Origin of the sequence: Ruegeria sp. R8_1 (assembly GCF_017743815.1) — a bacterium.
In the GTDB taxonomy this organism is placed as follows: Bacteria; Pseudomonadota; Alphaproteobacteria; order Rhodobacterales; family Rhodobacteraceae; genus Ruegeria; species Ruegeria lacuscaerulensis_A.
Genome location: NZ_JAGHRL010000013.1, coordinates 1 through 54,805, shown reverse-complemented (window position 1 = coordinate 54,805; position 54,805 = coordinate 1). Strand labels below are relative to the sequence as shown.

The 54,805-nt window shown below is 58.8% G+C and carries 60 protein-coding genes (1 of these 60 cut by a window edge); 46 read left to right on the top strand and 14 right to left on the bottom strand.

All coding sequences use genetic code 11. The annotated features are described in order from the left end of the window. On the top strand, positions 1-889 hold the 3' portion of the coding sequence (locus tag J7380_RS20150; protein WP_209198637.1) for a M20 aminoacylase family protein. 275 nt of this gene lie to the left of the window's left edge; only the last 889 of its 1,164 coding nucleotides appear in the window; its start codon lies beyond the left edge, outside the window; it ends in the stop codon at positions 887-889. Between the two features lie 48 nt (positions 890-937). Here the strand turns inward: J7380_RS20150 and J7380_RS20145 are convergent, their stop codons facing one another. Both J7380_RS20145 and moaA read right to left on the bottom strand, forming a co-directional pair. Next, positions 938-2,260 (bottom strand): 3-deoxy-D-manno-octulosonic acid transferase, encoded by a 1,323-nt coding sequence (locus tag J7380_RS20145; protein WP_209198635.1) that lies wholly within the window; start codon positions 2,258-2,260, stop codon positions 938-940. A gap of 1 nt (position 2,261) precedes the next feature. After that, a complete protein-coding gene (gene moaA, locus J7380_RS20140) occupies positions 2,262-3,269 on the bottom strand; it encodes a GTP 3',8-cyclase MoaA (protein WP_209198633.1) in 1,008 nt (335 codons plus the stop codon). A 90-nt stretch (positions 3,270-3,359) separates the two neighbouring features. Here moaA and J7380_RS20135 point away from each other — a divergent pair, with 90 nt between their 5' ends. Further along, entirely contained in the window at positions 3,360-3,794 is a 435-nt protein-coding gene (locus J7380_RS20135) for a hypothetical protein (RefSeq protein ID WP_209198631.1), read from the top strand. Here the strand turns inward: J7380_RS20135 and J7380_RS20130 are convergent. From J7380_RS20130 to glmU, 3 genes are read right to left on the bottom strand one after another with little or no spacing between them, the layout of a single operon-like run. Continuing rightward, on the bottom strand, positions 3,782-4,471 hold the full coding sequence (locus tag J7380_RS20130; protein ID WP_209198659.1) for a DNA alkylation repair protein: 690 nt from the start codon (positions 4,469-4,471) through the stop codon (positions 3,782-3,784). The genes J7380_RS20135 and J7380_RS20130 overlap by 13 nt on opposite strands. Further along, entirely contained in the window at positions 4,471-6,291 is a 1,821-nt protein-coding gene (gene glmS, locus J7380_RS20125) for a glutamine--fructose-6-phosphate transaminase (isomerizing) (RefSeq protein WP_209198629.1), read from the bottom strand. The genes J7380_RS20130 and glmS overlap by 1 nt, the downstream gene beginning before the upstream one ends. Before the next feature lie 3 nt (positions 6,292-6,294). Then, positions 6,295-7,647 carry a bifunctional UDP-N-acetylglucosamine diphosphorylase/glucosamine-1-phosphate N-acetyltransferase GlmU gene (gene glmU, locus J7380_RS20120; RefSeq protein ID WP_209198621.1) on the bottom strand — a complete coding sequence of 451 codons (1,353 nt, stop codon included), beginning with the start codon at positions 7,645-7,647 and terminating at the stop codon, positions 6,295-6,297. A 134-nt stretch (positions 7,648-7,781) separates the two neighbouring features. Here glmU and J7380_RS20115 point away from each other — a divergent pair, with 134 nt between their 5' ends. The 3 genes from J7380_RS20115 to J7380_RS20105 all read left to right on the top strand — a co-directional run bounded on the left by J7380_RS20115 (position 7,782) and on the right by J7380_RS20105 (position 11,004). After that, positions 7,782-8,453: an HAD-IA family hydrolase gene (locus J7380_RS20115; RefSeq protein WP_209198613.1), complete on the top strand. Its 672-nt coding sequence runs from the start codon at positions 7,782-7,784 to the stop codon at positions 8,451-8,453. 39 nt (positions 8,454-8,492) lie between these two features. After that, the gene (locus tag J7380_RS20110) at positions 8,493-9,683 is read left to right on the top strand and encodes a DegT/DnrJ/EryC1/StrS family aminotransferase (protein ID WP_209198611.1); all 1,191 of its coding nucleotides are present in this window, start codon (positions 8,493-8,495) and stop codon (positions 9,681-9,683) included. Positions 9,684-9,840: 157 nt separating this feature from the next. Then, entirely contained in the window at positions 9,841-11,004 is a 1,164-nt protein-coding gene (locus J7380_RS20105; protein WP_209198603.1) for an isovaleryl-CoA dehydrogenase, read from the top strand. Between the two features lie 44 nt (positions 11,005-11,048). On the opposite strand, the gene J7380_RS20100 is transcribed toward J7380_RS20105, so the two are convergent. Continuing rightward, positions 11,049-11,654 carry an OmpW family outer membrane protein gene (locus J7380_RS20100; protein ID WP_209198595.1) on the bottom strand — a complete coding sequence of 202 codons (606 nt, stop codon included), beginning with the start codon at positions 11,652-11,654 and terminating at the stop codon, positions 11,049-11,051. A gap of 136 nt (positions 11,655-11,790) precedes the next feature. Here J7380_RS20100 and J7380_RS20095 point away from each other — a divergent pair, with 136 nt between their 5' ends. From J7380_RS20095 to J7380_RS19945, 32 genes are all read left to right on the top strand, one after another. Then, a complete protein-coding gene (locus J7380_RS20095) occupies positions 11,791-13,335 on the top strand; it encodes an AMP-binding protein (protein ID WP_209198593.1) in 1,545 nt (514 codons plus the stop codon). Then, the gene (locus J7380_RS20090; protein WP_209198591.1) at positions 13,332-13,823 is read left to right on the top strand and encodes a hypothetical protein; all 492 of its coding nucleotides are present in this window, start codon (positions 13,332-13,334) and stop codon (positions 13,821-13,823) included. Before J7380_RS20095 ends, J7380_RS20090 begins: the two co-directional genes overlap by 4 nt. After that, entirely contained in the window at positions 13,820-15,424 is a 1,605-nt protein-coding gene (locus J7380_RS20085) for a carboxyl transferase domain-containing protein (RefSeq protein WP_209198589.1), read from the top strand. The genes J7380_RS20090 and J7380_RS20085 overlap by 4 nt, the downstream gene beginning before the upstream one ends. A 3-nt stretch (positions 15,425-15,427) precedes the next feature. Continuing rightward, positions 15,428-16,096: a hypothetical protein gene (locus J7380_RS20080; RefSeq protein ID WP_209198587.1), complete on the top strand. Its 669-nt coding sequence runs from the start codon at positions 15,428-15,430 to the stop codon at positions 16,094-16,096. An 85-nt stretch (positions 16,097-16,181) separates the two neighbouring features. Next, a complete protein-coding gene (locus tag J7380_RS20075; RefSeq protein ID WP_209198585.1) occupies positions 16,182-16,607 on the top strand; it encodes an ASCH domain-containing protein in 426 nt (141 codons plus the stop codon). 3 nt (positions 16,608-16,610) lie between these two features. Next, a complete protein-coding gene (locus J7380_RS20070; RefSeq protein ID WP_209198577.1) occupies positions 16,611-18,539 on the top strand; it encodes an acetyl/propionyl/methylcrotonyl-CoA carboxylase subunit alpha in 1,929 nt (642 codons plus the stop codon). A gap of 59 nt (positions 18,540-18,598) precedes the next feature. After that, positions 18,599-19,453, top strand: coding sequence for a hydroxymethylglutaryl-CoA lyase (locus J7380_RS20065; RefSeq protein ID WP_209198569.1), 855 nt, complete (start codon positions 18,599-18,601; stop codon positions 19,451-19,453). Positions 19,454-19,456: 3 nt separating this feature from the next. Further along, a complete protein-coding gene (locus tag J7380_RS20060) occupies positions 19,457-20,245 on the top strand; it encodes a crotonase/enoyl-CoA hydratase family protein (protein WP_209198567.1) in 789 nt (262 codons plus the stop codon). Between the two features lie 188 nt (positions 20,246-20,433). Continuing rightward, positions 20,434-20,799 carry an NADH-quinone oxidoreductase subunit A gene (locus tag J7380_RS20055; protein WP_050602775.1) on the top strand — a complete coding sequence of 122 codons (366 nt, stop codon included), beginning with the start codon at positions 20,434-20,436 and terminating at the stop codon, positions 20,797-20,799. Next, complete coding sequence (locus J7380_RS20050) at positions 20,790-21,323, top strand: NADH-quinone oxidoreductase subunit B (RefSeq protein WP_170352611.1); 534 nt, start codon at positions 20,790-20,792, stop codon at positions 21,321-21,323. The genes J7380_RS20055 and J7380_RS20050 overlap by 10 nt, the downstream gene beginning before the upstream one ends. 12 nt (positions 21,324-21,335) lie before the next feature. After that, complete coding sequence (locus J7380_RS20045) at positions 21,336-21,935, top strand: NADH-quinone oxidoreductase subunit C (protein WP_170352612.1); 600 nt, start codon at positions 21,336-21,338, stop codon at positions 21,933-21,935. A 5-nt stretch (positions 21,936-21,940) separates the two neighbouring features. Beyond that, positions 21,941-22,117: a hypothetical protein gene (locus J7380_RS20040; protein ID WP_170352613.1), complete on the top strand. Its 177-nt coding sequence runs from the start codon at positions 21,941-21,943 to the stop codon at positions 22,115-22,117. Between the two features lies 1 nt (position 22,118). Then, positions 22,119-22,241: a hypothetical protein gene (locus tag J7380_RS20560; RefSeq protein WP_257599041.1), complete on the top strand. Its 123-nt coding sequence runs from the start codon at positions 22,119-22,121 to the stop codon at positions 22,239-22,241. Continuing rightward, positions 22,241-23,464 carry an NADH-quinone oxidoreductase subunit D gene (locus tag J7380_RS20035; protein ID WP_209198554.1) on the top strand — a complete coding sequence of 408 codons (1,224 nt, stop codon included), beginning with the start codon at positions 22,241-22,243 and terminating at the stop codon, positions 23,462-23,464. Before J7380_RS20560 ends, J7380_RS20035 begins: the two co-directional genes overlap by 1 nt. Further along, complete coding sequence (nuoE, locus tag J7380_RS20030) at positions 23,464-24,576, top strand: NADH-quinone oxidoreductase subunit NuoE (protein ID WP_209198552.1); 1,113 nt, start codon at positions 23,464-23,466, stop codon at positions 24,574-24,576. The genes J7380_RS20035 and nuoE overlap by 1 nt, the downstream gene beginning before the upstream one ends. A gap of 31 nt (positions 24,577-24,607) precedes the next feature. After that, positions 24,608-24,829 carry a DUF5337 domain-containing protein gene (locus tag J7380_RS20025; protein ID WP_209198550.1) on the top strand — a complete coding sequence of 74 codons (222 nt, stop codon included), beginning with the start codon at positions 24,608-24,610 and terminating at the stop codon, positions 24,827-24,829. 12 nt (positions 24,830-24,841) lie between these two features. Further along, positions 24,842-26,140, top strand: coding sequence for an NADH-quinone oxidoreductase subunit NuoF (gene nuoF, locus J7380_RS20020; protein WP_170352617.1), 1,299 nt, complete (start codon positions 24,842-24,844; stop codon positions 26,138-26,140). Between the two features lie 6 nt (positions 26,141-26,146). Continuing rightward, positions 26,147-26,563, top strand: a complete 417-nt coding sequence (locus J7380_RS20015) for an MAPEG family protein (RefSeq protein ID WP_209198548.1) — start codon at positions 26,147-26,149, stop codon at positions 26,561-26,563. 14 nt (positions 26,564-26,577) lie between these two features. Continuing rightward, the gene (locus tag J7380_RS20010; protein WP_247742672.1) at positions 26,578-26,949 is read left to right on the top strand and encodes a hypothetical protein; all 372 of its coding nucleotides are present in this window, start codon (positions 26,578-26,580) and stop codon (positions 26,947-26,949) included. Positions 26,950-27,047: 98 nt separating this feature from the next. After that, complete coding sequence (locus tag J7380_RS20005; RefSeq protein WP_209198546.1) at positions 27,048-27,452, top strand: DUF5333 domain-containing protein; 405 nt, start codon at positions 27,048-27,050, stop codon at positions 27,450-27,452. Positions 27,453-27,457: 5 nt separating this feature from the next. Continuing rightward, positions 27,458-29,479 carry an NADH-quinone oxidoreductase subunit NuoG gene (gene nuoG, locus J7380_RS20000; protein ID WP_209198544.1) on the top strand — a complete coding sequence of 674 codons (2,022 nt, stop codon included), beginning with the start codon at positions 27,458-27,460 and terminating at the stop codon, positions 29,477-29,479. 204 nt (positions 29,480-29,683) lie between these two features. Beyond that, positions 29,684-30,721 (top strand): NADH-quinone oxidoreductase subunit NuoH, encoded by a 1,038-nt coding sequence (nuoH, locus tag J7380_RS19995; protein WP_170769277.1) that lies wholly within the window; start codon positions 29,684-29,686, stop codon positions 30,719-30,721. Position 30,722: 1 nt separating this feature from the next. Next, positions 30,723-31,217: an NADH-quinone oxidoreductase subunit NuoI gene (nuoI, locus tag J7380_RS19990; protein ID WP_039524264.1), complete on the top strand. Its 495-nt coding sequence runs from the start codon at positions 30,723-30,725 to the stop codon at positions 31,215-31,217. Continuing rightward, entirely contained in the window at positions 31,214-31,624 is a 411-nt protein-coding gene (locus tag J7380_RS19985) for a carboxymuconolactone decarboxylase family protein (RefSeq protein WP_209198542.1), read from the top strand. Before nuoI ends, J7380_RS19985 begins: the two co-directional genes overlap by 4 nt. After that, entirely contained in the window at positions 31,621-32,223 is a 603-nt protein-coding gene (locus tag J7380_RS19980; RefSeq protein ID WP_170752153.1) for an NADH-quinone oxidoreductase subunit J, read from the top strand. Before J7380_RS19985 ends, J7380_RS19980 begins: the two co-directional genes overlap by 4 nt. A 471-nt stretch (positions 32,224-32,694) precedes the next feature. Beyond that, entirely contained in the window at positions 32,695-33,000 is a 306-nt protein-coding gene (gene nuoK, locus J7380_RS19975; protein ID WP_005984024.1) for an NADH-quinone oxidoreductase subunit NuoK, read from the top strand. Positions 33,001-33,007: 7 nt separating this feature from the next. After that, positions 33,008-35,149, top strand: coding sequence for an NADH-quinone oxidoreductase subunit L (gene nuoL, locus J7380_RS19970; RefSeq protein ID WP_209198540.1), 2,142 nt, complete (start codon positions 33,008-33,010; stop codon positions 35,147-35,149). After that, the gene (locus J7380_RS19965; RefSeq protein WP_209198532.1) at positions 35,149-36,693 is read left to right on the top strand and encodes an NADH-quinone oxidoreductase subunit M; all 1,545 of its coding nucleotides are present in this window, start codon (positions 35,149-35,151) and stop codon (positions 36,691-36,693) included. Before nuoL ends, J7380_RS19965 begins: the two co-directional genes overlap by 1 nt. 13 nt (positions 36,694-36,706) lie before the next feature. After that, entirely contained in the window at positions 36,707-38,149 is a 1,443-nt protein-coding gene (gene nuoN, locus J7380_RS19960; RefSeq protein WP_209198530.1) for an NADH-quinone oxidoreductase subunit NuoN, read from the top strand. Between the two features lie 54 nt (positions 38,150-38,203). Next, entirely contained in the window at positions 38,204-38,953 is a 750-nt protein-coding gene (locus tag J7380_RS19955) for a biotin--[acetyl-CoA-carboxylase] ligase (RefSeq protein WP_209198528.1), read from the top strand. Positions 38,954-38,964: 11 nt separating this feature from the next. Further along, positions 38,965-39,744, top strand: coding sequence for a type III pantothenate kinase (locus J7380_RS19950; RefSeq protein ID WP_209198526.1), 780 nt, complete (start codon positions 38,965-38,967; stop codon positions 39,742-39,744). Further along, complete coding sequence (locus J7380_RS19945; protein WP_209198524.1) at positions 39,741-41,408, top strand: ribonuclease J; 1,668 nt, start codon at positions 39,741-39,743, stop codon at positions 41,406-41,408. Before J7380_RS19950 ends, J7380_RS19945 begins: the two co-directional genes overlap by 4 nt. Before the next feature lie 8 nt (positions 41,409-41,416). Here the strand turns inward: J7380_RS19945 and J7380_RS19940 are convergent, their stop codons facing one another. Beyond that, a complete protein-coding gene (locus J7380_RS19940; RefSeq protein ID WP_209198516.1) occupies positions 41,417-42,118 on the bottom strand; it encodes an NUDIX hydrolase in 702 nt (233 codons plus the stop codon). Positions 42,119-42,146: 28 nt separating this feature from the next. Next, complete coding sequence (locus J7380_RS19935) at positions 42,147-42,542, bottom strand: DUF983 domain-containing protein (RefSeq protein WP_209198514.1); 396 nt, start codon at positions 42,540-42,542, stop codon at positions 42,147-42,149. A gap of 189 nt (positions 42,543-42,731) precedes the next feature. On the opposite strand from J7380_RS19935, the gene J7380_RS19930 reads away from it, so the two are divergent. From J7380_RS19930 to J7380_RS19915, 4 genes are read left to right on the top strand one after another with little or no spacing between them, the layout of a single operon-like run. Next, the gene (locus J7380_RS19930; protein ID WP_209198512.1) at positions 42,732-43,199 is read left to right on the top strand and encodes an EF-hand domain-containing protein; all 468 of its coding nucleotides are present in this window, start codon (positions 42,732-42,734) and stop codon (positions 43,197-43,199) included. Between the two features lie 6 nt (positions 43,200-43,205). Continuing rightward, on the top strand, positions 43,206-43,826 hold the full coding sequence (locus J7380_RS19925) for an RNA polymerase sigma factor (protein WP_209198510.1): 621 nt from the start codon (positions 43,206-43,208) through the stop codon (positions 43,824-43,826). Then, the gene (locus J7380_RS19920) at positions 43,813-44,160 is read left to right on the top strand and encodes a hypothetical protein (protein WP_209198508.1); all 348 of its coding nucleotides are present in this window, start codon (positions 43,813-43,815) and stop codon (positions 44,158-44,160) included. The genes J7380_RS19925 and J7380_RS19920 overlap by 14 nt, the downstream gene beginning before the upstream one ends. Continuing rightward, complete coding sequence (locus J7380_RS19915; RefSeq protein WP_209198506.1) at positions 44,157-44,630, top strand: periplasmic heavy metal sensor; 474 nt, start codon at positions 44,157-44,159, stop codon at positions 44,628-44,630. The genes J7380_RS19920 and J7380_RS19915 overlap by 4 nt, the downstream gene beginning before the upstream one ends. 4 nt (positions 44,631-44,634) lie before the next feature. Here the strand turns inward: J7380_RS19915 and J7380_RS19910 are convergent, their stop codons facing one another. Then, positions 44,635-46,023 carry a diguanylate cyclase gene (locus J7380_RS19910; protein ID WP_209198504.1) on the bottom strand — a complete coding sequence of 463 codons (1,389 nt, stop codon included), beginning with the start codon at positions 46,021-46,023 and terminating at the stop codon, positions 44,635-44,637. 87 nt (positions 46,024-46,110) lie between these two features. Between J7380_RS19910 and J7380_RS19905 the strand changes: the two genes are divergently transcribed. From J7380_RS19905 to J7380_RS19885, 5 genes are all read left to right on the top strand, one after another. Next, a complete protein-coding gene (locus J7380_RS19905; protein ID WP_209198489.1) occupies positions 46,111-46,395 on the top strand; it encodes a DUF3572 domain-containing protein in 285 nt (94 codons plus the stop codon). 23 nt (positions 46,396-46,418) lie between these two features. Then, positions 46,419-47,111 carry an HAD family hydrolase gene (locus J7380_RS19900; RefSeq protein WP_209198649.1) on the top strand — a complete coding sequence of 231 codons (693 nt, stop codon included), beginning with the start codon at positions 46,419-46,421 and terminating at the stop codon, positions 47,109-47,111. 121 nt (positions 47,112-47,232) lie between these two features. After that, a complete protein-coding gene (locus tag J7380_RS19895; protein ID WP_209198482.1) occupies positions 47,233-48,792 on the top strand; it encodes a trimethylamine methyltransferase family protein in 1,560 nt (519 codons plus the stop codon). A gap of 121 nt (positions 48,793-48,913) precedes the next feature. After that, positions 48,914-49,501, top strand: coding sequence for a heme NO-binding domain-containing protein (locus J7380_RS19890; protein ID WP_209198481.1), 588 nt, complete (start codon positions 48,914-48,916; stop codon positions 49,499-49,501). Then, positions 49,498-50,520: a GGDEF domain-containing protein gene (locus J7380_RS19885; RefSeq protein WP_209198472.1), complete on the top strand. Its 1,023-nt coding sequence runs from the start codon at positions 49,498-49,500 to the stop codon at positions 50,518-50,520. The genes J7380_RS19890 and J7380_RS19885 overlap by 4 nt, the downstream gene beginning before the upstream one ends. Positions 50,521-50,531: 11 nt before the next feature. Here the strand turns inward: J7380_RS19885 and J7380_RS19880 are convergent, their stop codons facing one another. From J7380_RS19880 to J7380_RS19860, 5 genes are all read right to left on the bottom strand, one after another. Then, positions 50,532-51,230 carry a CbiX/SirB N-terminal domain-containing protein gene (locus J7380_RS19880; RefSeq protein ID WP_209198470.1) on the bottom strand — a complete coding sequence of 233 codons (699 nt, stop codon included), beginning with the start codon at positions 51,228-51,230 and terminating at the stop codon, positions 50,532-50,534. Positions 51,231-51,301: 71 nt separating this feature from the next. After that, positions 51,302-52,234 carry an AEC family transporter gene (locus J7380_RS19875; protein WP_209198468.1) on the bottom strand — a complete coding sequence of 311 codons (933 nt, stop codon included), beginning with the start codon at positions 52,232-52,234 and terminating at the stop codon, positions 51,302-51,304. Between the two features lie 42 nt (positions 52,235-52,276). Then, on the bottom strand, positions 52,277-53,074 hold the full coding sequence (locus J7380_RS19870) for an MBL fold metallo-hydrolase (protein ID WP_209198466.1): 798 nt from the start codon (positions 53,072-53,074) through the stop codon (positions 52,277-52,279). Next, the gene (locus J7380_RS19865) at positions 53,071-53,877 is read right to left on the bottom strand and encodes a TatD family hydrolase (RefSeq protein WP_209198464.1); all 807 of its coding nucleotides are present in this window, start codon (positions 53,875-53,877) and stop codon (positions 53,071-53,073) included. Before J7380_RS19865 ends, J7380_RS19870 begins: the two co-directional genes overlap by 4 nt. After that, positions 53,874-54,805, bottom strand: a 932-nt coding sequence (locus tag J7380_RS19860) for a DNA polymerase III subunit delta' (protein ID WP_209198462.1), incomplete at its 5' end; no start/stop codon positions are given. The genes J7380_RS19860 and J7380_RS19865, both read right to left, overlap by 4 nt.

Genomic DNA, 54,805 nt, shown 5'->3' with positions numbered 1-54,805 from the left:
CTATGCCTCGAAGACCGAGGGCGCAATGCATGCCTGTGGTCATGATGGGCATACGGCGATGCTGTTGGGCGCGGCCAAGTACCTGTCCGAAACGCGCAATTTCGATGGTACTGTCGTGGTGATCTTCCAGCCCGCTGAAGAGGGCGGCGGCGGCGGCCGTGAGATGTGCGAAGACGGGATGATGGACCGTTGGGGCATTCAAGAGGTCTATGGGATGCACAACTGGCCCGGTCGCCCTGTGGGCAGCTTCTCCATTCGCCCGGGCGCATTTTTTGCAGCGACGGATCAGTTCGATATCGTTTTTGAAGGCAAGGGTGGCCACGCAGCGAAACCGCATGAGACCGTGGACACGACTGTTATGGCCGCGCAGGCGGTCTTGGCGCTGCAGACGATTGCGGCGCGCAATGCAGATCCGGTCGATCAGGTGGTGGTGTCGGTTACCTCGTTTGAAACTTCTTCGACCGCCTTCAACGTGATCCCGCAAACGGTCAAACTGCGCGGTACAGTCCGCACGATGAGTGCTGACATGCGCGATCTGGCGGAAAAGCGGATTGGCGAGATTTGCAACGGGGTAGCTGCGACCTTTGGCGGGGCTGTAGACGTGACCTATTACCGGGGATACCCGGTGATGGTGAACAGTGATGAGCAGACGGATTTTGCTGCCCAGGTCGCACGGTCGGTTTCTGGCGACTGCGATGACGCGCCCTTGATTATGGGCGGAGAAGACTTCGCCTTCATGCTCGAAGAGCGTCCGGGGGCGTATATTCTGGTGGGCAACGGCGATACTGCTGCGGTGCACCACCCGGAATACAACTTCAATGACGAGGCGATCCCAGCCGGATGCAGCTGGTGGGCAGAAATTGTTGAACAGAGGATGCCGGCGGCTTGACCGTTTGGGGCAGCGAGGGGCCAGCCCCTCGCGCTCCCCGAGATATTTTTAGCCAGATGAAGAGGGATCCTGCGCGCCCAGTTCAAGTTGATCGCAGAGAGTGTCAACGATAGCGCTCAGCGCATTTTTCTGGGTGTTGACGCAAGATTGCGCGGCCTTGCGGGCGGTGGTCAGTGCCGTCGGATCGGACAGCCATTCGGTGATGGCTGCGGTCAGGTCGGGTGCGGACTGGACCTGTATCGCGCCGCCGGTTTCGATCAGGGGGGCGAAGGTTTCCGCGAAGTTGAAATAGCCAGGGCCGGTGATCACCGCAGCGCCCGCCTGTGCGGGTTCGAACGGGTTGTGGCCTCCGATCTCGCGCAGCGAGCCGCCCAGAAAGACGATGGGGCAGAGCGCGTACCATGTGCCGGTTTCGCCCAACGTGTCGGCCACATAGACCTGAGTTTCGGGGGTGATCTGGTCATTGGCGGACCGAAAGGCGGCTTTTTGTCCGGCCTGGTCGATCAGTTCAGCAACGTCGCCGCGGCGTTCGGGATGGCGGGGAATCAGCAGCAGAAGCAGATCGGGCCAGTGTTTCAACAATTCAGCATGGGCGGCCAGAACGGTCTGTTCTTCGCCGGCATGGGTGGAGCTGGCAATCCAGACGGGGCGGTCAGCGATCTGGGTTTTCATATCGCCGAGGGTTGCTTGATCCACTGGCAGCGGGTCGGACATCGCTTTGAGGTTGGTTCCGGGTTGCACACGTGTTTCCGGCGCGCCCATATGGATCAGGTTTTGCGCGGTTCGATCATTCTGGGTCAGGAAAAGGCGGAAGTGATTCAGAATGAAACGCGCTGTTTTAGGCCGTTTTTTCCAACCTGCTACTGATTTGTCTGAAAGACGCGCATTCAGAAGGGCCAGTGGGGTTTCGCGTTTTCCAGCCTCGATGATCAGTTGTGGCCAGATCTCGCTTTCGACAAAGATGCCGGCATCGGGGTGCCAATGGTTAAGAAAACGCTTCACTGGGCCGCCAGCGTCAAGCGGGGGGTATTGGTGACGCGTGCGAGGCGGCATCCGCTTTTCAATCAGCGCAGCCGAAGTCGGCGTGCCCGAAGTGATCAGAAACTCGGCGCTTGGCAGTCGTTCGCCTAAGCGTTTTATGAGGCTGACGACCGACAAAGTCTCACCCACACTTGCGGCGTGGAACCAAATGAGTTGCCCCTTTGGCCGTCGCTGGCTGGCATGGCCGAGGCGTTCATGCTGACGAAGTGTTGGAACGTCAGCAGCAAGCAGCTTTTTGCGAACTGCCGGCCAGACAAACGGTGCCGCAACGGCGGTCACGCTGCAATACAGGTGGTAGAGCAGTGTCGGTCGGTCAACAGGGGCAGGCACGTCAGCCGCCGGTATGGCTCATGTGGCGGCTCATCTTGCCGTCCACTGCCTGGCGGGAGTAGTCGAAGTCATGCCCTTTGGGTTTGAGGTTGATCGCTGCACGGATCGCCTCTTCAAGTGGTTGCTCGGTGCCCGGATGGTCACGCAAAGCGCCGCGCAGGTCCGCCATATCTTCTTGTCCAAGGCACATAAACAGCTCGCCGGTACAGGTCAGACGCACGCGGTTGCAGCTTTCGCAGAAGTTATGCGACATGGGCGTGATAAAGCCGATTTTCTGATCCGTTTCTTCCAGCCGGACATAGCGAGCGGGTCCACCGGTGCGTTCGGCAAGATCAGTCACGGTATAGTGGTTCTCGTATTCCTTACGCACGTCTTTCAGCGACCAGTACTGATCCAAGCGGTCTTCGTTGCCGATATCGCCCATCGGCATGACCTCAATCCATGTCAGGTCCATATCGCGCTCGGCGCACCATTTTGTAATGGTCGGCAGTTCTTCCTCGTTGAAGCCCTTCAGGGCCACAGCGTTGATCTTGATCCGCAGCCCGGCCTTTTGCGCAGCATCAATGCCGTTCAGCACCTGTTTGAGGCGTCCCCAGCGTGTGATCTGCGCGAACTTGTCTTCGTCCAGCGTATCCAACGAGATATTCACCCGGCGCACGCCCGCAGCATAGAGGTCTTCCGAGAAGCGATGCAGCTGCGAGCCATTTGTGGTCAGGGTCAGCTCCTTCAGCGCGCCGCTATCCAGATGGCGGGTCATGGCGTTGAAAAACGTCATGATGTTGCGACGTACAAGCGGCTCACCCCCGGTGATGCGCAATTTCTCAACCCCCATGTTCACGAAGGTTGAACACATGCGGTCCAATTCCTCGAGCGTGAGCAAGTCTTTTTTGAGTAGGAATTTCATGTCCTCGGACATGCAGTATACGCAGCGGAAATCACAGCGATCCGTGACGGAAACGCGGAGGTAAGTGATGGCACGAGCGAACGGGTCGATAAGTGGAGCTGTCATGCTTCTTAACTAAAGCGGCGCAAGGCCTGCGGCAAGGGCGAACTGCGCTTTGCGCTGGTGCAGATGCGCGCAGGACGATAGGGTTCAGGGATGAAATATGCACTTTTGGTTTTCTGTGTTTTCCTGGCAGGATGCGAGACGGTTCGTTCGACGTCCGATCGTTTGTTGAAGCGTGGCGATTCCACTGCCCAGCCTGAACCAGTTTCAGCAGATGAAACCCAAGTTGAAGAGGCAGCAGCCGACGACGAGCCTTTGCCCGCGACTGCCGCTGGGTGGCTTGGGGCGAAAACGACCATTGCCAGTTTAGGCGATCCGACCACGCCGGGCCGGTGGTTGCGTACACCTCTGGTTGATACCGAGTTTACCGGACGGGTGGTCGTTCCACGCACCGGGGCACAAGCCTATATCACTCTGGTTCCCGTACCGGGACCGGAAGGAGGGGGCAGCCAGTTGTCTCTGGATGCCATGCGCGCCTTGTTGCTGCCATTTGACGAATTGGTCGAGTTGGAAGTCTATTCCAACTGACCCCTGAGGTATTTTCCAGCTTCGCGACGGGCAAAGGGCTTCATTGTTTTTCCGTGCGCGTCTAGAAAGGCAACGACTCTGGGTGCGTCGTGTTTCGACAGATCACGCAACCACCATGCGATTGCTTTTTGTATGAACCACTCCCGATCCGGGACATAGCCTGCGGCCCATTTCAGAATAAGGTCGCGGCGGTGCAGATCATCGACTTTGGGGTGGTTTTGCTTGGTCCATGGCAAAGTGGCCACTAAAACCGCGCGACGCGTCCACATATGCTCGGAGGTCGTCCATGCCTCGACCTGATCCAGCCGGGATGGCTCTGCGGAGAGGCGTTTTTGCATCGCCATGCAAGCATGGTCGGCGATCGCCCATGCGTCGAAGTCGGGCAACCAGCTTTGCAGCAAGTCCCAAACCGCGCCGTCTGGTCGGATGCGCGCCTGTGTAAGCAATTTCGCGGCAGCAATGCGGGCTTCGTGAATATTCGTCTGCCAAAGCGCATCTGCCAGAGCGACGCGGTCCAACACATCCAGTTCTTGTCGCCAGCTTTTGGTCAGATCATTCAGAACCGGATTGGGCACGCCCAGATATGGACGGTCCGCCTTGTGATAGGCGGCGGCCTGCTGCGCGCGCTCAGTGTCCGCAAATATTTTGATCTGGTCCAGATATGCGGTGGCTTGCATCATTCGACGGTGACGGACTTCGCCAGATTGCGCGGCTGGTCCACATCCGTCCCTTTTGCCACGGCTGTGTGATAGGCCAGCAACTGCGCCGGAACCGAATAGAGGATGGGCGCAAGGCTCGGGTGGATATGCGGCATGCGAATGGTGCTTTGAACCCCGTCCTTGGCCTCGGCGATACCTTCATCGTCGGAAACGAGGATCACCTTGCCTTTACGTGCCATCACCTCTTGCATGTTCGACACCGTCTTATCGAAAACCGCATCGCGTGGGGCCATCACCACCACGGGCATATGCTTGTCGATCAGGGCGATGGGGCCGTGCTTCAGTTCACCTGATGCATAACCTTCGGCGTGTATGTAGCTGATTTCTTTTAGTTTCAGCGCACCTTCCATTGCCAATGGGAACATGAGGCCGCGGCCCAGAAACAGAACGTCGCGCGCCTCGGACAGGCGTTGGGCAGCGGCGCGAATGGCATCGTTTTGCTCCAGCGCGGTGTTCAGCACAGATGGTAGGCCACGCAAGGCGGCGGCGTGATCCGCCAGTTCCTCGGGCGCCAGAGTGCCGCGATCAGCGGCCGCTTTCAGCGCCAGCATCAGCAACACGCTCAGCTGGCAGGTGAAGGCTTTGGTCGAGGCGACGCCGATCTCGACCCCCGCATGGATCGGCAGAGCTAGATCACTTTCCCGGGCGATCGAGCTTTCGGGAACGTTGACCACCGAGACGATCTTGTCGGCCTTGCCCTCGCAATAGCGCAGCGCGGCCAGCGTGTCGGCGGTTTCGCCCGATTGGCTGACGAACAGCGCTGCTGTGCGACCGGGAATGGGCGGTTCGCGATACCGGAACTCGCTGGCGATATCGACCTCGACAGGGATTTTCGCCAGTTGTTCAAACCAGTATTTCGCGGTCAGGCAGGCGTAGAAAGCGGTGCCGCAGGCGACCATGGTCAGACGGTCCAGCTTGGTGAAATCCAGATCGCCGGGCAGGGTGATCTCATCCCCGCCGGTGCGCAGACAGGATCGGATCGCCTCGGCCACGACGACGGGTTGCTCGGCGATTTCTTTGGCCATGAAATGCTTGTGCCCGCCCTTGTCGGCGCGGGATTGGTCGATCTTGATCTGGCGGAGTTCCCGATTGACCAACTCACCGGCTTCGTTGCGGATCTCCAGCGAGGTACGGGTCAGCACGGCGCGGTCGCCCTCTTCAAGATAGGTGATGCGGTCGGTTAGCGGGGCCAATGCGATGGCGTCCGAACCTACAAACATCTCGCCATCCCCGTGCCCGATGGCCAGCGGAGAGCCCTTGCGCGCTGCCACGATCAAATCGTCCTGACCGTCGAACAGGAACGCCAACGCAAAAGCCCCCTCAAGCCGGTCGATGGTCTTGTTCGCCGCTTCAACAGGGGACAGGCCGGATTTCAGGTGGTGTTCGGCCATCAGGGCCACAGTTTCGGTGTCGGTTTCGGTCACGAAATCCACACCATGTTCGGCCAGCTCAGCGCGCAGCTCGCGGTAGTTCTCGACGATCCCATTATGCACCACGGCCACGGGGCCCGCCTGATGCGGGTGCGCATTCGTGACTGAGGGCGCGCCATGGGTGGCCCAGCGGGTATGGCCGATACCCGATTTACCGGGCAGGGGGTCATGGACCAGCAAATCGCTGAGGTTAACCAGCTTGCCCACGGCCCGTCTGCGTCCCAACGCGCCGTTGTTCACGGTCGCAATCCCGGCGCTGTCGTAGCCTCGATATTCAAGACGCTTCAGCGCCTCGACCAGAATGGGGGCGACCTCGTGTTCACCCAATACGCCTACGATACCACACATGGGTCAGGCTCCTTTATCGCGGCGAGCCTTCTTCGCCTTGAGCATGTCAAAAAGTTTGCGCGCATAGCCGGGTTTGTTGTCCTGCTTGGCCCGCGCCACGGCCAGAGCGTCGGGCTCGACGTCGCGCGTGACCACTGTGCCCGTCGCCGTCATCGCACCGTCACCCACGGTCACGGGGGCCACCAGCATGGTGTTCGATCCGATGAAGACATTCTCACCAATCGTGGTTTTGTGCTTCATCACGCCATCATAGTTACAGGTGATCGTGCCCGCTCCGATATTTGTTGCGGCGCCAACCGAGGCATCCCCGATATAGCTGAGGTGGTTGACCTTAGCCCCTTCGGCGACCTCGGCATTCTTGATTTCGACGAAATTCCCGATGCGCGTGTTCTCGGCCAGTTCTGTGCCGGGGCGCAGGCGGGCATAGGGGCCGACGATGGCTCCGCGGCTGACATGGCAGCCTTCCAGATGCGAAAACGCCCGGATCGTCGCGCCACTTTCGACGGTGACGCCGGGGCCGAACACCACGTTGGGCTCGATCACAGTGTCCCGACCGATGATCGTATCGGCGGCCAGATAGACGGTTTCCGGAGCCATCAAGGTTACGCCCAGATCCAGCAGGTCTGCGCGGGCGCGGGCCTGGAATACCGCATCAGCAGCGGCCAGATCCGCACGCGAGTTGACGCCCAGCGTCTGCGCCTCGTCACAGGCAACAGCGGTGACGTTCAGGCCCCGCGCGCGGGCGATCTCGACCACGTCGGTCAGGTAGTATTCCTCGGACGCGTTATCATTGCCTACCGCGTCTATCAGTGAGAACAAGGTCTGCACGTCACAGGCCAAAAGCCCAGAGTTACAGAAACTTATCGCGCGTTCCTCATCTGATGCGTCCTTGTATTCGACGATCCGTTCCAGCGTGTCTCCCTGCATGACCAGACGGCCATAGCGGGCGGGATCGGCGGCCTCGAACCCCAGAATGACCAGATCATTCTGCGCGCGCGCCTCGATCATGCGTTCCAGCGTTTCGGGCTGCAGAAACGGAGTGTCGCCGTATAGGACCACCACATCGCCTTCGAACCCCTCCAACGCGGCGCGGGCCTGGGCGACGGCATGGGCGGTGCCCAACTGTTCCTCTTGGACGGCGATCTGCGCGGTCTCATCCTCGGCTGTGGCGACCTTGGCAACGGCCTCGGACCCGTGGCCGGTGACGATCACGGTGCGTTCGGGCGACAGCACGGCCCCCGCGCGCATGGCGTGGACCAGCATCGGGGTTTGCGCGATGGGATGCAGAACTTTGGGGATATCCGAATTCATCCGTGTGCCTTTCCCGGCGGCAAGGATGACAAGGGCGGTGCTCATGAATTCGTTTTCTCTTTGTGTTTTGTTGGCGACCGTTTTATCCGCTGGGGGCAAAGGCGCAAGCGGTTCGGGCATCAAACTAAATTGCCGTTTGCAACACGACGTGGCGAAAACCCGCCGAGGCAGGAGGCTTTATGCGTACCGTAATCTTCGATCTGGATGGAACTTTGGCGGATACGTCCGGCGATCTGCTGGAGGCCGCGAACCACTGTTTCCGCCATATGGGCCATGGTGATGTGCTGATCCACGGGCAGGATGCGGGCGTCGCGCTGCGGGGTGGCCGGATGATGCTGACCCACGGGCTAAAGCGTGTTGGCGCTTTCGAAGAACAGACCATCGTGGACTATTACCCGATGTTGCTGGCGGCCTATGCGCAGGCCATCGACACCCACACCACCTTTTATCCCGGCGCGTTGGACGCGGTTGAGGCGTTGAAAGTGGCGGGTTATGGCGTGGGCATCTGCACCAACAAGCCCGAGGCGCTGGCGCATCAGTTGCTGTCACAGATGGGAGTGCGGGATCAGTTCGCCGCTCTGGTCGGGGCGGATACGTTGCCTGTGCGCAAACCCGACCCCGAACCGTTGCGAGAGGCAGCGCGGCGGGCAGGTGGCCATCCGGACATGTGCGTGCTGATCGGCGACTCCGATACCGACCGCAATACGGCAAAAGCGGCGGGCGTGCCGTCGGTCCTGGTCACGTTTGGCCCATCGGGCGACGATATGGCGGCGCTGGAGCCCGAGGCGTTGCTGCATCATTTCGACGATCTGCCCCGTGTGGTCCAAGGGTTGATCGGTGCGGCGGCTTAGTCTCTTGACCCAGGCGGGCGTCAGGACCAGAACAGAGCCATGACCGAGATATTCACTGGCAGTTTCACCCAGCAGGAACCCATCCCCGAAGAGGCGGTCGAGGCCGCCTTGGCCGTGCTGCGCCATGGGCGGTTGCACCGATATAACGTGGTGCCCGGAGAGCTGGGCGAAACCGCGCTGCTGGAGCAGGAATTCGCGGCGCAGATGGGGGCGAAATACTGTCTGGCCGTGTCCTCGGGTGGCTACGCGCTGGCTACGGCCCTGCGCGCCGTTGGGGTGCAGCCGGGCGATCCGGTGCTGACCAATGCCTTCACGCTGGCGCCGGTGCCGGGGTCAATCGCCTCGGTCGGGGCGCGTCCGGTGTTCGTGGGCGTGACCGAAGGGTTGGTGATTGATCTGGACGATCTTGAAGCCAAGCTGGATCAGGCGCGAGTGCTGATGCTCAGCCATATGCGTGGGCATCTGTGTGACATGGACCGGCTAATGCAGATGTGCGACGCCGCAGGAGTGATCGTGATCGAGGACTGCGCCCATACGATGGGGGCCGCGTGGCGCGGGCAATTGTCTGGGCGGCAGGGGGCCATCGGATGCTATTCCTGCCAGACCTACAAGCATGTGAACTCTGGTGAGGGCGGCTTGCTGGTCACCGACGATGAGGAACTGGCGGCCAAGGCCACGATGCTGTCGGGATCCTATATGCTGTACGAACGTCATCTGGCCGCGCCGGGGCCCGAGGTGTTCGAGCGGATCAAATATACCACGCCCAACGTGTCCGGGCGGATGGACAATCTGCGGGCGGCGATCCTGCGGCCTCAGTTGCGGAATCTGGACCGGCAGGTGGGGCGCTGGAACGAGCGCTATGCCGAGATTGAGGCCGGTCTGCGCGACACGCCCGGCCTGACGGTTGTGGAACGGCCCGAGGGTGAGACCTATGTGGGCTCGTCCATTCAGTTTCTGCTGCTGGACTGGTCGCCCGAGCGTATCGCCGAGGTCATCCGCCGCTGCGCCGCGCGCGGGGTCGAGTTGAAGTGGTTCGGCGGGGCTGAGCCCACCGGGTTTACCTCGCGCTATGACAGTTGGCGCTATGCGGACAGCGCACCACTGCCCGCCAGTGACCGGGTTCTGGCCGGGATCATGGATATGCGGGTGCCGCTGACATTCTCGCTGGAAGATTGCCGCCTGATCGCGCGGATCATCCGGGCCGAGGTCGGTGCGGTCTATCAGTCGTAATCCAATCGAGTGCGCCTGCAGCGCACGCTCTATGTAAACACAGCGCCGCTCTGACGGGTCGGCGCTGTGTTTGTGTGTGTGCCGTCGTTGACGCTGAAAGGATTCGCTGATATTTATTTGAACAACCGTTCATTAATGCGAGGGGAGGAAATCGCAGATGTTCACGGCCACCATGCAGTTTGACCTGGGCGAGGATGTAAACGCCCTGCGGGAATCGGTGCATCGCTGGGCTCAGGAGCGGGTCAAGCCGATGGCCGCTGAGATTGACGCCGCGAACGCCTTTCCAAATGCGCTATGGCGAGAGATGGGAGATCTGGGCCTGCTGGGAATTACGGTGCCCGAGGAATATGGCGGGGTGGGGATGTCCTATCTGGCGCATACCGTCGCTGTTGAAGAGGTAGCGCGGGCGTCAGCCTCTGTTTCGTTGTCCTACGGGGCGCATTCGAATCTGTGCGTCAATCAGATCAAGCTGAACGGAACCGATGAGCAAAAGGCGAAATACCTGCCGCGTCTGGTTTCCGGCGAGCATGTGGGGGCGCTTGCCATGTCCGAGGCTGGTGCCGGATCGGATGTGGTGTCGATGAAGCTGCGCGCGGAAAAGCGCAACGATCACTACCGGCTGAATGGCAGCAAATACTGGATCACCAACGGGCCGGATGCAGATACGCTGGTCGTCTATGCCAAGACGGACCCCGAGGGTGGGTCGAAGGGGATCACCGCTTTTCTGATCCAGAAGGAAATGGCGGGGTTCTCGACCTCTCCCCATTTCGACAAGCTGGGGATGCGCGGATCGAACACAGCCGAGTTGATCTTTGAAGACGTCGAGGTGCCCTTTGAAAACGTCCTGGGCGAAGAGGGCAAGGGCGTCGCGGTTCTTATGTCGGGTCTGGACTATGAGCGCGTTGTGCTGGCCGGGATCGGGACGGGCATCATGGCGTCCTGCCTGGATGAAATCATGCCCTATCTGTCCGAGCGCAAGCAGTTCGGTAAACCGATTGGGTCGTTCCAGCTGATGCAGGGCAAGATCGCGGATATGTATACGGCGATGAACTCAGCCCGGGCTTATGTCTATGAGGTCGCCAAAGCTTGTGATCGGGGGGATGTGACGCGGCAGGATGCGGCGGCGTGCTGTCTTTATGCGTCTGAGGCGGCGATGACGCAGGCGCATCAGGCGGTGCAGGCGATGGGCGGGGCCGGGTTTCTGTCTGACTCAGCCGTCAGCCGGATTTTCCGCGATGCGAAGCTGATGGAGATCGGTGCAGGCACCAGCGAAATCCGCCGGATGCTGATCGGTCGCGAAATGATGAGCGAAATGCAGTGAAAGAAAACGCCCCGCAACAGGATGCGGGGCGCCGTAGTGTCGGATCAGAAACGATGGACGTAGGAAACGCCAATCAGCCAGGGGTCGATCTCGGCTTCGCCGATATCGGCACCATCAAGCGTGACGTCCGAGTCGATGTCGAACCAGCGCACGTTCAGACGTACGGCACCTTGTTCGGTGATGGCGTAGTCCAGACCGGCTTGCAACGCGATGCCGACCGAGTTGTCCAGCTCCAGATCACCCAAGGCAGAGCTTTCATCAAAGAAGATCGTGTAGTTGATGCCTGCGCCGACGTAAGGTTTCCAGGCAGTGCCTGTGTCGAAGTGGTAGTTCAACGACAAGGTGGGCGGCAGATGCTTGAGGCTGCCTGCGTCGACGCTGCCCCCCAGCGTGACTTCGTGGCTGAATGGGGTTGCAGCCAACAGCTCGATGCCCAGATTGTCGCGGACAAAGTACTCAACGGTGAAGATTGCGCTGACGTCGGAATCGACTTCGGCGTCCAGCCCGGCCAGCGTACCGTTATCGGATTTGGGCTCAAGATACCCCGCACCGATACCAACGGTCCAGTCACCCTGGTTCTGAGCAAGAACAGGAGAAGCAAGCGCCACAAGCGCAGTGGAAAGTGTCAAAGCGGCGAGTTTTTTGGTCATTTTACAGCCTTTGAATTTGTTGATGAGGCGTTCTTGCCTGCCTTTCGGGGCGCAAACTCTGATCTGTGTCAAATTTCTGTGACCCGCGAAAATTCGCGACGCCGGGTAACTTCGTTGAAAACAAAGGATGATGAATATGCGTCCCGCTGAGCGCATACCTGGGTTGCTGACAGAAGGGGGGTGGGACGTGCCTCAGCGCCTCAACATGGCGTTGCAATGCTTGTCGCAACCCGACGACCAAACGGCTATCATCGACCTCACCGCCGCAGAAGGCCAAAGTGTCAGTTTTGGGGCGCTGCGACAGATGACAGATGGTGTGGCCCGGGTTCTTGCGCGGCAAGTACAGCCCGGCGATCGAATAGGTGTTCTGCTGAGCCAATCCCCTTGGTGCGCAGCGGCGCATCTGGCGATTTGGAAGCTGGGCGCGATATCCGTGCCTTTGTTCAAACTTTTCCAGCAGGACGCGTTGGCCTCGCGCATTGGCGACTCGGGCGTGCAGATCGTGCTGACGGATGAGGAGGGCGCGGCGCTGCTGGGCGATCTGGCGCGGCCTGTTCTGGTCGATCAGATTACGCCATCAAACGACCCGCTGCCCTTTGCCGATACCGGCCCCGAAGACCCTGCGGTGCTGATCTATACCTCGGGCACCACCGGCAGCCCCAAGGGCGCGCTGCATGGGCACCGTGTTCTGACCGGCCACCTGCCGGGCGTCTCGATCAGCCACAACCACCTACGGGACGGTGACTGCCTGTGGACACCCGCCGACTGGGCCTGGATCGGAGGGTTGTTCGACGTTCTGATGCCCGGTCTGGCGCTGGGCATCCCTGTGGTCGCCGCGCGGCTGGATAAATTCACCCCCGAGGCCTGCGCCGATGTGGTCGCGCGCGGTGGTGTGCGGAACGTGTTCTTCCCGCCCACCGCGCTGCGAATGCTGAAGGCGGCGGATCAGAATATCCTCGGCCTGCGCTCGGTCGCTTCGGGCGGGGAGCCTCTGGGGGCCGAGATGCTGGCCTGGGGGCAGCAGGCATTCGGTCTGACGATCAACGAATTCTACGGGCAGACCGAATGCAACATGGTCGTGTCCTCCTGCGCGCAGGACTTCCCCGTGCGTCCTGGCTGTATCGGCAAACCGGTGCCGGGGCATGAGGTGGCGGTGATCGACGCGGATGGCAACCGGACTGAGGAAGAGGGCGACGTGGCCATCCGGCGTGGCTCGGCTTCGATGCTGTTGGAATATTGGAACCGGCCCGAGGCCACGGCTGAGAAGTTCCGCGGCGACTGGCTGATCACCGGAGACCGTGGCGTGTGGGAGGGCGAGTACCTGCGCTTCGTGGGCCGCGATGATGATGTGATCACCTCGGCCGGATACCGCATAGGACCCGCCGAGATCGAGGATTGCCTGCTGACCCACCCGGCAGTGGCGACGGTGGGCGTCGTTGGCAAGCCCGATCCGCTACGAACCGAGATCGTGAAGGCGTATGTGGTGCTGAAACCGGGGGACGAGGCTTCGGGTGCGGAGTTGCAGGACTGGGTCAAAAACCGTCTGGCGCAATATTCTTACCCGCGCGAGGTGACGTTTTTGGAGGAGCTGCCGATGACGGTGACGGGGAAGGTGATCCGTAAGGAACTGAAGGCGCGGGCGGCGGGGGAGATTGAAGTGGTGGGAAGGCGATCGTCATGAACGGAATACACTGGCTCGTTTTGGTCACACTCCTCGTTCCGAACGCAAAAGTTTGGGCTGAAGACAGTTCAGGTCAAAACTCGGAGCCGATCTTAGGTGTTGAAGACTGGTTTGACGGTTGTGCGAACCTTGGTCAAGAAACGGTGATGACGGTGCCAAAGATGACTCTGGATGCCGATTGTGTGACGTCGGCTTTAAGCTATTGCACGCAGAAGCATACAAATTCCTATCAGGAAATCTGTCATGAAATTTTAGCGGAACACTTGGATCGGAAGAGCGCCGAGATTTTGCACCTGTTGCCAGTGAGCCCAAACCTCAAGGGGTTCAAACGCTCTTCTTATCAAAATGCACTGCGACGCGCATCGGAAACACTTCAGACACAGTGCTTAGCCGATATGTCTGAGAGCGAGTGCAAGCTAGTAGATGCGACTATGAAATGGCTGGACTTGCGATTTGCTAACCGGCTTCTGGAGGTTGATCGAGAATGAAACTCACATCCAAAGCCATGCCCGCCTCTGAGGGCTTCAAGGCAAACCGCGCGGCTCATCTCGACGCCCTAGCACAAATCTCAACCGCCGCCGAAGTGGCTCGTATGGGCGGTGGTGAGAAATCCCGCGTGCGGCACATCTCTCGGGGCAAGATGCTCCCCCGACGCAGGGTCGCAAACTTGCTGGACGCGGGATCTCCGTTTCTGGAGATCGGCGCGACGGCAGCGCATGGGATGTATGGTGATGCCGCGCCCTGTGCTGGGGTGATCGCAGGAATTGGTCGGGTGCAGGGGCGCGAGGTCATGGTGGTGTGCAACGACGCTACTGTGAAGGGCGGCACTTATTACCCGATGTCGGTCAAAAAACACCTCCGCGCGCAAGAGATCGCCGAGGAAAACCATCTGCCCTGCATTTATCTGGTCGATAGCGGCGGCGCGAACCTGCCCAATCAGGATGAGGTCTTTCCCGACCGCGATCACTTTGGCCGCATCTTCTACAATCAGGCGCGGATGAGCGCCAAGGGGATTGCTCAGATCGCCGTGGTGATGGGGTCGTGTACGGCGGGTGGGGCATACGTTCCGGCAATGTCGGATGTGACGATCATCGTCAAAGAACAGGGCACGATCTTTCTGGCCGGACCGCCTCTGGTCAAGGCCGCGACCGGAGAGGTGGTCAGCGCCGAGGATCTGGGCGGTGGTGACGTGCATACCCGCCTTTCCGGTGTGGCGGATTATCTGGCCGAAGATGACGCGCACGCTTTGGCCTTGGCGCGCCGCGCCGTGGGGTCGCTGAACCTGCGCAAACCGCAGACGGTGGATTGGGCCAGCCCCGAAGACCCGGCATATGACCCCGAGGAAATCCTCGGTGTTGTCCCCGCCGATCTGCGCACGCCCTATGACATTCGCGAGGTAATCGCGCGGCTGGTCGATGGCTCTCGGTTCGATGAGTTCAAGCCGCGCTTCGGTGAGACGCTGGTGACGGGGTTCGCCCATGTCAAAGGCTGCCCGGTTGGGATCGTCGCCAACAACGGCGTGCTGTTTTCCGAGGCCGCGCAAAAGGGCGCGCATTTTGTCGAGCTGTGCTCGCAACGTCGCATCCCATTGGTGTTCCTGCAAAACATCACCGGGTTCATGGTCGGACGCAAATACGAAAACGAGGGCATCGCGCGGCACGGGGCCAAGATGGTGACGGCGGTGGCGACGACCTCTGTGCCGAAGATCACAATGCTGGTGGGTGGATCATTTGGCGCAGGGAACTACGGCATGGCAGGGCGTGCGTATCAGCCGCGGTTCCTGTGGACCTGGCCGAATTCGCGGATTTCGGTGATGGGCGGTGAACAGGCGGCGGGCGTTCTGGCCACCGTCAAACGGGACGGGATCGAGCGGCAGGGCGGCACCTGGTCGCCCGAGGAAGAGGCCGAATTCAAACGCCCGACCTTGGACATGTTCGAAGAGCAATCGCATCCGCTTTATGCCTCGGCGCGGCTTTGGGATGACGGCATCATCGACCCGCGCAAATCGCGTGACGTGCTGGCGCTGTCGCTGAGTGCGGCGTTGAATGCTCCGATCGAGGAGACACGCTTTGGCGTGTTCAGGATGTGAGACATGAATTTACGAAAAAAACTCTTTGATACGATCCCGGATTTCAAGGTCCCTGATCTGACGAAACGGGCCGAAATATCGGTTTACATGGTGCACAACTCTCGTGACCCGGAAGACTATTTCTTTCTCTTTGATTTCGAAGAATTTGTAGATCGTTCTAACGGGGGGTATTTCGTGCGTCCAGTTGTCCGGATTTTTTCAGGCCGGGATGATTTTGGCCGTACGCGTTTTGCTCGGGAGTTCCGGGAAGTATTTGCTCGTGAGTTCGACCGAATGCGAGCTGAGCTTGCCGCTCAGAAAGGCAAACGTGGTTGGTTGAGTTGGAGTTTCGGATTCAACTCGGTCGTTGATGTTTTCGGGGGGCTGGTCGGCAATCTTGTTCTTGCTGCAGCAACTTCGGTTGGGAAACGTGTGCTAGGAGATCTGGCGTTATTTCGTATCTTGGCCGGAAAAAGCGATGAAGCAAAACTGGCAGATGAAATTGATCGCACGAAGGCCAAGGTAGAACGGGCTTTGGCCGAAATAGAGATCACTATTCATCCAGAACTTTACTATCACGCGTATCGCGATGGGCATCTTGGAAAGATCAGCGCTATGGATCGAGATGCGTGGCCATTGCCTGACTATGTCAGGTCTCATCTGAAAGACCGAACAAGCGGCTCATGGTGGTGATGATGCAGGCAGATGAAAGAAGTATTGGCTCGCGCGTTGCTCGGTTTGGCAGATGTTCTCCCAACGAAAAGGCACGGAGGCTGCGATGAAGTTTGACTTAAACGAAATCAAGTCACGCTACCCTGGTGCGCAAACCTTCAAGTTCGGAGACAACGCAAAGCTAAGCGCCGAGTTGTTGGCGTTGGTGCGCGCGGGAAAGAAATCCGCGACCTGCGGTGCGTTGCGAGACTATCCTGAGGGCAGCGCGGACACTCCGGTTGTGGGGCGGCGCGATATCGCTATGGATTGGGAAGATCGCCCAGCTTTGGTCGTCGAAACGGTCGAAGTTTCGATTTGCCGCTATTGCGATGTGACCGAGGAGTTTGCGTTGGCCGAAGGCGAGAATGAGACGCTTGAGGGGTGGCGCGAAGATCACCGCCGGTACTTTGAACGAAATGGCGGGTTCGAGCCGGAAATGGAGTTGCTCTGTGAGCGGTTCCGGTTGGTCGAAGATCTGACGGTCGAGGGGTAAGTCATGTTCAACAAAATCCTGATTGCCAACCGGGGTGAGATTGCTTGCCGGGTGATCGAGACAGCTCAGAAGATGGGTGTGGCCTGCGTTGCGCTCTATTCTGATGTGGACGCCTCGGCCAAGCATGTGCAGATGGCGGATGAGGCCGTGCATATCGGTGGCGCGGCTCCGGTTGAGAGCTACCTGAAAGGCGACACGATCATTCAGGCGGCGCTCGACACCGGAGCGCAGGCGATCCATCCGGGATATGGGTTTCTGTCTGAGAATCCGGATTTTGTCGATGCGGTTGAGGCGGCTGGACTGACCTTCATCGGGCCTTCGGCGGATGCGATCCGCAAGATGGGCCTCAAGGATGCCGCCAAGGTCTTGATGGAACAGGCGGGCGTGCCTGTGGTGCCGGGCTATCATGGCGACAATCAGGACCCCGAGCATTTGGCCGGTGCCGCGGACACTATCGGTTACCCAGTCCTCATCAAAGCTGTTGCAGGTGGCGGCGGAAAGGGTATGCGGCTGGTTGAGGGTGCCGAGGATTTCGCCGAAGCGCTAGACAGTGCGCGGGGCGAGGCGCGCACAGCTTTCGGCAATGACGCCGTTCTGGTCGAGAAATTCGTCTCCAAACCGCGCCATATCGAGGTGCAGGTTTTCGGCGACGGCACCCATGCGGTTCATCTGTTCGAACGCGATTGCTCGTTGCAGCGGCGGCACCAGAAGGTGATCGAAGAGGCTCCGGCCCCCGGTATGACCGCTGAAATGCGCGAAGCGATGGGGCAGGCCGGTGTACGCGCCGCCGAGGCGATTGGCTATAAGGGCGCGGGTACGGTTGAGTTCATCGTTGATGCCTCGGACGGGCTGCGGCCGGATCGGTTTTGGTTCATGGAGATGAACACGCGCCTGCAGGTGGAACATCCCGTGACCGAGGCGATTACCGGGGTTGATCTGGTGGAATGGCAGTTGCGCGTGGCAGCCGGCGAGACGTTGCCCAAGCAGCAGGGTGACCTTTCTATCTCGGGTCACGCATTCGAGGCGCGGCTATATGCCGAGGACGTGCCCAAAGGCTTTCTGCCTGCGACAGGTACGTTGACGCATCTGCACTTCCCGGCGCTCTGCCGGGCCGACAGCGGTGTGCGGGCAGGGGATACGATCAGCCCGTGGTATGACCCTATGATCGCAAAAGTCATCGTCCACGGCCCCACGCGCGAAGTTGCGTTGGAACAGTTACACCGTGCGCTGCGTCAGACCGAGGTCGCGGGCACTGTAACCAACCTTGCCTTTCTGGGCGCGCTGACGCGCCATCGGGGGTTCGCGTCGGGTGACGTGGATACCGGTCTGATCGGGCGTGATCTGGATGGGTTGGTTCAGACCACGGCGACCTCAACCCGTGCGGCTGTCGCGGTGGCCATGACCGCTGCGGGTTTGGTGGACACATCCGAGGAGACTGGGTTCTCGCTGTGGGCGCCTCTGCATCGTGCCGTTCAGCTTATGGCGGATGACGTGATTGATCTGGATGTGCAGGTCGAAGGTCCGAACCGGCAGGTTTGGCACATCGGCGACGAGGCGATTCTGGCCGAACGTAGCACGGGCAACTGGACTATCGGCGGTGCAGCTATGCCGCGCGTTTCTGTCGCTGGTTCCAGGATCACGGTATTCGAGAGTTATGGCCAGGTGTTCGAGATGATCGACCCGCTGGACCGCGATACCAGCGCCATTGGCAATACCAATGTGATCGAGGCCCCGATGCCCGGTCTGGTCAAGGCGGTCTTTGCGCAGGCTGGGCAGGCTGTGGCCGAGGGCGGCCGGTTGGCCATCCTTGAGGCTATGAAGATGGAGCATTCGTTGCTGGCCGCCCGCGACGGCACTGTGGCCGAAGTACTGGTCGAGGCGGGCGCTCAGGTCGAGGCTGGGGCCGCACTGGTCCGGCTGGAGGACGAATGATCTGTTCCTGCCGCCTCAGCCGTGGCACAGTCGGATCAATAGCTTAGCGGAGGAACAAGATGGGCGATCGGGTCGAGATATTCGAAGTGGGGCCGCGCGACGGGCTGCAGAACGAACAGCGGGAAATCCCGGTTGCGGAAAAGATCGCTCTGGTCGATTGCCTGAGCCGCGCCGGGTTCAACCGGATCGAGGTGGCCAGCTTTGTCTCGCCCAAATGGGTGCCGCAGATGGCAGGCAGTGCCGAGGTGCTGGCCGGGATCAATCGGGCCGAAGGTATCCGCTATGCTGCGCTGACACCGAATATGCGTGGATATGAGGACGCACTGGCCGCCAAAGCCGATGAGATTGCGGTGTTTGCCTCGGCGTCCGAGGGGTTCTCGAAGGCCAATATCAACGCGACGATTGCGGAATCCATTGAACGCTTCACACCCATCCTGGAGGCCGCGCGCCATATCGACCTGCCGGTGCGGGGCTATGTGTCGTGCGTGACCGACTGCCCCTATGACGGTCCGACCTCGCCCGAAAAGGTGGCCGAGGTGGCCGACACATTGTTCGCGCTGGGCTGCTATGAGATCTCGCTGGGTGACACGATCGGGCAGGGGACGCCTGACACAATTGCTCATATGCTTTTGGCCGTGCGCGAACGGGTGCCTGTGACGCGTTTGTCCGGGCATTTTCATGACACCACGGGACGTGCCATCGACAATATCGACGCAGCTCTGGCGCTTGGTGTGCGGACATTCGATTCGGCGGTTGGCGGTCTGGGAGGGTGCCCTTATGCGCCGGGGGCGGCAGGGAATGTCGCCACTGAATCTGTAGTCGCCCATCTTGATCGGCTAGGATATCAGACGGGCATTGATGTCGCGATCGTGGAAGAGGCCGCCCAGATGGCGCGCGCTATGCGAGCGGAATAAACGATGTTCGAAACGATTTCGGTCACGAATGATACACGCGGTGTTGCCACTCTGACGCTGAACCGCCCCGACAAACATAACGCCATGTCGGCGCAGATGATCTCCGAACTGACGCTAGCGGCAGGGCAGTTGGGGGCGGACGACTCGGTGCGGGTTGTGGTCCTGACTGGCGCGGGCAAGAGCTTTTGTGCCGGTGGTGATCTGGGCTGGATGCAGGATCAGATGGCAGCCGACCCCGAAAAGCGGTTCACCGAGGCGCGCAAGCTGGCCGAGATGCTGCAGGCGCTGAATACACTGCCGAAACCTCTGATCGGGGCGCTGCAGGGCAATGCGTTCGGGGGCGGTGTTGGGCTGGCCGCGGTCTGTGATGTGGCCATCGGGGTCGACACATTGACCATGGGGCTGACCGAAACGCGGCTTGGGCTGATCCCGGCCACGATTGGTCCGTATGTCATCGCGCGCATGGGCGAGGCCCGGTCGCGGCGGGTTTTTATGTCTGCACGCCTTTTCGATGCCAGTGAAGCGGTTGCGCTTGGTTTGTTGGCGAAAGTGGTTGCAGCCGTTGATTTGCCCGAGGCGGTCGAAGCCGAAGTGACCCCCTATTTGTCCTGCGCGCCGGGTGCTGTCGCTTCGGCCAAGGGATTGGTACGTGATTTGGGGCCAAGAATAGATGACACGGTAATCGACCAGACGATCCGCGCTTTGGTTGGCCGTTGGGAAACCGACGAGGCCAAAGAGGGAATCGCCGCCTTTTTCGAGAAACGAAAACCAACCTGGATTAGTAAGGATTAGACGATAGCCGCCGTGCCGCGGCGATTGGAATCACTCTTCCGGAATAACCTTTGATGGCAAGCAGATATTTCACGCCCTGCGCGTTTGTGTTCGGTTGACCCTCTGACCCGGCAGGGATAGAGAATGTCCAGTCAACACGCCAATTGACGGCGCACCCTTTGGGGGCATGCGCAGGAAAGGAGCTTTACGTGGAAGACCTGCTGCGGGAGTACCTCCCGATTCTGGTGTTTCTGGCCGTTGCCGTGGGCCTTGGAATCGTCCTGATTCTGGCCGCTGTGGTTCTGGCTGTCCGCAATCCCGACCCCGAAAAGGTCAGCGCATATGAATGTGGTTTCAACGCCTTCGACGATGCGCGGATGAAGTTTGATGTCCGGTTCTATCTGGTCTCGATTCTTTTCATCATCTTCGATCTGGAAATCGCGTTCCTTTTCCCATGGGCCGTGGGCTTTAAAGACATCAGCGATGTGGGCTTCTGGTCCATGATGGTGTTCCTGGGCGTTCTGACCATCGGCTTTGCCTATGAATGGAAGAAAGGGGCCTTGGAATGGGAGTGATGACGGGTGCAAACACCGCCGGCGTCGACAAGGAAGTCGCCACTCAGGCCCTGAATGCCGAGTTGCAGGACAAAGGTTTCCTGCTGACCTCGACCGAGGACATCATCAACTGGGCGCGCACCGGCTCGCTGCACTGGATGACCTTCGGTCTGGCCTGTTGTGCTGTTGAGATGATGCACACCTCGATGCCGCGCTATGATGCGGAACGGTTTGGCATCGCGCCGCGTGCCTCCCCGCGTCAGTCGGATGTGATGATCGTGGCCGGGACGCTGACCAACAAGATGGCACCCGCGCTGCGCAAGGTCTATGACCAAATGCCCGAGCCGCGGTATGTGGTCTCGATGGGCTCCTGCGCCAATGGGGGCGGGTATTATCACTATTCTTACTCGGTCGTACGTGGCTGTGATCGGGTTGTGCCCGTGGATATCTATGTGCCCGGCTGCCCTCCGACCGCTGAGGCGTTGCTATATGGCCTGATGCAGTTGCAACGCAAAATCCGCCGCACCGGCACGATTGTGCGCTGAAGGAGAGGGCGAATGAGCGAAGCACTCAAAGAACTCGGCGCACAGCTGGAACTCAAGCGCACTGACTGCGTTCTGTCCTGGGACGTGACTCATGGCGAACTGAACGTGGATGTGGCCCCGTCGAACCTTGTGGAATTCGTCGAATTCCTGAAATCCGACCCGAACTGCAAGTTCTCGTCTCTGGTCGATATCACCGGCGTCGATTACCCGGAACGCGCCAAGCGGTTCGATGTGGTTTATCACTTCCTGTCCATGTACCAGAATCAGCGGATCCGCCTGCGGGTGTCGATCCGCGAGGAAGACATGGTGCCTTCGATTGTCGGTGTTCACCCCTCGGCCAACTGGTTCGAGCGTGAGGTGTTCGACATGTTCGGCATCCTGTTCTCGGGTCACCCCGATTTGCGGCGCATCCTGACAGACTACGGTTTCCGCGGCTATCCGCTGCGCAAGGATTTCCCGACAACGGGCTATACCGAGGTTCGCTATGACGAGGCCGAAAAGCGCGTCGTGTACGAACCGGTAAGTCTGGTGCAGGAATACCGGCAGTTCGATTTCATGTCCCCATGGGAAGGTGCGAATTACATTCTGCCGGGGGATGAAAAACAGGAGTAACCGTCATGTTTGAGTTCCTGATCTGGATAATTCTGGTGGTCGCAACGGTCGTACCGATGATCAAGCTGCTGCCGCATTTCGGGATCAACAAGAACTGGGCGTTTGCCTGCATCATCTCTCCGGCTGTGATTGTCCTGTTGTGGATGATGGCCATGAAGCTGCAAGAGATGGAGCGACGCTGACATGATGGGCGAACTGATCATTTTGGGCGCTTTGGGCGTCTTGCTTGCAGGGGCCGCAGCCAAGGCGGCTGAGGCCGAAAAGGTCCGGGTTCGGGCCGAAGCAAAGAAGAAACGAGGGCGTTGATGGACGGCTCAAGATACGATGACGGCAGCACAGACGCGCTGAGCGGAGAACAGAAGATCCGCAATTTTAACATTAACTTCGGCCCGCAACACCCTGCGGCGCACGGGGTTTTGCGTCTTGTTCTTGAGCTGGACGGCGAGATTGTCGAACGCTGCGACCCGCATATCGGTCTGCTGCACCGTGGCACTGAAAAGCTGATGGAAAGCCGGACGTATCTGCAGAACCTGCCGTATTTCGACCGTCTGGATTACGTGGCGCCGATGAATCAGGAACATGCCTGGTGTCTGGCCATCGAAAAGCTGACTGGTGTGGAAGTGCCGCGCAGGGGTTCGCTGATCCGGGTTCTGTATTCCGAGATCGGGCGCATCCTGAACCACCTGCTGAACGTGACCACGCAGGCGATGGACGTTGGCGCGCTGACGCCGCCGCTCTGGGGCTTTGAGGAACGCGAAAAGCTGATGGTGTTCTATGAGCGTGCCTGTGGCGCCCGCCTGCACGCAGCCTATTTCCGCCCCGGAGGTGTGCATCAGGACCTGCCGCCGGAACTGCTGGACGATATCGAGGCGTGGAGCCACGATTTCCCCGCTGTGCTCGACGACATTGACGGTCTGCTGACCGAAAACCGCATCTTCAAACAGCGCAACGCGGATATTGGCGTTGTGACTGAGGACGACATTCAGAAATATGGCTTCTCGGGCGTGATGGTGCGCGGCTCGGGGCTGGCATGGGATTTGCGCCGCGCGCAGCCCTATGAATGCTATGACGAGTTCGAATTCCAGATCCCTGTCGGTAAGAACGGCGACTGCTATGACCGCTATCTGGTGCGGATGGAAGAGATGCGTCAGTCACTGCTGATTATCCGCCAAGCCATCGCCAAAATCCGCGAATGCCCGGGTGACGTTCTGGCGCGCGGCAAGATCACCCCGCCGAAACGCTCGGACATGAAGACCTCGATGGAAAGCCTGATCCATCACTTCAAACTGTACACCGAAGGCTTCCACGTCCCTGCGGGCGAGGTTTACGCCGCCGTCGAAGCGCCCAAGGGTGAGTTCGGCGTCTATCTGGTCGCCGACGGCACCAACAAACCCTACCGCGCCAAACTGCGCGCGCCGGGCTTCCTGCACCTGCAAGCCATGGACCACGTCGCCGGAGGGCACCAACTGGCCGACGTCGCCGCCATCATCGGTACCATGGATGTCGTATTTGGAGAGATTGACCGCTAATGCTCCGCCGTCTTCACCCCGAACAACCCGATGCTTTCGCCTTCACGGCTGCCAACCAGCAATGGGCCGAAGCACAGATCACCAAATACCCTGAGGGCCGTCAGGCCAGCGCGGTGATTCCGCTGCTGTGGCGCGCGCAAGAGCAGGAGGGGTGGCTGTCCCGCCCGGCGATTGAATCCGTCGCTGACATGCTGGATATGGCCTATATCCGCGTTCTTGAGGTCGCCTCGTTCTACTTCATGTTCCAGCTGCAACCCGTTGGATCGGTAGCGCATATTCAGGTCTGCGGCACGACCTCCTGCATGATCTGCGGGGCCGAGGACCTGATCGCGGTTTGCAAGGAAAAGATCGCCGCCAAGCCGCACGTTTTGTCCGCAGATGGTAAGCTGAGTTGGGAAGAGGTCGAATGCCTCGGCTCTTGCACCAACGCGCCGATGGCGCAGATCGGCAAGGACTATTACGAAGACCTGACTGCCGAGAGCTTTGGCAAGATCATCGACGATCTGGCGGCGGGCAAAGTGCCGACACCGGGCCCGCAGAACGGGCGTTATGCGGCGGAACCGTTGAGCGGTTTAAGCAGCTTGACCGAGTATGAGGCGGGCAAGCCTGAACACAATGCCAGTGTCGAACTGGCTTCTGATCTGGGGGACACTGTCAAACGCATCGACGGAACCGAGGTTCCCATCCTGACCCCTTGGTTAGGTAAGGATGGTAAGGCGGCGGCAACACAGACTGCTCCGAAGCCCCCGAAAGAACCCGAGACACCGAAACCTGCCGTGAAGCAGGTCGAAGAGGCGAAAGCCAAGGCGGAGACGGTTGGCGAGGCACAACCCGAGACATTGACCGAGCCGCGCGGTGGTAAGGCAGATGACCTCAAGCTGCTCAAAGGGGTCGGACCGAAGTTGGAAGAAACGCTGAACGGGCTGGGCTTCTATCACTACGACCAGATCGCAGGCTGGACACCCGAACATGTGGCCTGGGTCGATGCGCGGCTGAAGTTCAAAGGCCGGATCGAACGCGACGGCTGGATCGAGCAGGCGAAAAGTCTGGCCTCGGGCCAAGAGACAGAATTTGCTAAACGTGCCAAGGAAGATGGCACATACGAAGACTAGATGACGGTGCCCATGTGGGCATCAGGGTAAGATGGATAAGGACAAGGAACTGGCCATAGCCCGAAAGGGTCGACATATCGGCATTGTCATTGCGGTGACGATGGTGATTTGGCTTTCCATGAACCTGTTCATCGGTCCCGCGCTGGGTTTGACCGCTCGGTATGCGCTGCTGTTTGATTTCGCCGCACTGGCGGGTTTCATCTATGCGGGCGTCAACATATTTCAACTCTGGCGTATGCGTCAGGACAGCTGAAGGTAACACGCGATGCTGAAGGATCAGGACCGGATCTTTACCAACATCTACGGGATGCATGAGCGCACATTGCGGGGCGCACAGGCGCGCGGGCATTGGGACGGCACGGCTGGCCTGATCGAAAAGGGCCGCGATTGGATCATCCAGACGATGAAGGACTCGGGCCTGCGCGGTCGCGGCGGAGCGGGCTTTCCGACCGGTCTGAAATGGTCGTTCATGCCCAAGGAAAGCGACGGTCGTCCGGCCTATCTGGTTGTGAATGCGGATGAATCCGAGCCCGGAACCTGCAAAGACCGCGAAATCATGCGCCATGATCCGCACACGCTGATCGAAGGTTGCCTGATCGCCTCTTTCGCGATGAATGCGCATACTTGCTACATCTACCTGCGCGGCGAATACATTCGCGAGCGTGAGGCCCTGCAGGCAGCGATTGACGAAGCATATGATGCGGGCCTGTTGGGCAAGAACGCGGCAGGCTCGGGCTGGGATTTCGACCTGTTCCTGCATCACGGTGCCGGAGCCTATATCTGCGGCGAGGAAACCGCCCTGATCGAGAGCCTTGAGGGCAAGAAGGGCATGCCCCGGATGAAGCCTCCGTTCCCGGCGGGCGCTGGCCTCTATGGCTGCCCGACGACCGTGAACAATGTGGAATCGATTGCCGTTGTGCCGACGATCCTGCGCCGAGGCGCGGATTGGTTTGCGGGCTTTGGCCGTCAGAACAACGCGGGCACCAAGCTGTTTGCGATCTCGGGCCATGTGAACAACCCCTGCGTCGTCGAAGAGGCGATGTCGATCTCGTTCGAAGAGCTGATCGAGACCCATTGCGGCGGTATTCGCGGTGGCTGGGACAATTTGCTGGCGGTGATTCCGGGCGGCTCGTCAGTACCATGTGTGCGCGGCGAGAATATGCGCGACGCAATCATGGATTTTGATTACCTACGCAACGATCTTGGTTCGGGACTGGGAACGGCGGCGGTGATCGTGATGGACAAATCCACCGATATCATCAAGGCAATCTGGCGTCTGTCGAAATTCTATAAGCACGAAAGCTGTGGCCAGTGTACGCCGTGCCGCGAAGGTACTGGCTGGATGATGCGCGTCATGGACCGTCTGGTGCGCGGCGAGGCCGAGCTGGAAGAGATCGACATGCTGTTCGATGTGACCAAGCAGGTCGAAGGTCACACTATCTGCGCCTTGGGCGACGCCGCCGCTTGGCCGATCCAGGGCCTTATCCGCAACTTCCGCGAAGAGATCGAGGATCGCATAAAGGCGCAGAAATCCGGTCGCACCGGCGCGATGGCGGCGGAGTAACTTTTGATGGAGACCTTTGCAGAATACGGTCATGCTGTTGCATCGGTGGTGATTTTCACCCTGGTCGTGCTGTTTATGGCTCCGTTCACAGCCCTGGCAAAGCAGGGCAAAGGACTTGCGCCCGGTGCAACGCCTGAACAGGACTACTCGGATAAGGCGTATCGTCTGAACCGTGCCTATCTGAATGGGACCGAAACACTGCCTGCCTATGTGGCCGTAACGTTTGCCGCTATTCTGATGGGTGCCAATCCATTCTGGGTAAACCTGTTGGCTTCGCTTGCCTTGGTTGCACGGCTGGTAATGCTGTTTGTCCATATTCGTGGATTTGGTCGTCCAAACAGTGGCTTAAGGTCCGTTCTCTACGTGATTGGCTGGGCTTGTATGGTCGTAATGGGCATCATTGCACTGGTGGCGGCGTTCTGATGGTGGCAAGGCGGATGCATCGGAACAAGACCCTTGGGGCAGGCGTAGTCCGGTCGGCCGCCCTTGGGGCGTTATTTGCGGTCTCGGCCTGTGGACTGATAACCCCATCTTCGGATCAGGTTAGGTTTGATGGCCAGTATTTCCGCACCAAGGTGAAGCCGGTCGACAAGAAAAGGTCACCTACAGAATTCACAGTGGTGGTCAACGGCGTCTCTGCTTCCTTGGACGGGGCCCGTGAGGCAGGACGCTTCGAAGGAATAAAGTTCTGTATCACCAGTTTTGGGTCCTCTCGCATCGACTGGGCTGTTGGTCCGGACACCGAGCCTGAAAAGTTGCGCGTGGTAGACGACAAATTGACCTTTGCAGGGCGGTGTCGCCGTCCATGATGCAGATGCTGACATATCATGCTGGGTTGCGGCGGGCGTTATTGCATAACGTCCAGTCCGCAGGTCGTCTTGGTGGAACCAAGACGAAAGGATGTGTCATGCAAGGACTAAAAGCTCTGATGGTTTTCGCAGTATTGGGCATGCCTGCCCTGGCTGAGGCGAAACCGCCTTTGCGCGAAGTCAAAGAGATTGACGACGAACTCTATTACATCGCGATCGCAAACGAGATTTCGGAACTCTGCCCATCGATCAGCGGGCGCCGTCTGAAAGCGATTGGTGTGATGTGGGACCTTAGGTCCAAAGCGAACAAACTGGGGTATTCGGACACGGAAATCCGGGCCTATGTGGACTCGGACGCCGAAAAGGACCGTATGCGCGCCAAAGGCGAAGCGTATCTGGCCGCCAATGGCGTATCTTACGACAACCCCACTTCCTTTTGCTCGTTGGGCAAAAAGGAAATCGATAGAAACAGCGCCATTGGCGTGTATTTGAGGGCGAACTGAAAGCCATGTCTGACCTCCGCAAAGTGAATATCGATGGGCAGGAAATCGAAGTTGATGGCTCGATGACCCTGATCCAAGCTTGTGAAGAGGCCGGGGTCGAGGTCCCGCGTTTCTGCTACCACGAGCGTCTTTCTATTGCCGGAAACTGCCGGATGTGTCTGGTCGAAGTCGTCGGGGGACCGCCGAAACCGGCGGCGTCCTGCGCGATGCAGGTGCGCGACCTGCGTCCGGGGCCGGAAGGTCAGGCGCCGGTGGTCAAGACGAACTCGCCCATGGTCAAGAAGGCCCGCGAAGGGGTGATGGAGTTCCTGCTGATCAATCACCCGCTGGATTGCCCCATCTGCGATCAGGGTGGCGAATGTGATCTGCAGGATCAGGCGATGGCCTACGGTGTTTCGGGCTCGCGCTTCAAGGAAGCCAAACGCGCGGTTGATGATCTGGATTTGGGGCCATTGGTCGGCACTGCGATGACGCGCTGCATCAGCTGCACGCGCTGTGTGCGCTTTACTACCGAGGTTGCTGGGATCACCCAGATGGGCCAGACGGGGCGCGGTGAAGATGCCGAGATCACCTCGTATCTGAACGAGACTCTGCAATCGAATCTGCAGGGGAACATCATCGATTTGTGCCCGGTTGGGGCGCTGACCTCGAAGCCTTACGCCTTTACCGCCCGTCCGTGGGAATTGACCAAGACCGAAAGCGTCGATGTCATGGATGCTCTGGGCTCGAACATTCGCGTGGACACCAAGGGACGCGAAGTGATGCGGTTCCTGCCGCGCAACCATGATGGCGTGAACGAGGAATGGATCAGCGACAAGACGCGGTTTGTCTGGGATGGGCTGCGTCGCCAGCGTCTTGACAAGCCTTACGTGCGCGAGAATGGAAAATTGCGCCCGGCGACCTGGCCAGAGGCTTTGACCAAAGCCGCCGAAGCGCTGAAAGGAGCTGAGAAACCCGCCGGTATCGTGGGAGATCTGGCCCCGGTTGAGGCTGCGTTTGCCCTGAAACAGATGATCGAGGGGCAGGGCGGTGTTGTCGAATGCCGTACCGACGGTGCCAAGTTGCCTGCGGGCAATCGTGGGGCTTATGCCGGCACCGCCGCGATCGAAGATATCGACTCGGCGGAACGCATTTTGCTGATCGGCACCAACCCGCGCGACGAAGCGCCGGTTCTGAACGCGCGTATTCGCAAAGCGTGGGCGCATGGGGCCGAGGTGGCCCTGGTCGGGCCCGCCGCCGAACTGACATATCCCTACCACCACATGGGTGACGACCGCGCCGCCCTGCAGGCTGCCGTGGATATGGGCGGTGATGATGAGATCAAGGGCAAGCCGTCACTGGTGATCGTTGGTCAGGGTGCGTTGCAAGAGGCTGACGGGGCCGCCGTTCTGGCCGCAGCGCAAGCCATTGCCGCCAACACCGAAAGCGGCCTGATCGTGCTGCACACCGCAGCTTCGCGTGTCGGCGCAATGGATGTGGACGCGACGAACGACAGCGGCATGGACGCAGTCAGCGCTGCAGACGTGATCTACAACCTCGGCGCGGATGAGGTCGAGATCGGCGAGGGTGCCTTTGTCATCTATCAGGGCAGCCACGGAGATCGGGGTGCACACCGTGCCGACGTGATCCTGCCTGGCGCGGCCTACACCGAGGAAAACGGCCTGTTCGTCAACACCGAAGGCCGCCCGCAACTGGCCATGCGTGCGGGCTTTGCGCCCGGTGAGGCCAAGGAAAACTGGGCGATCCTGCGTGCGCTTTCGGCCGAGCTGGGTGCCACATTGCCTTTCGACTCGCTGGCGCAGTTGCGCACCACTCTGATCGAGGCGGTTCCACATCTGGCCCGCGTTGATGAGGTGATCGAGAACGAGGTGCAAGTGTTGGACGCAGGTCCGCTAGGCAAGGCAACCTTCCGCTATGCCGTCAAGGATTTCTATCTGACCAACCCAATTGCCCGGGCGTCGCAGTTAATGGCCGAGCTCTCGGCGCAGGCGCTGGCTCTTAAATCCGAGAAGATTGCAGCGGAATGAACCAGAACTGTTTCATATCGCAAGGTAAGGCGACTGCCGGGTGGCAGTACGCCGCGCCTGATTTGTGTGTGAAACTCAAGATTAAGGGTGGCGCAATGGCGACAGATGCTGTTTACACCAACGCGCCGACCCAGCCGCTAAATGCGCAGGCATCTGGCCTTCGTATCGCGCGCGTAAAACGGAATACCCACGGTGTGAGGACCAATGGCTGAATTCTTTAACACCCCAGGCGGAATAGCCATCATCATTCTGGCGCAAGTGCTTGCAGTCGTTGCCTTTGTGATGATCTCTCTGTTGTTCCTCGTCTATGGCGACCGCAAGATCTGGGCAGCGGTCCAGATGCGCCGGGGCCCCAACGTGGTGGGTGTCTATGGCTTGCTGCAATCGGTGGCGGATGCGCTGAAATACGTGGTGAAAGAGGTCGTCATTCCGGCAGGTGCCGACCGTACGGTATTCATGCTGGCGCCGCTTACATCCTTCGTGCTGGCGATGATCGCCTGGGCAGTGATCCCGTTCAACGATGGCTGGGTGTTGTCGGACCTGAACGTGGCGATCCTTTATGTCTTTGCCGTATCGTCGTTGGAAGTTTATGGCGTGATTATGGGCGGTTGGGCGTCGAACTCAAAGTACCCGTTCCTTGGATCGCTGCGGTCTGCGGCGCAGATGATTTCTTACGAGGTTTCGCTGGGCCTGATTATCATCGGCGTGATCATCTCGACCGGGTCGATGAATTTTGGACACATCGTCGAGGCGCAGGACGGTCGGTTTGGCTTCTTCAGCTGGTACTGGCTGCCGCATTTCCCGATGGTGTTCCTGTTCTTCATTTCGGCGCTGGCCGAAACCAACCGGCCCCCGTTCGACCTGCCCGAGGCGGAATCGGAACTGGTGGCAGGCTATCAGGTCGAATACTCGGCCACGCCCTTCCTGCTGTTCATGGCGGGTGAATACATCGCCATCTTCCTGATGTGCGCGCTGATCTCGCTGCTGTTCTTTGGTGGTTGGCTGTCGCCAATCCCCGGCCTGCCGGATGGCGTTTTGTGGATGGTCGCCAAGATGGCGTTCTTCTTCTTCCTCTTCGCGATGGTCAAGGCGATCACGCCCCGCTACCGCTATGACCAGCTGATGCGACTGGGGTGGAAGGTGTTCCTGCCATTCTCGCTGGTATGGGTGGTTTTCGTGGCCTTTGCGGCGAAATTCGACTGGTTCTGGGGCGCGTTCGCCCGTTGGAGCGTAGGAGGCTGATATGACCCAAATCGACTATACCCGCGCCGCCAAATACTTTCTGCTGCAGGACTTCTGGGTCGGGATGAAACTGGGTCTGAAGTACTTCTTTGCCCCCAAGGCCACAGTGAATTACCCGCATGAAAAGGGACCGCTGTCCCCTCGTTTTCGTGGCGAACACGCTCTGCGCCGTTATCCAAACGGCGAGGAACGCTGCATCGCCTGTAAACTGTGCGAGGCGATCTGCCCGGCCCAGGCCATCACCATCGACGCCGAACCGCGCGAAGACGGCAGCCGCCGCACCACGCGCTATGACATCGACATGACCAAGTGCATCTATTGCGGCTTCTGCCAAGAGGCCTGCCCGGTCGATGCTATCGTTGAAGGTCCGAATTTCGAATTCGCCACGGAAACCCGCGAAGAGCTGTTCTACGACAAGGAAAAACTGCTCGACAACGGCGAACGCTGGGAAGCCGAGATCGCCCGCAATCTGGAAATGGACGCGCCGTACCGATGAATGACACGCCGACAAATCCGTTTGAGCTGATGATGAAGCAGGCGCAGGACATGGCCAAGGCGATGAACCCGGCGATGGAGAATTTCTCGCCCAAGGGGTTCGAGAACCTGTGGCCGACCATGCCCAAAGAGGTCATGGAAATGATGTTTGGCAACACCGTCAACAAGGACGGGCTGGACGCCAAAACCCGCCTGTTGCTGACGCTTGCCGGGCTGACCATGCAGGGCGCGCAGGCGGATTCAGCGGTACGTCAGACCGTGCGCCATGCGTTGGAGGCCGGTGCCAAGAAACAAGAGATCGTCGAAACGATCGGTCAGATGTCGGTGTTTGCTGGCATCCCGGCCATGACCCGTGCGCTGGATCTGGCGCAAGAGGTCATGGGCGACAACAAGGATGAGGATCAATGACCGTCTTTGCCTTTTATCTGTTTGCCATCAGCGCCATCACCGGCGGGCTGTTCACGGTGATCAGCCGCCAGCCGGTGCACTCGGTGCTGTGGCTGATCCTGTCCTTCCTGTCCTCGGCGGGGCTGTTTGTGCTGCTGGGGGCTGAGTTCGTAGCCATGCTGCTGATCATCGTCTATGTGGGCGCGGTCGCGGTGCTGTTCCTTTTCGTAGTGATGATGCTGGACGTGGACTTTGCCGAGCTCAAGGCCGAGATGGCGCGTTATATGCCGCTGGCATTGCTGATCGGTCTGGTCATCCTGATGCAGTTCGTCATGGCGTTCGGTGCATGGGACAGCGCGCAGGGCGTTGAGGCCAATCTGGCCCAACCGGTTCCGACCGACCGTCACAACACTGAGGCGCTGGGTGTCATCCTTTATGATCAATACTTCCTTCTGTTCCAACTGGCGGGCCTGATCCTGCTGGTGGCCATGATCGGTGCCATCGTGCTGACCCTGCGCCACCGTCAGGACATCAAGCGTCAGGACATCATCGGCCAGATGATGCGCGACCCGGCCAAGGCGATGGAGTTGAAGGACGTGAAGCCGGGGCAGGGTTTGTGAGACTAGCTATGACCCTCGGAGTTTCACTGTTGTCACTAGCGAGTTGCCAAGAACTGCAGGACTTGGACGAGCGCGTAAGCAAAAATGCTCGGGCGAAAGCCTGCGAATTCTTCGACATACATCTGTCATCGGAACGCCCAATAGATTTAGGGAACGGAGTTGTCGGTCAAAGCAAAGGTGGCAGATCGCCGATACCATATTACGCTGGATGGGTCGCGACTGACTGCAAAACTGGGCGAGAACTAGAAGTAGCGGTTGATGAGCGCTCTGAATACCTTGCGCAGGTGACGTCCACTGAGGATGTCACGCTGACAGAGTTAAAAGAGCTTGCGATTAAACGCGACATGGCTACTCGATCAGTCACGAGTGATAGAGAGGCTTGTGGTTGCGCTGCCTTCTACCCTGATTTGGTCGGTGACAAAGTGCCTGCCTACCAAAGAGACGATATGCCCGCATGGAGCGAACTGTAAAATGATCGGACTTGAACACTATCTTACGGTCGCGGCGACGCTGTTCGTCATCGGCATCTTCGGTCTCTTCCTGAACCGCAAGAACGTCATCATCCTGCTGATGAGCATCGAGTTGATGCTGCTGGCGGTGAATATCAACCTCGTGGCGTTTTCCAGCTTCCTCGGCGATCTGGTCGGGCAGGTGTTTACGCTGTTCGTGCTGACCGTTGCGGCGGCCGAGGCGGCGATCGGGCTGGCCATTCTGGTCTGCTTCTTCCGCAACCGCGGCACCATCGCGGTTGAAGACGTCAATATGATGAAGGGCTAAGAGAACTATGGAAACCACCATCCTCTTTGCTCCGCTGGTGGGCGCATTGATCTGCGGCTTTGGCTGGCGGTTCATTGGTGAGAAAGCTGCCATGTGGACGGCCACGGGCCTGCTGTTTCTGGCCTGTCTGCTGTCGTGGATCGTGTTCTTTGCCTTCGACGGGGTGACGCAACAGATCGAGATCATGCGCTGGATCGAAAGCGGATCACTGTCGACAAGCTGGGCCATCCGTCTGGACCGTTTGACGGCGATCATGCTGATCGTGGTGACGACCGTCTCAGCGCTCGTGCACCTCTATTCCTTCGGCTACATGGATCACGACCCGCAATGGCGCGAGGGCGAAAGTTATAAGCCGCGTTTCTTCGCCTATCTGTCCTTCTTCACCTTTGCGATGTTGATGCTGGTGACGGCAGACAATCTGGTGCAGATGTTCTTTGGCTGGGAAGGCGTGGGCGTCGCATCCTACCTGCTGATCGGGTTTTATTATCGCAAGCCGAGCGCCAATGCGGCGGCGATGAAAGCGTTCATCGTGAACCGCGTGGGCGACTTTGGCTTTGCGCTGGGGATTTTCGCGCTGTTCCTGCTGACCGACAGCATCAACTTCTCGGACATCTTCGCCTCGGCCCCGGCTTTGGCCGAAGAGAAGTTGCACTTCCTGTGGGGTGAGTGGACCGCAGTTGAGGTTATCTGTGTTCTGCTGTTCATCGGTGCGATGGGGAAATCGGCGCAGCTGATCCTGCACACATGGTTGCCCGACGCGATGGAAGGCCCGACGCCTGTGTCGGCCCTGATCCACGCCGCGACCATGGTGACGGCCGGTGTGTTCTTGGTCTGCCGCATGTCTCCGCTGATGGAGTTCGCGCCGGGTGCGACCGGGTTCATCACCGTGCTGGGCGCAACGACCGCGTTCTTTGCCGCGACCGTGGGTCTGGTTCAGACTGACATCAAGCGCGTCATCGCCTATTCGACCTGTTCGCAGCTGGGTTACATGTTCGTGGCCGCAGGTGTCGGCATGTATTCGGCGGCGATGTTCCACCTGTTCACACACGCGTTCTTCAAGGCGCTGCTGTTCCTTGGGGCAGGCTCGGTCATCCACGCCATGCACCACGAACAGGAGATGACTGAGTATGGCGGGCTGCGCAAAAAGATCCCTTATACGTTCTGGGCGATGATGATCGGCACGCTGGCCATCACCGGCGTTGGCATTCCGCTGACGCATTTCGGTTTCGCGGGCTTCCTGTCGAAAGATGCGATCATCGAGAGCGCCTATGCAGGTGGGTCTTCCTATGGCTTCTGGCTGCTGGTCGTGGCGGCGGCGTTTACGTCCTTCTACAGCTGGCGTCTGATCTTCCTGACCTTCTACGGCACGCCGCGCGGCGACAAACATACGCACGACCATGCGCATGAAAGCCCGATGGTCATGCTGGTGCCGCTGGGCGTTCTCTCGCTGGGCGCGGTCTTTGCGGGCATGATTTGGTACGGCAATTTCTTCGGCCACGCGGACAAGGTCGGCAAGTTCTATGGCATCCCGGTGGCTGAGGCGTCGGAACATGCCGAGGCCGGTGATCACGGCAAAGCCGACGCGCATGGCGATGATAGCCACGCAGATGAAAGCCACGGCGATGACCACGCGGATGACAGTCATGGTGAAAAGGATGCTCATGGCGATCATCACTATGTTTTCGCAGGTGAGCCGGGCGAGGGCGCGCTATACATGGCGCCGGACAATCATGTGCTGGACGACGCGCATGCGGCGCCTAAGTGGGTCAAGGTTTCACCCTTTGTTGCGATGCTGCTGGGCTTTGCGATGGCCTATTGGTTCTACATCGTGAACCCATCGCTGCCGGGACGTCTGGCAGCGAACCAGCGGCCGCTGTACCTGTTCCTGCTGAACAAGTGGTACTTTGACGAAATCTACAATGTGATCTTCGTCAAACCCACCGTGGCGCTTGGCCGGTTCCTGTGGAAACGCGGCGATGGCAACACCATTGACGGATTCCTGAACGGGGTTGCCATGGGCGTTGTACCCTTCTTCACCCGCCTCGCAGGCAAGGCGCAGACGGGCTATATCTTTACTTATGCCTTCTGGATGGTCTTGGGGATTGCAGCCCTTGTCACCTGGATGTCGATCGGCGGAGGCGCACACTAATGGATAATATCCTCTCGATCGTTACTTTCATCCCCGCTGTGGCGGCGGCCATTCTGGCCCTGTTCCTGCACGGGGATGACGCAGCCGCGCAGCGCAACGCGAAATGGGTCGCGCTGGTGGCGACCACGGTGACGTTCCTTGTCTCGATTGGCATCTATACGGGCTTTGATCCCTCGAACACCGGCTTTCAGATGGTGGAAGAGGGTGAGTGGCTGCTGGGCCTGAAATACAAGATGGGCGTGGACGGGATCAGCGTGCTGTTCGTGCTGCTGACCACCTTCATCATGCCGCTGACGATTCTGGCCAGTTGGCAGATTACTGACCGGGTCAAGGAATACATGATCGCCTTCCTGCTGCTGGAAACGCTGATGCTGGGCGTGTTCATGGCTCTGGATCTGGTGCTGTTCTACCTGTTCTTCGAGGCTGGTCTGATCCCGATGTTCCTGATCATCGGCATCTGGGGCGGGGCGAACCGCATCTATGCCAGCTTCAAGTTCTTCCTCTATACATTCCTCGGCTCGGTTCTAATGCTGGTGGCGATGGTGGCGATGTATGCGGATGCGGGCACCACGGATATCGAGGCGCTGATGAGCCATCAGTTCTCGTCTGAAAGCTTCAGCGTGATGGGTGTCTACATTGTCGGCGGAATGCAGACGCTGATGTTCCTGGCGTTCTTTGCATCCTTCGCGGTGAAAATGCCAATGTGGCCGGTGCATACGTGGCTGCCGGATGCACACGTGCAGGCCCCGACGGCGGGGTCGGTCGTGCTGGCGGCGATCCTGCTGAAGATGGGGGGCTACGGCTTCCTGCGGTTCAGCTTGCCGATGTTCCCTGTGGGCTCGGCGGTGATGACCGATCTGGTGCTGTGGATGTCGGCGATTGCGGTTGTCTACACCTCGCTGGTCGCGCTGGTGCAAGAGGATATGAAAAAGCTGATCGCCTATTCCTCGGTCGCGCATATGGGTTTTGTGACCATGGGGATTTTTGCAGCGAACCAGCAGGGGATTGACGGCGCGATCTTCCAGATGATCAGCCACGGGTTCATCTCGGCGGCGTTGTTCCTGTGCGTCGGCGTGATCTATGACCGGATGCACACCCGCGACATTGACGCTTATGGCGGCTTGGTGATCCGGATGCCCGCTTATGCGCTGGTCTTCATGCTGTTCACCATGGCGAATGTCGGCCTGCCGGGCACGTCCGGGTTTATCGGAGAATTCCTGACCTTGATGGGAGCCTTCCAGGTCAACACATGGGTGACAGCGGTTGCTGCGACCGGGGTGATCTTCTCGGCGGGCTATGCGCTGTGGCTGTACCGTCGCGTGGTCTTTGGCGATCTGATCAAGGAAAGCCTCAAGGCCATGACTGACATGAGCTCGCGCGAGCGGCTGATCTTTGCACCGCTGATCATCATGACGATCCTGCTGGGCGTCTACCCATCGCTGGTGACCGATGTGATCGGCAATTCGACTGCCGCGCTGATTTCGAACTATGACACGGCTCTGGCCGCGGCTGAGGCCGTGATCCAGACAGCCGCTTCGCATTAAGGGAGCTTCGGAGATGATCCAAGCTGATCTGACAATAATCCTGCCAGAGATCGTTCTGGCCGTATATGCGATGGCGGCGCTGATCGGGGCTGTCTACACCACAAAGGACGGGCTTGCCCCGGTTCTGATCTGGGTGACCTCGGGCCTGATGGCGCTGCTGGCGATCTGGATCGCCACCAATGGCGACGGTGTGAACGTGGCCTTCAACGGCATGTTCGTTGACGACGGTTTCTCACGCTTTGCCAAGGTTGCGATCCTGCTATCTGCGGCAGCCGTTCTGTTGATGAGCCAGGATTACATGTCGCGCCGCGGGCTGTTGCGGTTCGAATATCCCTTGCTGGTCGCTCTGGCCGCCGTGGGTATGATGATGATGGTCAGCGCTGGTGATCTCATGTCCCTTTACATGGGGTTGGAGTTGCAATCGCTGGCGCTGTACGTCGTGGCCGCTCTGCGCCGCGACAGTGCAAAATCCACCGAGGCTGGTCTGAAGTATTTCGTTCTGGGCGCGCTCAGCTCGGGCCTGCTGCTGTATGGTGCATCGCTGGTTTACGGCTTCACCGGCACCACGCTGTTCTCGGGCATCATCCAGACGGTTCACCACGGAGACGTCTCGGTTGGCCTGCTGTTTGGTCTGATCTTCCTGATCTCGGGTCTGGCGTTCAAAGTATCCGCCGTGCCGTTCCACATGTGGACACCGGATGTGTACGAAGGCTCACCCACGCCGATCACCGCCTTCTTTGCCACTGCGCCCAAAGTGGCCGCAATGGCACTGTTTGCACGACTGCTGCATGACGCGTTCGGCGGCGTGATCAAGGACTGGCAGCAGGTGATCGTTCTGCTCTCGGTCCTGTCGATGCTGTTGGGTGCGGTGGCTGCGATCGGGCAGCGTGACATCAAGCGACTGATGGCGTTTTCGTCGATTGCCCATATGGGCTATGCGCTGATCGGTCTGGCGGCGGGTACGGAAATGGGCGTCAAGGCGATGCTAATGTATCTGGCGATCTATGTGACCATGAATATCGGCACCTTCGCCTTCATCCTGATGATGGAGCGGGACGGCAAACCCGTCACAGATATTGACGCGCTGCGGCAGTATTCCAAACGTGATCCGGGTAAGGCGCTGGCGGTTCTCATCCTGATGTTCAGCCTTGCGGGTGTCCCGCCGATGCTTGGCTTCTTCGCCAAGTTTGGCGTTTGGCAGGCCGGTGTCAGCGCGGGCCTGACCGGTCTGGTGATCGTGTCGGCCATCGCCTCGGTCATCGGTGCGTTCTATTACCTACGGATCGTGTTCTACATGTATTTCGGCGAAGAAAACGAAGACCCGATTGAAACGCGTTCGACGCCTGTTCTGTGGGTTGCCCTGATGGGGTCAGCCGCTTTGATGCTGGTGGGAATTTTCTATCAGTTTGGTGTTGAAGGCGCGGCAGCTGCTGCGGCGGCCACGCTTGTCAATTAATCCTAAAATCACACAAATCAGAGGGGCTCGGTCGTTAGACCGGGCCTTTTTGCCATGACGGATTGGCCGCAAGGTTACGGATTGCATGTGTTGCAAACGGTTGACAGTACGTTGAACGAAGCTGCGCGTATCGCACCAACGGCGACGGGGCCAGTGTGGATCATGGCCTATAACCAAACTGCGGCGCGTGGACGTCGGGGACGTGCATGGGCCAATCCCGTTGGAAACCTGGCTGCCACTTTATTGATGCGACCAAGTGGTAATCCCGAACAAGCAGCGTTGCGGAGCTTTGTTGCAGCCCTCGCTCTGTTTGATGCCTGTGTTGCTGTCTCGGGGCGGTCCGACGGGTTGTCTTTGAAATGGCCAAATGATGTGCTGCTGAATGGCGGAAAACTTGCGGGGATATTGCTGGAGGGTACGGGCCAAGGGCGCGACCTGTCTCACTTGGCGATTGGGATCGGGGTTAATCTGTCTCAGTCCCCACCAACCGACGCGCTGGAGGAGGGGGCGGTCCGACCCGTTTCGCTTTTATCCGAGACCGGCGCAGACGTCATGCCCGAGGATTTCCTGACAGAGTTGGCCGCCGCGTTTGCTCGCTATGAGACGCAGTTCGTGACCTATGGGTTCGAGCCGATCCGTACGGCCTGGTTGGATCGGGCCGCGCGTTTGGGCGACGTGATCACAGCCAAAACAGCGACATCCGAAACGATGGGCACTTTTGAAACCGTGGATGCCAGCGGCAACCTTGTCCTAAACACCGCCAAGGGCCGGGTCGCGATCCCAGCCGCCGACGTGTATTTCTGAGAGGAACGCAAATGCTTTTGGCTATCGATTGCGGCAATACAAACACTGTTTTTTCGATCTGGGATGGCAAGCAGTTTCTGTGCACGTTGCGAACCTCGACCCATCATTCCCGCACGGCAGATGCCTATTTCACATGGTATTCGACATTGGTGAAACACTACGGGATCGAGGCGGACATCACCGATGTAGTGATCGCCTCGACTGTGCCGCGTGTGGTGTTCAACCTTCGTATTTTCGCGGATCGGTTCTTTGGTTGCCGCCCGTTGGTCGTTGGCAAACCTGAATGCCTTTTGCCGGTGGCGCCGCGCATTGATGAGGGCACTATTCCAGGGCCGGACAGGCTGGCCAATGCGGTTGGGGCCTTCGACCGGCATGGCGGAGACGTTGTGGTGGTCGACTTCGGAACCGCCACCAATTTCGATGTTGTGGCCGCTGATGGCGCCTACGTTGGGGGTATTATTGCGCCGGGTGTGAACCTCAGCCTTGAGGCGCTTCACCAAGGTGCTGCGGCGCTACCGCATATTGATATCACGCGCCCCGACAAAGTCATTGGTACGAATACAGTTGGCTGCATTCAATCCGGCGTGTACTGGGGGTATTCCGGCTTGATCGAAGGACTGATTGCGCGGATCAAGGCCGAGTACGGCCATCCGATGAAGGTTGTCGGAACCGGGGGGCTTGCCCCGCTGTTTGATCAGGCGGATGTAGGGTTTGACGCGATCGAAGATGATCTGACGATGCACGGACTGACCGTGATCCATCGCTATAACAAGGAAAATGGCTCAACATGAGCAGTGAACGACTGATCTATCTGCCGCTGGGCGGTGCAGGTGAAATCGGCATGAACGCCTATGTCTACGGCTATGGGAAGCCCGGGCAGGAAAGGCTGATCCTCGTCGATCTTGGCGTGACCTTTCCGGATATGGATACGACGCCGGGCGTCGATTTGATTCATGCCGATATCTCTTGGCTGCAAGAGCGGGCCGACCGGCTGGAAGCGGTTTTTGTGACCCACGCGCATGAGGATCACGTCGGTGCAGTGGCCCATTGCTACGAGGCTTTGGGCGCCCCGGTTTATGCGCGCGCTTTCACCGCCAATATTGCACGCCGGAAAATGGAAGAGCATGGCCATCCCGAGGATGCGGTTCAAACGGTTTCGCCCTGGCCCGAGCAGGTTCAGATTGGGCCGTTCTCGGTAGGTTTCCTGCCGGTCTCGCATTCGATCCCGGAAAGTGCGGCGTTGGTAATAGATACGCCAGCAGGACGGATCGTACATTCGGGTGACTTCAAGCTGGACACCAACCCGGTGGTGGGTGAACCCTTCGACGCCGAGTTGTGGGCTGATGTTGCCAAACCAGGTGTAAAGGCGTTGGTTTGTGACAGTACCAATGTATTTTCTCAGCACGACGGACGATCGGAATCCGAGGTTGGCCCCGAGATCACCAAGCTGGTCGAAAGCGCCGAGGGGATGGTTGTTGCAACCACCTTCGCGTCCAACGTGGCTCGGGTGAAAACCTTAGCCGTGGCTGGGCAGCGGGCCGGACGCTCGGTCGTGTTGCTGGGCCGCGCGATGCGCCGCATGATTGAGGCTGCGACCGAAACGGGTATCCTGTCGGACTTCCCCAAAGTCATCAGTGCAGAAGAGGCGGTGGACGTTCCACGCCAAAACCTGATGCTGATCGTGACTGGCAGCCAAGGCGAACGCCGTGCCGCCAGTGCGCAGCTTGCACGCGGCAAGTATCGCGGTCTGGAACTGAAAGAGGGCGATCTGTTCCTGTTTTCGTCGAAAACCATTCCAGGCAACGAGCGGGGCGTGATCTTCATCATCAACCAGCTTAGTGAAAAAGGGGTGGATGTGGTCGATGACAGCTCGGGTCTGTATCACGTGTCGGGCCATGCCAACCGTCCCGATCTTGAGAGGGTACATGCGTTGATCAATCCCCAGATCGTGATCCCAATGCATGGTGAGCATCGTCACCTGCGCGAGCATGCTAAGCTGGCCGAGGCTGGAGGGCGCACCGGAATTCTGGCTGTTAATGGCACGATGTTGGATCTGACCGGCAACGCGCCGAAGGTGGTCGACTATGTGGAAACGGGTCGGACGTATCTGGACGGCACGGTGAAAGTCGGCGCGCTGGACGGTGTTGTTCGTGACCGTATCCGCATGGCGCTGAATGGCCACGTGACGGTAACGGTCATTCTTGACGAAGAAGACGAGCCGCTGGGCGAGCCGTGGTGCGACACGATGGGCCTGCCCGAGATTGGGTCCTCGCGCGCAGCATTGGTCGAGGTTTTGGAAGAGGATCTGAACCAATTCCTGATGCGCGCCGACGCCAAAACGTTGCGCGACGACGACAAACTGGAAGAAGCCATGCGCCGCATCGTGCGTCAGACTGCAAAAGCTGAGATTGGTAAAAAACCCGAAGTCACGACTGTTATCAGCCGGATGAAATAAGCCCGACCTCAGTCGGTCAGAGGCATCGGATAGCCTTTGAGTTTCAAGAACAGACTTTCCTCTTCCTGATTCAACAGGAAGGGGACCGAGCTGGGCGGCGCCGGGTCCAAAACCCGTGCCGCAATCTCGGCCAATACGACTTCGGTGATAAAGGGCAGGTCGAACTCGCGCGCGCGGTCGAGTGGGATCCATTGCAGATGCGACAACTCATCCGAGGCGCGGCTGAAATCGTCCAAGTCCCCGCATATCGCCGACGCATCAACAAGAAAGAACCGGGCATCAAACCTGCGCGGGCGACCGGGTGGGGTCACCGCGCGAAAGACGAACTGCAAAGCCTCAGCCGAAGGTCGAAACCCCAGCTCGGCAAATCCGCGCCAATCCGATGGCGCGGGTTCGGGCCAATTACCCGGCTGGCCCAAGACCAGACCTGTTTCTTCCCAAAGCTCGCGAATTGCCGCCGCCGCAAGGGCACCTTGCAACCCAAGTTCCGAGCGTTCACCTAGCCGATCAAAACACACAGGTGGCAACCCGCTTGCCAGCGGTATGTGGGCATCCTCGGGGTCAACAGCTCCGCCGGGAAAGACAAATTTGTTGGGCATAAAAGCGGCCTTGGCCCCCCTTTGACCCATCAGGATCGACGGGGCGGTCTTGCGGTCGCGCAGAACAATAACCGTGGCCGCGTTGCGGATTGCGGTCTTGTCCTGAATCATATGCGGGCCAATTCGCTGGAAACAAGCATTACGCGTTCTCGAACCCGTGCATCCGACGTGCCCATTGATAGGCCACAACGGCGCCTTTCAACCGAGGTAAAAGGAACAAGGACAACGCGGTGCACCCGATTGCGAAGACCAGGAACATTGTCAGCGGCTCTGGGCGGAATTCGACATACGTTACGTGCAGGGCGGGGGCCAGAAGGTGACCCACAAGTAGGATTGTCAGGTATGCTGGCCCATCATCGGCGCGATGATGAAACAGTTCTTGCCCGCAATTCGAACAGCTGTCGTTTACAGTCAGATACCCTTTCAACAGCTTGCCTTCGCCGCATTTTGGGCAACGACCGCGAAAACCTTTGAACAACGCTGGTTTGGTGGCACGTTCAGATTCGGGCAGAGTGTTTATCGTTTGATCTGTCATTTCGATACTCGCGGGTTTGATTAAAGCGGATATTGCGCATCTTTTGTGCAACTTAAAAGGGGGGTGCGTCGCTTTGCATCGCTGTTTTTTTCTGGGAATTTTAAAAGTTTCGCGACGGAACCCGGGCGCCGCATCGTTTGAACCCATGTAAGCAGCGGCAAAAGGGCCGCGAAATCAAAGGAAAACGATATGAAAAGCGCCAAATTCATCCCGGTAGTCCTGATCGCGGCTGTGGCCGTCACCGGCACCTCTGTACTGGCCGCAGGGCCGCGTGATCGCGAACCTGTGACTTTCCAGGAACTGGATGCCAACAGCGATGGCCAGGTGACAAAAGAAGAAATGCTGGCCCATCGCAGCAAACGCTTTACTGATGCGGATACGAACGGAGATGGGCAGTTGACCATTGAAGAGATGCAGGCCGCTGGCCAGAAAAGGGTCAATGACCGTGTGACCAAGATGTTCGAGAAGCATGACGCCAATCAGGACGGGTCTCTGAGCCAGGACGAGTTGCCGAAACCGCGCCGCGCTGACAAGATGTTTGATCGTATAGACGCGAATAGCGATGGGTCGATCTCGGAACAGGAATTTGCCGATGCGAAGGACAAGATGGGCCGGCACCACAAAAAGCGCGCAAAATCGGACACTGACGACAGCTGATGCAGGATGGAGGCTCTGACGTCCTCATCCACTTCCATCCGCAGCCAGTCATGTGCTGCGGATGTGCCCAGCGACGATACGTTGCTGGGCCTTTTCGCGCGGGGTGATGCTGCAGCTGCTCGTATCTTGACGGACCGCTTGGGGCCGCGGTGTTTGTCGGTCGCAATGCGCATGCTGGGCAATCGGGCCGAGGCCGAAGATGTTACCCAAGATGCGATGATGCGCCTGTGGAAAGTTGCGCCGGATTGGGTATCGGGGCAGGCGAAAGTGTCGACGTGGTTGTATCGCGTTACGATGAACCTGTGCATTGATCACTTGCGCAAGAACAAACCTGACCGGCTTGCTGACGTGCCCGAGCCAGAAGATGGCAGTCCGAGTGTAGCGGACCGTATGCAGGACGAAGCCCGCAAGGATGCGCTTCAGCTGGCACTGGAGCAGCTGCCCGAACGGCAACGTCAGGCAGTTATTTTGCGGCACATAGAAGAACTGCCAAACCCCGAGATCGCCGGTGTCATGGGGATTTCGGTAGAAGCGGTTGAAAGCCTGACCGCACGTGGCAAGCGAGCCTTGGCCGGGATTCTGGCAGGGCGTCGCGAGGAATTGGGGTATGACGATGACCGAAGATGAAAAAAATCTGGACGAGATGTTTGCGACGGCCCGTGAGAATCGGCCTTTGCTTTCTGATGATCTGACGGTTCGTATCCTGACAGATGCAGAGCAGGTACGCCTAAATCAGATCAAAGCTGCTGACAGGCCCCGACGTTCTTATTGGGCTAGGGTGTTAGATGGTATCGGCGGCTGGCACAGCTTTGGTGGTTTGGTGGCGGCCAGCGCGGCAGGCGTTTGGATCGGCTTTTCTGCGCCCGACTTTTTGCCGGACCCTGCGACCTATATCTACCAGCAAGAAGCCGGGCTTGCTTTGGCCGATTTGGACACTTCATTTCTGGAGGGCGCGGAATGAGCGACAATCCTAAACCAAAGCGCAGTTGGGTGAAGGTTCTGTTGGCCGTATCCTTGGGGTTTAACCTTCTTGTGGTTGGTGTCGCCGTAGGAACTGTGCTGCGGGTCAAGGGCGGAGATCACGCCAAGGCGCCTCCGGGATTTGGGTCAGCGTTGTACCGGGCCTTGCCGAAAGAGGACCGAAAGGCACTGCGCGGGCAACTTTCAGCGCGCCATAAAGCCGGATCGAAGGGTCGGGTCCGGAATTTCGAGATCCTCAGTGCTGCCTTGAGGGAAGTCCCTTTTGACCCCGAGACGGTGCAAGATATCTTGTTGCAGCAGTCACAGTCTTTGGCGGACTTGCAGTCAAACTTGCAAGGTCAATGGCTTGAGCAGGTCACCGACATGACTGACGCGGAACGCGCGCTTTACGCCGACCGCCTTGACGAGGTTGTGCGTCATGGTCCTCATGGCAAGAAGAGGAAGAATTAGTGCCTCAGGCCGCGCATTGCCTGACCCTGACCTGGTTGCGCCCTGCCTTTTTGGCAGCATAAAGCGCCGTATCGGCGGACTTGATCAGGTCATCTAGTGGCTCAGTTTGAAATGGAGTGGGCAGGGTTGTGATTAGACCGATACTGATAGTGACTGGAACGGGTTCTGTATTGTCCGGTAGCGAGAACGGTTTTTGTCTGATGCAATTACACAGTGATCGCGCAACATTGACCGCCCTCGTTTCAGTGGCATGAGGTAGCCCGATCATGAATTCTTCGCCACCAATCCGCGCGACAAAACCATCGGATCCGATTGCACGTTCCATCCGGGTTCCCGCCTCGGTCAGAACGATATCCCCGCCGGCGTGGCCATACCGGTCATTGATGGATTTGAAATGGTCTAGATCAGCCAGCATAACGGCAAAACCCTGACCTAGCTGTAACGACTTGCGCGCGATCTGATCCATAGCCCGCATGGCGTATCGGCGGTTGTGCAGACCGGTCAGAGGATCAATCCAAGATTCCGCAATTCCCCTGTGAAGCGATGCGCGCATCTGATCCATCTGGGTTTTGCGGGCAAGCCTGTTGGTCAGTCGCTGCCTAACCTCCTCAACACAGAAGCCTCCCATGCAAACCGCGTCAGCCCCCCGGTCGAGTGCTTCGGCGGCGAGCGTCGCGTTATTACGGTCAAGTACCGCGATCAATACTGTGCGACGTGTGGCCGCTCGGGACTTCAGATCCGCCAGAACATTGAGCCCTGCCAATGTTGTGCCGACTTCTATTACAATTGCGTCCGGGACTGGCCCTGATAAGACGCCCTGCAGGTTCGAAGAAGTGTGCGCGGAGACGTTATGTCTTGTCTGATCCGCAAGCAAATTTCGCCACGCGGTACCCGATCGCGCAGTTCTGGCCAGAACGGCCACGCGAGACGGTTTGGGTGGCGCGATCAGACTTACTGCGGGCTCGGCGAAACCCAATGGTTGAACGTTTGTGGTTAGCTTCAGATCCTGAGTCTCAGCACGAGCGCGCAACAGACTGCGGACCTGCGCCAGCAGAAGCGAATCCTTAAAGGGATGCACCAGCACATCGTCCAGCCCGTCCGAAAGGGCTTTCAGCCGGGCGGCTTTGTCGTTTTGCGCCGCTATCGCAACAACAGGGACATCGGCTAAGTCCGGATCAGCCGCAAGAAGCTGTTTGACATCAGCAGCTGTTCCATCCGGCAGAGTCTGGGCCGTGAGAACCAGATCAGGCCGTGTTCGCCGTAAAAGCCCGGCCAGCCCTTCCAGTTTTTCACCTTGCACGACGTGGTACCATGCTGCGGTCAACTGAACCTTCAGCATGATGCGATTGGTCGAGGTCCCGTCGAGGACAAGGATAGTTCCCTGCACGGACATATCTGTCACCGTTGATTGCATGCGTTGCCAAAGTGTTTATGAGTCTGGTTAACAAACCCTTTCCAAGATCAATTCCGGGGTCTCTTTATGCCAATCTCTGCTGAATCTGCCGAAACGCTGGCGCTAAATGTTCTGGCTTGGCTTGCGGGAAATGAGGAATTGCTGCCTGTTTTTCTTGGGTCAACTGGCGCTTCGGCTCAGGATCTGCGCAACAGAGCTGCAGAGCCGGAGTTCCTTGGCTCGATTCTTGAATTCCTCATGCTTGACGATTCGTGGGTTGTGGAATTCTGTGACGCCAATTCTGTGCCTTATGATCTTCCCGGACAGGCGCGTGCGGTTTTGTCCGGGGCGGCAGACATGCATTGGACCTGATGAAAACACTTCTGGAGCTTGAGATGCCGATAGACGCGCTTCTGTTCGACAAGGACGGAACTCTGTTCGATTTTGCCGATACCTGGGGTGCTTTCGGGCGCAATATGTTGCTGCGCCTGACCGATGGGGATCATGACAGGGCAAGGGTGCTGGGTCGTGTGATCGGCTTCGATCTGGATCAAGTCACATACTCGGAAGACAGCATCGTGATTGCAGGAACAGTCGAAGAAGTGGCCGAGACGCTGGCACCACACTTGGCGGAGATGCCACGAGACGCCCTGATCGACCTGTTGAACGCAGAGTCCGCCTCGGCCCCACAGGCGCAAGCGGTGCCGTTGACCCCATTTCTTGACGGGTTGCGGGGGGCGGGTCTTAAGCTGGGTGTTGCAACAAATGACGGCGAAGCGCCAGCGCTGGAGCATTTGGCATCAGCCGGAATTCGGGATCATTTCGATTTTGTCGCTGGTTATGACAGCGGCCATGGGTTCAAGCCGGGTCCGGGCCAGTTGCTGGCCTTTGCCGCGCATGTGGATGTGCCGCCTGAACGCGTCGCTATGGTTGGTGACAGTCTCCATGATCTTCAGGCGGGTCGGGCAGCGGGTATGACGACGATTGGTGTGCTGACGGGCTTGGCTCCGGCTGAAGTTCTGCAACCCATGGCGGATGTCGTATTACCAAATATCGGCCACATACCGGAATGGTTGACACGAAACTGATCGCCTAAGCTCCAGAATCGGCGCATCGGACCTCAAAACCGACAAGAGGTGTCGCAGACAGAGCGGCCACATGCCTTGCTTCGAGGCTTGCTTGACAAAAGACAAGCTCGCGGAGGATTCAATGGCAGAGGCGAAAACACGCAAACGTCGCAGTGGCGGGCGGGCAGGAGCAGCCGAACGCAGGGGCAGCGCGGTTATTGACCAGATGCCGTGGAGCCCACCGATCAATATTGACAAGCCGACCGAGCCTCTGGACGAGGCGGGAATTCAAGCGATCCACGAGGGCGCAATGCGCATTCTCGAAGAGATCGGTGTCGAATTCTACAATGAAGAAGCTATCGATATCCTGCGTAAGGCCGGTTGCACCATCGAAGGGGATAACGTCCGTATGGGGCGGGATTTTGTTATGGAGATGGTGGGCAAGGCACCATCATCTTTCACGATCACGCCGCGCAATCCGGATCGCCGGATCGAAATCGGTGGTCGCAACCTGTTGTTTGGTAATGTGTCATCGCCTCCGAATTATTGGGATATGGAGATCGGTACCAAGGTTCCGGGAAACCGTGAGATGTGCCGAAATCTGCTGAAACTGACTCAGTATTTCAACTGTATTCATTTCGCGGGCGGATATCCGGTCGAGCCTGTGGATATCCACGCGAGTGTTCGGCATCTGGATGTGCTCTATGACAAGTTGACCCTCACTGACAAAGCGATGCACGCGTATTCGCTGGGTAAGGAGCGTGTCGAAGACGTCATGGAAATGGTGCGGATCGCTGGTGGGCACAGCCATGAAGAATTCGAGGCAGAACCCCGGATGTACACCAACATCAACTCGACCTCTCCGCTAAAACATGACCACCCGATGATCGACGGCTGTTTGAGGTTGGCGCGACGTGGGCAAGCGATTGTTGTAACTCCCTTCACGCTGGCCGGAGCGATGGCCCCGGTAACAATGGCGGGTGCAGTGGCGCAATCGCTGGCCGAGGCTCTGTGTGCGATTGCTCTGTTCCAGTACGTCCGGCCGGGCATACCCTGCGTGATCGGGACGTTCACATCGAATGTAGACATGAAATCCGGTGCGCCGGCGTTTGGAACGCCCGAGTACATGCGTTCGACGCAGATGACCGGACAAATGGCGCGGTTTTATGGCCTGCCCATGCGGTCATCTGGGGTCTGCGCGGCCAACGTACCCGATGGTCAGTCGGTTTGGGAAACCTCGAATTCGCTTTGGGCGGCTGTGCAGTCGGGGACGAATATGGTTTATCACGCGGCCGGGTGGCTGGAAGGGGGGCTGATCGCCAGCCCCGAAAAGTTTATCATGGATTGCGAAATTTTACAGCAAATCCAACGCTATATGCAGCCCGAGATCACGGCGACGGGACCGGATGAGATCGCTTTGGACGCGATCCGTGCGGTCGGGAATGACGGTCACTTCTTTGGCATTCAGCACACTCAGGATCGCTATACCACAGCATTCTACCAACCGTTCCTGAGTGACTGGAAGAACTATGAAGGCTGGGACGTTGCGGGCGGTATCTGGACCGCTGAACGAGCCCATCACATGTTCAAGGAAATCATTACCAGTTTTGAGCCCCCGGCAATAGATGAGGGCATTCGCGAAGAACTTGCAGACTTTGTCGAGCGTCGTAAATCCGAAGGGGGCGCTCCGACTGATTTTTAGTGCAAAGCCAATGACTTCCACTTTGAGACTTGTGCGTGATTTGCATCTCAGAACTTGCATTTTCGCGTTTTGTTAAGGATTTCTGAGTCACAGTGCACGGGAAACCAAACCGAGGCTTCCCATGCATGGTCTGATAAACCGGGCAGTACAGTCCTTTGTGAGCGCGACATACGGGCAATCTTGCTGGATGCGGGTGACTGATGCCGCAAATCTTGGTTTTACTGAGTTCGAGGCAATGCTGGTTTATGAAGACGCGATGACCACGCGGGTTCTGGATGCGCTTTGTGCCGAATTAAACCGCCCGCGAGCAGAGATTCTGGAAGATCTGGGAACCTATTTGGTTTCGCACCCCAATATGGAGGATTTGCGTCGTCTACTCCGATTCGGCGGCGAAACGTATGTAGAGTTCCTGCATTCTTTGGATGATCTTTCGGACCGGGTCAGATTGGCGGTATCCGATTTGCGCTTGCCTCTTCTGGAACTGCGAGAGGTCTCTTCGTCAGAGTATCACTTGCACTGCTATTCGGGTCTGCCGGGGTATGCCAGTGTCATGGTTGGGGTATTGCGCGCTGTGGCCGACGACTACGGGGCGCTTGCCTTCCTTACACATGAAGGACAGCAAGGTGAGGTCGAAGTCATCACGATTGCACTCGTTGAAAGCGCATTTTCCGCCGGGCGGAATTTCGATCTGGGGGCCAGGAAGCCATGATCGAAATCGATGATCTTGCAGGTATGCTTGGGACTTTGTGTCCGATGTTTGTTCTTGTGGATGGTGAGGGTAGAATCGCTCAGGTCGGTCCGACCTTGCAGAAATTGCGTCCAGATCAGCCAATGCCTGGAAAAGACTTTTTGGAAGTATTCGAGCTTGTCAGACCTCGCAAAGTGTCGACGCTCGCAGCGCTCGTGTCCTTGGCCGGAGCGAAGTTGCACCTGAAAATAAAGGGTGAGCCACATACAGCGCTCAAGGGGTTGATCGCTCCTTTGCCAAACGGGCAGGGGGCGGTGATAAACCTGTCCTTCGGAATTTCTATTTTGGATGCGGTTCGTGACTATGCGCTGACCAGTGCGGATTTCTCAGGAACGGATCTCGCGATCGAGCTACTTTATCTGGTCGAGGCTAAGTCTGCCGCGATGGAGGCGTCTCGATCTTTGAACCTGCGCCTGCAGGGCGCGATGTTGGCGGCCGAGGAACAGGCATACACGGATATGCTGACCGGGTTGAAAAACCGCCGGGCCATGGATGTGTTGCTTGGGCATTTGGCTTCTGGTGACGCGCCATTTGCCTTGATGCATCTGGATCTGGATTTCTTCAAGTCGGTGAACGACAGATACGGTCACGCGGCGGGCGACTATGTCCTGCAACAGGCGGCTTGTATTATGGTCGAAGAAACCCGAAACGACGATACTGTCGCAAGGGTTGGTGGCGATGAATTTGTCATCATCTTCAAACACCTGATCGACGAATCTGTTCTGTCCGCAATTGCGTCCCGCCTGATTGACAGGTTGCGACAACCCATGATCTTTGAGGGGTCCGTGTGTCAGATATCAGCTAGTATTGGCACTGCGTTGTCGACGCAGTTTCAGGCGCCGAAAGCAGCCGAGATTTTGAATGCGGCAGATCAGGCCCTCTATGAAGCCAAGCGAATGGGGCGATCAAGGCATTGCCTGTATTCGTCGTTTCTGGGTCAGCGCATACAAATTGCGCCGTCGCAAGCCTCGCCGCACTAAGCGTTTACGACTTAAACTTTTTCGAAAGCCTGTGCCAGAACAGCCGAGATGTGGCGTTTTACTCCGGGCAGTTCGCCTATTACAGGCATGACCTTCCCTTGAAATCCAGCTTGCTCCAATTCCTGAGGTACATCTTCCAACACATGGCCGCCGCGGCACGCGAAGAAAGGCAGGCAAAGCGCGATTTGCCCAGAGTTTGTTGCCGCCTCAGAAATCGAAGGGGCCTCTTCAACGAATCCTACGCGGATGGACTTCAGCTTGATCCTCTCACTCACGAGTTCAGCGAACTGATTGGCGACAGCCGAAGGATTGCGGCTGCGACCCGACCCATGTGCGGCGAGGATCAAGTTGCACTGGTCTGTTGACCATGTGTTTGATTGAATGGTCGATCCAATCGCCTCGGCAGCGATGGCTGGAAGGGCTTTATCAACGCCAAGAGGATCGAGGATGCGCAATTCTCTTCCCCCTAGCCGTTTTGGCAATGCGCTAGTGACAAACCAACCTTTGGCCATGAACAATGGATAAATCACCGTGTCGTCAGGTAAGTCGTCCAGGCAGTGTTCTAGTCTGCTTGGCGCAGCGAGCGTTGCAGAAGTGACATTCACCCCACCGCACATCTCATTCACCTCGGCCGCATAGGCCGCCAGGGCCGCTTCGGCTGGCTCGGGGTCAGATGGTTGACCGTGGGCGACAATTACAGCGTTTGGCATAGGTGTGATCCTGCTTGGTTCTGCCAAAGGTGGCGTGTGTTTTGGCGAAGTCAATGCGCCGTGCAAACGTATTAACCCAACAACGTAAGCCACAGCCAGACCGTCAGGATCGAGGCGCCGGTGCCGACTAAAACGGAGGAGGCCGCGACCCGTTTGGCGCGGCCATACATGTTCGCGAAGATATAGGCGTTAAAGCCGGGTGCCATGGCAGCGTTCAGCACGCCTGAGCGGAACAAGTCTTGCGGCAATCCCACAGTCGAGCCGAACAACCACACAAGGCTGGGGTGCAGCATAAGCGAAACGCCGCAGACATAGGCAATGGTGCGTAAATCACCCTCGGGTCGATATTTGACCAGTACGCCGCCCAAGGCAAACAACGCGCCGGGCAGGGCCGCACGGGTGATCAGGCCAAGAGCGTCATCGACCACTCCGGGCACACCGATCCCGGATAGGTTTACGATAAACCCCAACGCTATCCCCAGGATCAGTGCATTGCGGAACATAGCTGACAAGACCGAGCGCACCATCCGCGTGCTGCCCTGACCTCGGCTGCGCATGACCTCCATCACGGTGATCCCGATGCCGTAACAAAAGGGGGCGTGAAAGGCGATGATTGCATAGTTCCCCGCGAGGTTTTCAGGGCCATAAGCGCGCTCGGTAATGGGCAGCCCCAGCAGGACTGAATTCGAAAACAGGCAGCAAAAGCCGATGGCAACGCAGTCTTCCCACTCACGTCTGAAAATCAGGCGGGCGCCGAACAGACCTGCGCAGAAACACAGGCCCGCGGCCGTATAGAAGCTAAACAGCAGGCGAGGGTCGAAACTGGCGCTGAGGTCCAGATTGGCGATGGCCAGAAACAGCAGGCACGGGATGGCGAACCCCTGAGTGAACTTCATCAGCCCGTCGATATGGACCTCTTTGAAATAGCCCAACGCGGTGGCTGTGTACCCGGCACCGATCACCAGAAATACTGGCAGGATAACGTCGATCAGGCTTTGCAGCATGGTGCCATCCTGTGGAGTATTTCGGCAGGCACCATAAGCGTTTTAAAGGGCCTGATGGATCACCATGCCATCATAGGCAGGGGTGATGTGGTCGGCGGTTTCAGCCTCGACCGTCGCGTAGTCCAAATCGATGTGCATATTGGTCAGCACCGCGCGCTTGGGCTGGAGCTGTTCGATCCAACCAAGCGTCTTTTCCAGATGCGCGTGAGTTGGATGCGGCGTGCGGCGCAGCGCGTCGATGACAAGACAATCCAGCCCTTGCAGCGCAGGCCATGCGTCGTCATAGATATCGGCCACGTCTGGCAAATAGACCAGTCCGCCAATCCGAAAACCCAGCGCGTCGATCGAACCGTGATTGACCTTGAACGGTTGTAACGGGATCGGGCCGCCGGGGCCGTCGATTTCGAACGGGCCACTGATGGTTTTCAGATCAAGGATCGGCGGGTAGGGCGAGCTGTCAGGCTGGATGAACGCATATCCGAACCGTCCCAGCAGGTCGTTTTGCGTGTCACCGTCCGCCCAGACGGGCACACGGGTGCGCATGTTGAACACGATCATGCGCAGGTCGTCGATGCCGTGGACGTGGTCGGCATGGCTGTGGGTGTAGACCACCCCGTCCAGCCGCCCGGTGCCCGTATCCAGTAACTGACTGCGCATATCCGGTGTGGTGTCGATCAGGACCGAGGTTGTGCCCTCGGGCCCATCGCGCTCCACCAGCATGGAACAGCGACGGCGGATGTTCTTTGGGTTCTCGGGATCACACTCGCCCCAGTGCCCGCCCAGCCGAGGCACGCCGCCGGAAGATCCGCAGCCCAGAATGGTGCAGCGCAGCTGGGTCATGCAGCCGCCTTGTAGGTCGCGGCCTTGGTGAACAGCCGCTCGAAGTTCAACTGGGTCTGAGCGGCGAACTCGGCATAGTCCATCCCGAACACCTCTGCCCCCTTGCGGGCGGTGTGGGCGGTATAGGCGGGCTCGTTGCGTTTGCCGCGAAACGGGGGCGGGGCCAGATAGGGCGCGTCGGTTTCAACCAGAACGCGGTCGACCGGGGCGGTGGCGAAGATATCGCGCAGCTCCTGGCTTTTGGGGAAGGCCGCGATGCCGGACATGGACAGGTAAAAGCCCAGATCCAGCGCGGCTTTGGCCAGTTCCGCCGACGACGAAAAGCAGTGCATCACACAGGAATAAGGCGCGTTGCGATGTTCCTCGGCCAGAATGCGGGCCATGTCCTCGTCCGCTGCACGGGCGTGGATAATCAGGGGCAGGCCGGTGCGCTGGGCGGCCTCGATATGGACGCGCAGCGATTGTTTCTGCACCTCGGCGCTGTCGGCGGTGTAGTGGTAATCCAGCCCGGTCTCACCGATGCCCACAAATTTGGGGTGCTGCGCCAGAGCGTCCAGTTCGTCTACGGTGGCCATCGGCTCATCCGCAGCGCTCATGGGGTGGGTGCCGGCGGCGTAGAAGACAGTGGCGTGGGCCTCGGCTATCGCGCGGACACTGGGTTCATTGCGCAGCTTGGTGCAGATCGTGACCATGCGGGTGACGCCAGCCTCGGCGGCATTGGCGACGATCTGGTCCAGCTGGCCTTCGAAATCGGGGAAGTCCAGATGGCAATGGCTGTCGGTGATTTGGGGGGTGTCGCTCATCTGCTCTGACCGGCGGTTTCCTGTATCTTGAACACCGTATCTAGGACCAGAGCGGCAGGGTCAAGGTTCACCGCCTGACCATGTCGTGCGCGGGCGGTGATTGTTGCAGCCACCTCGGCCCATTTGCGGGCCTGATGGGGGGACTGAGACAGTCGCGACAGGATTTCGGCCTCATGCGGAGCGGCCTCGGGCAGGGGGGCTGCTCCGGTCGCGCCGGTCAGGGCAAGGCGCGACAGGGCCACGTCGACCAGGGTTAACAGTAGCTCGAACCGCTCAGCCGCGCCGCGCTGGGCGGCGGCCTCGGCCAGTTTCAGGGCGCGTTGACGGTCCATACGGGGCAGCGTGCCGAGGATGGCGATGAACTCGGCGTAGATTTCGAGCCCGCCGAGGTTGATCAGGCGCACCGCGTCCCCGACAGAGCCAGCGGCGAGGGCTGTCAGATGATCCGGTTGCGCAGGCAGTTCGGCACCGGTTTGCGCAAGGGCGGACTGCATGTCGTCAGCCCCCAAAGGCGACAGGCGCAGGGTTCGACAGCGCGATCGGATTGTTGGCAACAGGCGTGAGGGCTGGTGCGAGATCAACAGCAGCGTCGTACGCGCGGGCGGTTCTTCCAACATTTTCAACAGGGCGTTGGCAGCACTAACATTCATCTCATCGGCTGAATCTACGATGACCACGCGCCGCCCACCATCGGCCGAAGACAGACCGAAGAACTTACCCAGCTTGCGGATGTCATCCACTACGATCTCATTGCGCAAGCGTCCCTGATCGTTCAATGACCGGGTGATCGCGGCAAGGCCGGGCTCTGCCCCGGCCTGAATGCGGTGGGCGACGGGGTGGTCGGGGTCGATCGCGAGCGTCTCAGGGGGCGGGGGGGCACCGAACAGTCCGTCATCCCCAGCCGGAGGGGTGGCTAGCAGGAACCGGG

What these genes read in the sequence shown, in the direction of transcription:
- moaA (WP_209198633.1), bottom strand. Translation starts at nt 3,269, where the DNA reads ATGACAGCTCCACTTATCGACCCGTTCGCTCGTGCCATCACTTACCTC.
- J7380_RS20135 (WP_209198631.1), top strand. Translation starts at nt 3,360, where the DNA reads ATGAAATATGCACTTTTGGTTTTCTGTGTTTTCCTGGCAGGATGCGAG.
- J7380_RS20130 (WP_209198659.1), bottom strand. Translation starts at nt 4,471, where the DNA reads ATGCAAGCCACCGCATATCTGGACCAGATCAAAATATTTGCGGACACT.
- glmS (WP_209198629.1), bottom strand. Translation starts at nt 6,291, where the DNA reads ATGTGTGGTATCGTAGGCGTATTGGGTGAACACGAGGTCGCCCCCATT.
- glmU (WP_209198621.1), bottom strand. Translation starts at nt 7,647, where the DNA reads ATGAGCACCGCCCTTGTCATCCTTGCCGCCGGGAAAGGCACACGGATG.
- J7380_RS20115 (WP_209198613.1), top strand. Translation starts at nt 7,782, where the DNA reads ATGCGTACCGTAATCTTCGATCTGGATGGAACTTTGGCGGATACGTCC.
- J7380_RS20110 (WP_209198611.1), top strand. Translation starts at nt 8,493, where the DNA reads ATGACCGAGATATTCACTGGCAGTTTCACCCAGCAGGAACCCATCCCC.
- J7380_RS20105 (WP_209198603.1), top strand. Translation starts at nt 9,841, where the DNA reads ATGTTCACGGCCACCATGCAGTTTGACCTGGGCGAGGATGTAAACGCC.
- J7380_RS20100 (WP_209198595.1), bottom strand. Translation starts at nt 11,654, where the DNA reads ATGACCAAAAAACTCGCCGCTTTGACACTTTCCACTGCGCTTGTGGCG.
- J7380_RS20095 (WP_209198593.1), top strand. Translation starts at nt 11,791, where the DNA reads ATGCGTCCCGCTGAGCGCATACCTGGGTTGCTGACAGAAGGGGGGTGG.
- J7380_RS20090 (WP_209198591.1), top strand. Translation starts at nt 13,332, where the DNA reads ATGAACGGAATACACTGGCTCGTTTTGGTCACACTCCTCGTTCCGAAC.
- J7380_RS20085 (WP_209198589.1), top strand. Translation starts at nt 13,820, where the DNA reads ATGAAACTCACATCCAAAGCCATGCCCGCCTCTGAGGGCTTCAAGGCA.
- J7380_RS20080 (WP_209198587.1), top strand. Translation starts at nt 15,428, where the DNA reads ATGAATTTACGAAAAAAACTCTTTGATACGATCCCGGATTTCAAGGTC.
- J7380_RS20075 (WP_209198585.1), top strand. Translation starts at nt 16,182, where the DNA reads ATGAAGTTTGACTTAAACGAAATCAAGTCACGCTACCCTGGTGCGCAA.
- J7380_RS20070 (WP_209198577.1), top strand. Translation starts at nt 16,611, where the DNA reads ATGTTCAACAAAATCCTGATTGCCAACCGGGGTGAGATTGCTTGCCGG.
- J7380_RS20065 (WP_209198569.1), top strand. Translation starts at nt 18,599, where the DNA reads ATGGGCGATCGGGTCGAGATATTCGAAGTGGGGCCGCGCGACGGGCTG.
- J7380_RS20060 (WP_209198567.1), top strand. Translation starts at nt 19,457, where the DNA reads ATGTTCGAAACGATTTCGGTCACGAATGATACACGCGGTGTTGCCACT.
- J7380_RS20050 (WP_170352611.1), top strand. Translation starts at nt 20,790, where the DNA reads ATGGGAGTGATGACGGGTGCAAACACCGCCGGCGTCGACAAGGAAGTC.
- J7380_RS20045 (WP_170352612.1), top strand. Translation starts at nt 21,336, where the DNA reads ATGAGCGAAGCACTCAAAGAACTCGGCGCACAGCTGGAACTCAAGCGC.
- J7380_RS20040 (WP_170352613.1), top strand. Translation starts at nt 21,941, where the DNA reads ATGTTTGAGTTCCTGATCTGGATAATTCTGGTGGTCGCAACGGTCGTA.
- J7380_RS20560 (WP_257599041.1), top strand. Translation starts at nt 22,119, where the DNA reads ATGATGGGCGAACTGATCATTTTGGGCGCTTTGGGCGTCTTGCTTGCA.
- J7380_RS20035 (WP_209198554.1), top strand. Translation starts at nt 22,241, where the DNA reads ATGGACGGCTCAAGATACGATGACGGCAGCACAGACGCGCTGAGCGGA.
- nuoE (WP_209198552.1), top strand. Translation starts at nt 23,464, where the DNA reads ATGCTCCGCCGTCTTCACCCCGAACAACCCGATGCTTTCGCCTTCACG.
- J7380_RS20025 (WP_209198550.1), top strand. Translation starts at nt 24,608, where the DNA reads ATGGATAAGGACAAGGAACTGGCCATAGCCCGAAAGGGTCGACATATC.
- nuoF (WP_170352617.1), top strand. Translation starts at nt 24,842, where the DNA reads ATGCTGAAGGATCAGGACCGGATCTTTACCAACATCTACGGGATGCAT.
- J7380_RS20015 (WP_209198548.1), top strand. Translation starts at nt 26,147, where the DNA reads ATGGAGACCTTTGCAGAATACGGTCATGCTGTTGCATCGGTGGTGATT.
- J7380_RS20010 (WP_247742672.1), top strand. Translation starts at nt 26,578, where the DNA reads ATGCATCGGAACAAGACCCTTGGGGCAGGCGTAGTCCGGTCGGCCGCC.
- J7380_RS20005 (WP_209198546.1), top strand. Translation starts at nt 27,048, where the DNA reads ATGCAAGGACTAAAAGCTCTGATGGTTTTCGCAGTATTGGGCATGCCT.
- nuoG (WP_209198544.1), top strand. Translation starts at nt 27,458, where the DNA reads ATGTCTGACCTCCGCAAAGTGAATATCGATGGGCAGGAAATCGAAGTT.
- nuoH (WP_170769277.1), top strand. Translation starts at nt 29,684, where the DNA reads ATGGCTGAATTCTTTAACACCCCAGGCGGAATAGCCATCATCATTCTG.
- nuoI (WP_039524264.1), top strand. Translation starts at nt 30,723, where the DNA reads ATGACCCAAATCGACTATACCCGCGCCGCCAAATACTTTCTGCTGCAG.
- J7380_RS19985 (WP_209198542.1), top strand. Translation starts at nt 31,214, where the DNA reads ATGAATGACACGCCGACAAATCCGTTTGAGCTGATGATGAAGCAGGCG.
- J7380_RS19980 (WP_170752153.1), top strand. Translation starts at nt 31,621, where the DNA reads ATGACCGTCTTTGCCTTTTATCTGTTTGCCATCAGCGCCATCACCGGC.
- nuoK (WP_005984024.1), top strand. Translation starts at nt 32,695, where the DNA reads ATGATCGGACTTGAACACTATCTTACGGTCGCGGCGACGCTGTTCGTC.
- nuoL (WP_209198540.1), top strand. Translation starts at nt 33,008, where the DNA reads ATGGAAACCACCATCCTCTTTGCTCCGCTGGTGGGCGCATTGATCTGC.
- J7380_RS19965 (WP_209198532.1), top strand. Translation starts at nt 35,149, where the DNA reads ATGGATAATATCCTCTCGATCGTTACTTTCATCCCCGCTGTGGCGGCG.
- nuoN (WP_209198530.1), top strand. Translation starts at nt 36,707, where the DNA reads ATGATCCAAGCTGATCTGACAATAATCCTGCCAGAGATCGTTCTGGCC.
- J7380_RS19955 (WP_209198528.1), top strand. Translation starts at nt 38,204, where the DNA reads ATGACGGATTGGCCGCAAGGTTACGGATTGCATGTGTTGCAAACGGTT.
- J7380_RS19950 (WP_209198526.1), top strand. Translation starts at nt 38,965, where the DNA reads ATGCTTTTGGCTATCGATTGCGGCAATACAAACACTGTTTTTTCGATC.
- J7380_RS19945 (WP_209198524.1), top strand. Translation starts at nt 39,741, where the DNA reads ATGAGCAGTGAACGACTGATCTATCTGCCGCTGGGCGGTGCAGGTGAA.
- J7380_RS19940 (WP_209198516.1), bottom strand. Translation starts at nt 42,118, where the DNA reads ATGATTCAGGACAAGACCGCAATCCGCAACGCGGCCACGGTTATTGTT.
- J7380_RS19935 (WP_209198514.1), bottom strand. Translation starts at nt 42,542, where the DNA reads ATGACAGATCAAACGATAAACACTCTGCCCGAATCTGAACGTGCCACC.
- J7380_RS19930 (WP_209198512.1), top strand. Translation starts at nt 42,732, where the DNA reads ATGAAAAGCGCCAAATTCATCCCGGTAGTCCTGATCGCGGCTGTGGCC.
- J7380_RS19925 (WP_209198510.1), top strand. Translation starts at nt 43,206, where the DNA reads ATGGAGGCTCTGACGTCCTCATCCACTTCCATCCGCAGCCAGTCATGT.
- J7380_RS19920 (WP_209198508.1), top strand. Translation starts at nt 43,813, where the DNA reads ATGACCGAAGATGAAAAAAATCTGGACGAGATGTTTGCGACGGCCCGT.
- J7380_RS19915 (WP_209198506.1), top strand. Translation starts at nt 44,157, where the DNA reads ATGAGCGACAATCCTAAACCAAAGCGCAGTTGGGTGAAGGTTCTGTTG.
- J7380_RS19910 (WP_209198504.1), bottom strand. Translation starts at nt 46,023, where the DNA reads ATGTCCGTGCAGGGAACTATCCTTGTCCTCGACGGGACCTCGACCAAT.
- J7380_RS19905 (WP_209198489.1), top strand. Translation starts at nt 46,111, where the DNA reads ATGCCAATCTCTGCTGAATCTGCCGAAACGCTGGCGCTAAATGTTCTG.
- J7380_RS19900 (WP_209198649.1), top strand. Translation starts at nt 46,419, where the DNA reads ATGCCGATAGACGCGCTTCTGTTCGACAAGGACGGAACTCTGTTCGAT.
- J7380_RS19895 (WP_209198482.1), top strand. Translation starts at nt 47,233, where the DNA reads ATGGCAGAGGCGAAAACACGCAAACGTCGCAGTGGCGGGCGGGCAGGA.
- J7380_RS19890 (WP_209198481.1), top strand. Translation starts at nt 48,914, where the DNA reads ATGCATGGTCTGATAAACCGGGCAGTACAGTCCTTTGTGAGCGCGACA.
- J7380_RS19885 (WP_209198472.1), top strand. Translation starts at nt 49,498, where the DNA reads ATGATCGAAATCGATGATCTTGCAGGTATGCTTGGGACTTTGTGTCCG.
- J7380_RS19880 (WP_209198470.1), bottom strand. Translation starts at nt 51,230, where the DNA reads ATGCCAAACGCTGTAATTGTCGCCCACGGTCAACCATCTGACCCCGAG.
- J7380_RS19875 (WP_209198468.1), bottom strand. Translation starts at nt 52,234, where the DNA reads ATGCTGCAAAGCCTGATCGACGTTATCCTGCCAGTATTTCTGGTGATC.
- J7380_RS19870 (WP_209198466.1), bottom strand. Translation starts at nt 53,074, where the DNA reads ATGACCCAGCTGCGCTGCACCATTCTGGGCTGCGGATCTTCCGGCGGC.
- J7380_RS19865 (WP_209198464.1), bottom strand. Translation starts at nt 53,877, where the DNA reads ATGAGCGACACCCCCCAAATCACCGACAGCCATTGCCATCTGGACTTC.